Origin of the sequence: Idiomarina sp. A28L (assembly GCF_000218785.1) — a bacterium.
GTDB lineage: Bacteria > Pseudomonadota > Gammaproteobacteria > Enterobacterales > Alteromonadaceae > Aliidiomarina.
Genome location: NZ_AFPO01000012.1, coordinates 1 through 57,671, shown reverse-complemented (window position 1 = coordinate 57,671; position 57,671 = coordinate 1). Strand labels below are relative to the sequence as shown.

The 57,671-nt window shown below is 45.9% G+C and carries 51 protein-coding genes, 1 tRNA gene and 1 rRNA gene (1 of these 53 running past the window's edge); 27 read left to right on the top strand and 26 right to left on the bottom strand.

The window, feature by feature from the left end; genetic code table 11:
* A protein-coding gene (gene prlC / locus A28LD_RS04860; protein ID WP_007419952.1) for an oligopeptidase A crosses the window boundary here: on the top strand, positions 1–2,004 show its 3' portion. The gene continues 36 nt to the left of window position 1, outside the view; only the last 2,004 of its 2,040 coding nucleotides appear in the window; its start codon lies beyond the left edge, outside the window; it ends in the stop codon at positions 2,002–2,004.
* 103 nt (positions 2,005–2,107) lie between these two features.
* Here prlC and A28LD_RS04855 read toward each other — a convergent pair whose 3' ends face one another.
* Positions 2,108–2,368: a DUF2970 domain-containing protein gene (locus A28LD_RS04855; RefSeq protein WP_007419951.1), complete on the bottom strand. Its 261-nt coding sequence runs from the start codon at positions 2,366–2,368 to the stop codon at positions 2,108–2,110.
* A gap of 41 nt (positions 2,369–2,409) precedes the next feature.
* Positions 2,410–2,715, bottom strand: coding sequence for a hypothetical protein (locus A28LD_RS04850; protein ID WP_007419950.1), 306 nt, complete (start codon positions 2,713–2,715; stop codon positions 2,410–2,412).
* Positions 2,716–2,997: 282 nt separating this feature from the next.
* Here A28LD_RS04850 and rpe point away from each other — a divergent pair, with 282 nt between their 5' ends.
* Complete coding sequence (rpe, locus tag A28LD_RS04845) at positions 2,998–3,675, top strand: ribulose-phosphate 3-epimerase (RefSeq protein WP_007419949.1); 678 nt, start codon at positions 2,998–3,000, stop codon at positions 3,673–3,675.
* Positions 3,676–3,826: 151 nt separating this feature from the next.
* Positions 3,827–4,831, top strand: a complete 1,005-nt coding sequence (gene trpS / locus A28LD_RS04840) for a tryptophan--tRNA ligase (RefSeq protein WP_007419948.1) — start codon at positions 3,827–3,829, stop codon at positions 4,829–4,831.
* Between the two features lie 125 nt (positions 4,832–4,956).
* Here the strand turns inward: trpS and A28LD_RS04835 are convergent, their stop codons facing one another.
* Positions 4,957–6,102 (bottom strand): hypothetical protein, encoded by a 1,146-nt coding sequence (locus A28LD_RS04835; RefSeq protein WP_007419947.1) that lies wholly within the window; start codon positions 6,100–6,102, stop codon positions 4,957–4,959.
* Positions 6,103–6,328: 226 nt separating this feature from the next.
* Positions 6,329–8,059, bottom strand: coding sequence for a sensor domain-containing protein (locus A28LD_RS04830; RefSeq protein WP_007419946.1), 1,731 nt, complete (start codon positions 8,057–8,059; stop codon positions 6,329–6,331).
* 429 nt (positions 8,060–8,488) lie between these two features.
* Between A28LD_RS04830 and A28LD_RS04825 the strand changes: the two genes are divergently transcribed.
* Positions 8,489–9,355, top strand: coding sequence for a prohibitin family protein (locus A28LD_RS04825; protein ID WP_007419944.1), 867 nt, complete (start codon positions 8,489–8,491; stop codon positions 9,353–9,355).
* A gap of 68 nt (positions 9,356–9,423) precedes the next feature.
* On the opposite strand, the gene A28LD_RS04820 is transcribed toward A28LD_RS04825, so the two are convergent.
* Entirely contained in the window at positions 9,424–10,020 is a 597-nt protein-coding gene (locus A28LD_RS04820) for an outer membrane protein (protein WP_007419943.1), read from the bottom strand.
* Between the two features lie 323 nt (positions 10,021–10,343).
* Here A28LD_RS04820 and A28LD_RS04815 point away from each other — a divergent pair, with 323 nt between their 5' ends.
* The 5 genes from A28LD_RS04815 to A28LD_RS04795 all read left to right on the top strand — a co-directional run bounded on the left by A28LD_RS04815 (position 10,344) and on the right by A28LD_RS04795 (position 15,627).
* The gene (locus A28LD_RS04815; protein ID WP_007419942.1) at positions 10,344–10,991 is read left to right on the top strand and encodes an anthranilate synthase component II; all 648 of its coding nucleotides are present in this window, start codon (positions 10,344–10,346) and stop codon (positions 10,989–10,991) included.
* Positions 10,992–11,367: 376 nt separating this feature from the next.
* Entirely contained in the window at positions 11,368–12,579 is a 1,212-nt protein-coding gene (locus A28LD_RS04810; protein ID WP_272941158.1) for an aspartate aminotransferase family protein, read from the top strand.
* Between the two features lie 42 nt (positions 12,580–12,621).
* Positions 12,622–13,635, top strand: a complete 1,014-nt coding sequence (gene astA / locus A28LD_RS04805; RefSeq protein ID WP_007419940.1) for an arginine N-succinyltransferase — start codon at positions 12,622–12,624, stop codon at positions 13,633–13,635.
* A 34-nt stretch (positions 13,636–13,669) separates the two neighbouring features.
* Positions 13,670–15,145 (top strand): succinylglutamate-semialdehyde dehydrogenase, encoded by a 1,476-nt coding sequence (gene astD, locus A28LD_RS04800; protein WP_007419939.1) that lies wholly within the window; start codon positions 13,670–13,672, stop codon positions 15,143–15,145.
* A gap of 65 nt (positions 15,146–15,210) precedes the next feature.
* The gene (locus tag A28LD_RS04795) at positions 15,211–15,627 is read left to right on the top strand and encodes an OsmC family protein (protein ID WP_007419938.1); all 417 of its coding nucleotides are present in this window, start codon (positions 15,211–15,213) and stop codon (positions 15,625–15,627) included.
* A gap of 47 nt (positions 15,628–15,674) precedes the next feature.
* Here A28LD_RS04795 and A28LD_RS04790 read toward each other — a convergent pair whose 3' ends face one another.
* Positions 15,675–16,553, bottom strand: a complete 879-nt coding sequence (locus tag A28LD_RS04790) for a phosphoribulokinase (RefSeq protein ID WP_007419937.1) — start codon at positions 16,551–16,553, stop codon at positions 15,675–15,677.
* Between the two features lie 78 nt (positions 16,554–16,631).
* The gene (locus A28LD_RS04785) at positions 16,632–16,880 is read right to left on the bottom strand and encodes a SlyX family protein (protein WP_007419936.1); all 249 of its coding nucleotides are present in this window, start codon (positions 16,878–16,880) and stop codon (positions 16,632–16,634) included.
* Between the two features lie 113 nt (positions 16,881–16,993).
* Between A28LD_RS04785 and A28LD_RS11895 the strand changes: the two genes are divergently transcribed.
* Complete coding sequence (locus A28LD_RS11895) at positions 16,994–17,986, top strand: FKBP-type peptidyl-prolyl cis-trans isomerase (protein ID WP_007419934.1); 993 nt, start codon at positions 16,994–16,996, stop codon at positions 17,984–17,986.
* Between the two features lie 162 nt (positions 17,987–18,148).
* On the top strand, positions 18,149–20,728 hold the full coding sequence (locus A28LD_RS04775) for a penicillin acylase family protein (protein ID WP_007419933.1): 2,580 nt from the start codon (positions 18,149–18,151) through the stop codon (positions 20,726–20,728).
* Positions 20,729–20,814: 86 nt separating this feature from the next.
* Here the strand turns inward: A28LD_RS04775 and A28LD_RS04770 are convergent, their stop codons facing one another.
* Positions 20,815–21,297, bottom strand: a complete 483-nt coding sequence (locus A28LD_RS04770) for an Rsd/AlgQ family anti-sigma factor (protein WP_007419932.1) — start codon at positions 21,295–21,297, stop codon at positions 20,815–20,817.
* Positions 21,298–21,498: 201 nt separating this feature from the next.
* Between A28LD_RS04770 and nudC the strand changes: the two genes are divergently transcribed.
* The 4 genes from nudC (at position 21,499) to A28LD_RS04750 (ending at position 27,749) form a co-directional block, all read left to right on the top strand.
* Positions 21,499–22,314: an NAD(+) diphosphatase gene (nudC, locus tag A28LD_RS04765; protein WP_007419931.1), complete on the top strand. Its 816-nt coding sequence runs from the start codon at positions 21,499–21,501 to the stop codon at positions 22,312–22,314.
* Between the two features lie 37 nt (positions 22,315–22,351).
* On the top strand, positions 22,352–23,419 hold the full coding sequence (gene hemE / locus A28LD_RS04760; RefSeq protein ID WP_007419930.1) for a uroporphyrinogen decarboxylase: 1,068 nt from the start codon (positions 22,352–22,354) through the stop codon (positions 23,417–23,419).
* 116 nt (positions 23,420–23,535) lie between these two features.
* Entirely contained in the window at positions 23,536–24,588 is a 1,053-nt protein-coding gene (locus A28LD_RS04755; protein ID WP_007419929.1) for an efflux RND transporter periplasmic adaptor subunit, read from the top strand.
* A 26-nt stretch (positions 24,589–24,614) separates the two neighbouring features.
* Positions 24,615–27,749, top strand: coding sequence for an efflux RND transporter permease subunit (locus tag A28LD_RS04750; RefSeq protein ID WP_007419928.1), 3,135 nt, complete (start codon positions 24,615–24,617; stop codon positions 27,747–27,749).
* A gap of 94 nt (positions 27,750–27,843) precedes the next feature.
* Here A28LD_RS04750 and A28LD_RS04745 read toward each other — a convergent pair whose 3' ends face one another.
* The 3 genes from A28LD_RS04745 to rsgA are packed head-to-tail and all read right to left on the bottom strand — an operon-like array spanning position 27,844 to position 30,483.
* On the bottom strand, positions 27,844–28,563 hold the full coding sequence (locus tag A28LD_RS04745) for a glycerophosphodiester phosphodiesterase (RefSeq protein WP_007419927.1): 720 nt from the start codon (positions 28,561–28,563) through the stop codon (positions 27,844–27,846).
* A 24-nt stretch (positions 28,564–28,587) separates the two neighbouring features.
* Positions 28,588–29,454: an archaetidylserine decarboxylase gene (asd, locus tag A28LD_RS04740; protein ID WP_007419926.1), complete on the bottom strand. Its 867-nt coding sequence runs from the start codon at positions 29,452–29,454 to the stop codon at positions 28,588–28,590.
* 9 nt (positions 29,455–29,463) lie between these two features.
* A complete protein-coding gene (gene rsgA / locus A28LD_RS04735; RefSeq protein ID WP_007419925.1) occupies positions 29,464–30,483 on the bottom strand; it encodes a small ribosomal subunit biogenesis GTPase RsgA in 1,020 nt (339 codons plus the stop codon).
* Between the two features lie 131 nt (positions 30,484–30,614).
* Between rsgA and orn the strand changes: the two genes are divergently transcribed.
* From orn to maoP, 3 genes are all read left to right on the top strand, one after another.
* Positions 30,615–31,172, top strand: a complete 558-nt coding sequence (orn, locus tag A28LD_RS04730) for an oligoribonuclease (protein ID WP_007419924.1) — start codon at positions 30,615–30,617, stop codon at positions 31,170–31,172.
* Positions 31,173–31,238: 66 nt separating this feature from the next.
* Positions 31,239–31,313 (top strand) — tRNA-Gly (locus A28LD_RS04725).
* Positions 31,314–31,534: 221 nt separating this feature from the next.
* Positions 31,535–31,906, top strand: coding sequence for a DUF413 domain-containing protein (gene maoP, locus A28LD_RS04720; protein WP_007419923.1), 372 nt, complete (start codon positions 31,535–31,537; stop codon positions 31,904–31,906).
* Positions 31,907–31,972: 66 nt separating this feature from the next.
* Here the strand turns inward: maoP and purD are convergent, their stop codons facing one another.
* The 11 genes from purD to A28LD_RS04665 form a co-directional block, all read right to left on the bottom strand.
* The gene (gene purD / locus A28LD_RS04715) at positions 31,973–33,256 is read right to left on the bottom strand and encodes a phosphoribosylamine--glycine ligase (protein WP_007419922.1); all 1,284 of its coding nucleotides are present in this window, start codon (positions 33,254–33,256) and stop codon (positions 31,973–31,975) included.
* 8 nt (positions 33,257–33,264) lie between these two features.
* On the bottom strand, positions 33,265–34,134 hold the full coding sequence (locus A28LD_RS04710) for a class I SAM-dependent methyltransferase (protein ID WP_007419921.1): 870 nt from the start codon (positions 34,132–34,134) through the stop codon (positions 33,265–33,267).
* A 91-nt stretch (positions 34,135–34,225) separates the two neighbouring features.
* Positions 34,226–35,797 (bottom strand): bifunctional phosphoribosylaminoimidazolecarboxamide formyltransferase/IMP cyclohydrolase, encoded by a 1,572-nt coding sequence (gene purH, locus A28LD_RS04705; RefSeq protein ID WP_007419920.1) that lies wholly within the window; start codon positions 35,795–35,797, stop codon positions 34,226–34,228.
* Positions 35,798–35,966: 169 nt separating this feature from the next.
* Positions 35,967–36,803 carry a DsbC family protein gene (locus A28LD_RS04700; protein ID WP_007419919.1) on the bottom strand — a complete coding sequence of 279 codons (837 nt, stop codon included), beginning with the start codon at positions 36,801–36,803 and terminating at the stop codon, positions 35,967–35,969.
* Positions 36,804–37,012: 209 nt separating this feature from the next.
* Complete coding sequence (gene fis / locus A28LD_RS04695; RefSeq protein WP_007419918.1) at positions 37,013–37,309, bottom strand: DNA-binding transcriptional regulator Fis; 297 nt, start codon at positions 37,307–37,309, stop codon at positions 37,013–37,015.
* Between the two features lie 10 nt (positions 37,310–37,319).
* Complete coding sequence (gene dusB, locus A28LD_RS04690; protein ID WP_040487037.1) at positions 37,320–38,303, bottom strand: tRNA dihydrouridine synthase DusB; 984 nt, start codon at positions 38,301–38,303, stop codon at positions 37,320–37,322.
* Positions 38,304–38,460: 157 nt separating this feature from the next.
* On the bottom strand, positions 38,461–39,345 hold the full coding sequence (gene prmA / locus A28LD_RS04685) for a 50S ribosomal protein L11 methyltransferase (RefSeq protein WP_007419916.1): 885 nt from the start codon (positions 39,343–39,345) through the stop codon (positions 38,461–38,463).
* Positions 39,346–39,483: 138 nt separating this feature from the next.
* Complete coding sequence (accC, locus tag A28LD_RS04680) at positions 39,484–40,827, bottom strand: acetyl-CoA carboxylase biotin carboxylase subunit (RefSeq protein WP_007419915.1); 1,344 nt, start codon at positions 40,825–40,827, stop codon at positions 39,484–39,486.
* Between the two features lie 22 nt (positions 40,828–40,849).
* A complete protein-coding gene (gene accB / locus A28LD_RS04675; RefSeq protein WP_007419914.1) occupies positions 40,850–41,347 on the bottom strand; it encodes an acetyl-CoA carboxylase biotin carboxyl carrier protein in 498 nt (165 codons plus the stop codon).
* 39 nt (positions 41,348–41,386) lie between these two features.
* Positions 41,387–41,839 (bottom strand): type II 3-dehydroquinate dehydratase, encoded by a 453-nt coding sequence (aroQ, locus tag A28LD_RS04670; protein ID WP_007419913.1) that lies wholly within the window; start codon positions 41,837–41,839, stop codon positions 41,387–41,389.
* Between the two features lie 173 nt (positions 41,840–42,012).
* A complete protein-coding gene (locus A28LD_RS04665) occupies positions 42,013–43,833 on the bottom strand; it encodes a protein-disulfide reductase DsbD (protein ID WP_007419912.1) in 1,821 nt (606 codons plus the stop codon).
* A 201-nt stretch (positions 43,834–44,034) separates the two neighbouring features.
* Between A28LD_RS04665 and A28LD_RS04660 the strand changes: the two genes are divergently transcribed.
* The 3 genes from A28LD_RS04660 to groL all read left to right on the top strand — a co-directional run bounded on the left by A28LD_RS04660 (position 44,035) and on the right by groL (position 46,716).
* Positions 44,035–44,604 (top strand): FxsA family protein, encoded by a 570-nt coding sequence (locus A28LD_RS04660; protein WP_007419911.1) that lies wholly within the window; start codon positions 44,035–44,037, stop codon positions 44,602–44,604.
* A 122-nt stretch (positions 44,605–44,726) separates the two neighbouring features.
* Positions 44,727–45,017 carry a co-chaperone GroES gene (locus A28LD_RS04655; RefSeq protein ID WP_007419910.1) on the top strand — a complete coding sequence of 97 codons (291 nt, stop codon included), beginning with the start codon at positions 44,727–44,729 and terminating at the stop codon, positions 45,015–45,017.
* 67 nt (positions 45,018–45,084) lie between these two features.
* Positions 45,085–46,716 carry a chaperonin GroEL gene (groL, locus tag A28LD_RS04650; RefSeq protein ID WP_007419909.1) on the top strand — a complete coding sequence of 544 codons (1,632 nt, stop codon included), beginning with the start codon at positions 45,085–45,087 and terminating at the stop codon, positions 46,714–46,716.
* A gap of 127 nt (positions 46,717–46,843) precedes the next feature.
* Here the strand turns inward: groL and A28LD_RS04645 are convergent, their stop codons facing one another.
* Positions 46,844–48,757: a CHRD domain-containing protein gene (locus tag A28LD_RS04645; RefSeq protein WP_007419908.1), complete on the bottom strand. Its 1,914-nt coding sequence runs from the start codon at positions 48,755–48,757 to the stop codon at positions 46,844–46,846.
* A 368-nt stretch (positions 48,758–49,125) separates the two neighbouring features.
* Here A28LD_RS04645 and A28LD_RS04640 point away from each other — a divergent pair, with 368 nt between their 5' ends.
* Positions 49,126–49,644, top strand: coding sequence for a DUF3016 domain-containing protein (locus A28LD_RS04640; RefSeq protein WP_007419907.1), 519 nt, complete (start codon positions 49,126–49,128; stop codon positions 49,642–49,644).
* An 85-nt stretch (positions 49,645–49,729) separates the two neighbouring features.
* On the opposite strand, the gene epmB is transcribed toward A28LD_RS04640, so the two are convergent.
* Positions 49,730–50,719 carry an EF-P beta-lysylation protein EpmB gene (gene epmB / locus A28LD_RS04635; RefSeq protein WP_007419906.1) on the bottom strand — a complete coding sequence of 330 codons (990 nt, stop codon included), beginning with the start codon at positions 50,717–50,719 and terminating at the stop codon, positions 49,730–49,732.
* Positions 50,720–50,836: 117 nt separating this feature from the next.
* Between epmB and efp the strand changes: the two genes are divergently transcribed.
* The 3 genes from efp to A28LD_RS04620 all read left to right on the top strand — a co-directional run bounded on the left by efp (position 50,837) and on the right by A28LD_RS04620 (position 52,939).
* Complete coding sequence (gene efp / locus A28LD_RS04630; RefSeq protein ID WP_007419905.1) at positions 50,837–51,403, top strand: elongation factor P; 567 nt, start codon at positions 50,837–50,839, stop codon at positions 51,401–51,403.
* A gap of 7 nt (positions 51,404–51,410) precedes the next feature.
* Positions 51,411–52,388 (top strand): elongation factor P--(R)-beta-lysine ligase, encoded by a 978-nt coding sequence (gene epmA / locus A28LD_RS04625; RefSeq protein WP_007419904.1) that lies wholly within the window; start codon positions 51,411–51,413, stop codon positions 52,386–52,388.
* Positions 52,389–52,510: 122 nt separating this feature from the next.
* A complete protein-coding gene (locus tag A28LD_RS04620; RefSeq protein ID WP_007419903.1) occupies positions 52,511–52,939 on the top strand; it encodes a MerC domain-containing protein in 429 nt (142 codons plus the stop codon).
* Between the two features lie 94 nt (positions 52,940–53,033).
* Here A28LD_RS04620 and trmA read toward each other — a convergent pair whose 3' ends face one another.
* Complete coding sequence (gene trmA / locus A28LD_RS04615) at positions 53,034–54,164, bottom strand: tRNA (uridine(54)-C5)-methyltransferase TrmA (RefSeq protein WP_007419902.1); 1,131 nt, start codon at positions 54,162–54,164, stop codon at positions 53,034–53,036.
* 300 nt (positions 54,165–54,464) lie between these two features.
* Here trmA and A28LD_RS04610 point away from each other — a divergent pair, with 300 nt between their 5' ends.
* Positions 54,465–56,303, top strand: coding sequence for a S8 family serine peptidase (locus tag A28LD_RS04610; RefSeq protein ID WP_007419901.1), 1,839 nt, complete (start codon positions 54,465–54,467; stop codon positions 56,301–56,303).
* Positions 56,304–56,416: 113 nt separating this feature from the next.
* Here the strand turns inward: A28LD_RS04610 and A28LD_RS04605 are convergent, their stop codons facing one another.
* Positions 56,417–56,908 (bottom strand): RNA recognition motif domain-containing protein, encoded by a 492-nt coding sequence (locus A28LD_RS04605; RefSeq protein WP_007419900.1) that lies wholly within the window; start codon positions 56,906–56,908, stop codon positions 56,417–56,419.
* A gap of 581 nt (positions 56,909–57,489) precedes the next feature.
* Between A28LD_RS04605 and A28LD_RS04600 the strand changes: the two genes are divergently transcribed.
* Positions 57,490–57,671: ribosomal RNA gene (locus tag A28LD_RS04600) — 16S ribosomal RNA — on the top strand; the annotation flags it as partial.

Here is a 57,671-nt window from a genome sequence, read left to right as displayed (position 1 = left end):
TTTACTCACCCGCCTTTTTCAAAAATTAAAGCAGAGCATGTGCAACCTGCCATTGAGGCAGGTATTGCCGAAAGCAGGCAAGCCATTGAACAAGTAGTAGGGCAAACAGCACCTACCTGGGAAACATTGGTAGCACCACTCGAGCATGTTGATGATAAGCTCACCAAGATTTGGGGCCCAGTTTCGCACCTAAACTCAGTGATGAGCGAAGAAGCGCTGCGAGAAGCTCATGATGGCTGCCTTGAATTACTCTCCGAATATGCTACTTGGGTAGGCCAACATGAAGGCCTATACCAAGCTTATCAAGCGCTGGCAGCCGGCCCGGAGTTTACCCAGTTGAGCGAGCCACAGCAGCGTGTGGTAACGGAAACAATTCGTGATTTTAAGCTTTCGGGTGTGGGCCTCGAAGATGAGGCAAAAAAACGTTATGGCGAAATTCAAAACCGCCTTTCGCAAATTACTTCGCAGTTCAGCAACCAAGTGCTCGATGCCACTAACCATTGGTTCGCCCACGTAACTGATGAAAATGAATTAACGGGCTTGCCAGAAAGTGCCATTGCAGGCGCAAAAGAGGCTGCTGAAGAAAAACAGCTTGAAGGCTGGGTGTTCACTATGGATATCCCAAGTTATTTGCCGGTAATGATGTATGCCGATAGCGGTAAGCTGCGGGAAACCATGTACGAAGCTTATGTAACTCGCTCTTCAGAGTTGGGGCCTGATGCAGGCAAGTTTGATAACACCGCGATTATGCAAGAAATTCTGGCGCTACGACACGAGTTGGCGGAGCTGCTTGGCTTTGAGGATTTCGCGGAAATGTCGTTAGCCACTAAAATGGCCGATAACACCGAGCAAGTAGTGCATTTCTTGCAAGATCTTGCTCGCCGCTCACTGCCGCAAGCGAAAGAAGAGATGGCTGAGATAAAAGCCTTTGCGAACAAAGAATACGGCGTTAACGAGCTGAATTCATGGGATATCCCATATTACGCCGAAAAGCTAAAACAGAATTCATACAATATCTCTGATGAGCAGCTGCGGCCATATTTCCCAGAGCAGAAGGTAGTGCAGGGTTTGTTTACCGTGGCTGAACGCTTATTTGGAATTCAAATTAAAGAAGCCAAAGCAGAAACGTGGCACCCGCAGGTAAAATATTTCGAAATCAGTGATAACAGCGGTGAATTGCGTGCTGGTTTTTATCTTGATTTGTATGCCCGGGCGAAGAAACGAGGTGGCGCTTGGATGGCTGATTGCGCCGTTCGCCGCCGTTTACCTGATGGCCAATTGCAGCTGCCATTGGCGTATTTAACCTGCAATTTCAACAAGCCGGTGGGCGATAAGCCAGCGTTATTTACCCACGATGAAGTGATTACCTTGTTCCATGAATTTGGCCACGGCTTACACCACATGCTCACCAAAATTGATGTAGCGGGCGTTTCCGGTATAAACGGCGTGGCGTGGGATGCGGTAGAGTTACCGAGCCAGTTCCTTGAGAACTGGTGCTGGGAGCCTGAGGCGTTGGCGTTTATTTCTGGGCATTATGAAACCGGCGAGCCACTGCCAGAAGATTTGCTTGAGCGCATGTTGGCGGCGCGGAATTTCCAAGCGGCCATGCAAATGGTGCGTCAGCTCGAGTTTTCATTATTTGATATGCAAATTCACCAAGCTGGCGCCGATGTGAATATACAAGGCACTTTAGATGCAGTGCGGAATCAGGTTTCAGTAGTGAAGCCACCAGCTTACAACCGTTTCCAACACAGCTTCGGGCATATTTTTGCCGGCGGTTATGCGGCAGGGTATTACAGCTACAAGTGGGCAGAAGTGCTCTCGGCCGATGCTTTTGCAAGGTTTGAAGAAGAAGGCATTTTTAATGCTGATACTGGCCGCGCGTTTTTAGAGAACATTCTAGAAATGGGTGGCAGTAGAGATGCCATGGACCTATTCAAAGCTTTCCGCGGCCGCGAACCCGATATTGCGCCATTGTTGCGCCATTCTGGTATCGCCGCGTAACTGTAACCCCAAGTTTAAGTGTAAGATTAGGTTGCCGATACAAGCACGCCCCGAGGTTCAGGCTTCGGGGCGTTTTTATTAAGGGGTTGATATTTCCTTAAAGCTAGCCCGCGAGCGATATCACTAAGGTAACAAGGCCAGCAATACCGAGCACAAACAGCGCTAAGAAAATAACGAAAACAATAATGTAAGCCATGGGGTTGCCGCTCGAGAAATCACGGCGGCGGTTGGCTTCAGTTTGCACACCAAACATTGCCGCCAATACACTCATCACTACTGCCCAAAGCCCAGGCTTTTCAAAACTCCCGTTTTCGCTATCGGCTTGATGCGTTTCTTCAGTGCGTTGCGAATGTTCGCTGTGCATGGTGATTCCTTTAGGGTGGGCTATTTAAGAACGATCCGAGCTTAGCGGAAAAATGAATGAGTAAGCAGGTTGTTCGTGTTTAAACCGGAAGAACTCGGCTGGTTACTCTTGTTACCGAATAGAAGTTCGAGTAAATCAAGAAAGTGAAACTGTGGGGAACGGCTTTTTCCAGATACCCACTCAACCCAGTTTAAACTTGCGGCGCAATCGATACGCTGCACCACTTGGCGCTCGCCAGGTATCGAAACTTTAATTGTGCAATCGGTTGCGGGGCGGTTCGCGGCTACTTGCCAAGACATTAAACCTGCAACAGCTATACCTGCGAGGATAACGGATATTTTTATCATACTGATTCCTATACTGCGCTTCCCTAACGGATATACTTCCGTTTGCGGGAGTGATGCTACTTCTTATAACTGCTTTTTATTACAATTGTTGTAGGCAATTTCTTATATTTTCAATGTGTGTAATTTATCAGCAAATGTTAAAAAACGCTAATAACGTTTTTCAGGTGAATGAAAGCCCATGAGTTGCTAAACTAGGCGCCAATTATTCTTCGGCTAGTAAATGCGTTTCAAAAGCACTCTGCTGGCGCATACCACAAGAAAACTACAGGTAAGGAATTGCACATGGCAGAATTTCTCATTGCACCTTCAATTTTATCGGCTAACTTTGCGCGTTTGGGCGAAGAAGTAGATGCAGTGTTAGCTGCTGGCGCCGATGTGGTGCATTTCGATGTAATGGATAACCATTTCGTGCCCAACCTTACTATTGGCCCCATGGTGTGCGAAGCGTTGCGTAAACATGGAGTTACCGCGCCAATAGATGTGCATTTAATGGTGCAGCCGGTAGATTCACTCGTGCCGCAATTTGCCGATGCCGGTGCCAGCATGATTACCTTTCATCCTGAAGCTTCGGTGCACATCGATCGCACCTTGCAGTTGATAAAAGATGCGGGTTGTAAAGCGGGCTTAGTGTTTAACCCAGCAACGCCACTGCATTATCTTGATTACGTAATGGATAAGCTGGACATGATTTTGCTGATGTCGGTGAACCCAGGGTTCGGCGGCCAGAGCTTTATTCCATCAACGCTCGATAAATTACGGCAAGTGCGCGAGCGTATCGATGCAAGTGGGCGTAACATCGTGCTAGAAGTTGATGGCGGCGTGAAAGTAGATAATATTCGCGAAATTGCCGATGCCGGTGCCGATATGTTTGTGGCCGGCTCCGCTATTTTCAATCAGCCTGATTATGCTGAAGTAATTAAGAAAATGCGGGCAGAATTGGCTGCTAGCACGCGAGCATAGCCTGTAGAACCGTTAAACATGAATGCGGTTCATGTTAAAAATAAACAAACTTGAATGAAATTCATGAAGCCTGCACTTCATAGGTCTGATTTTCATTAACCTTAATTTTCTTAAAGTAAGCATAAAAGCGAACAACAAAGTAGGTAAACAAATGACCAAGCCAGTAGTATTAAGTGGGTGCCAGCCTTCTGGGCAATTAACCATTGGTAATTACATGGGAGCATTGCGCCAATGGGTGAGCATGCAAGATAGCCATAATTGCCACTTTATGCTGGTTGATTTACACGCCATCACCGTGCGCCAAGATCCGCAAGCACTGCGTAATGCAACTCTCGATGGCCTTGCGCTATACATGGCGTGTGGGCTTGATCCAGAGCGCAGCACCTTATTCTTGCAATCGCATGTGCCAGAACATTCGCAGCTTGCCTGGATATTGAACTGCTACACGCAAATGGGCGAGCTTAACCGCATGACCCAATACAAAGATAAATCACAGAAGCAAGAATCGAATATGAACGCGGGTTTATTTACCTACCCAGTGCTGATGGCCGCCGATATCTTGTTGTATAACGCGCATGAAGTGCCAGTAGGTAACGATCAGAAACAACACCTTGAGTTAGCACGCGATATTGCCACCCGTTTCAATAATATTTATGGCGATGTATTCAAAGTGCCAGAGCCGTTTATTCCGCAGCACGGTGCGCGCATTATGAGCCTACAAGATCCAACTAAAAAGATGTCGAAATCAGATGATAACCCCAACAACTACATTGGGTTATTAGAAGAACCGAAAAAAATCGCCAAGAAAATTAAACGTGCGGTAACCGATTCTGATGAGCAAGCACGCATTTACTTCAACCCAGAAGAAAAGCCGGGCGTTTCTAACTTGCTCACCTTACTTTCGGGTGCCACTGGCCGCAGTATCGATTCGTTAGTGCCCGAATACGAAGGCAAAATGTATGGCCACTTAAAAGGTGATGTCGCCGATGCGGTGGTAGCCTTTTTAGAGCCAATGCAGCAGCGCTTCCATGAGATTCGTAGCGATGAAGCCGCGATGAATGCAGTACTCGCCAAAGGTGCTAGCAAAGCCCGCGAAGTAGCCGCCGATACCGTGCGCCGTGTATATGATGCCGTAGGGTTCGTGTTACCGCGGTAGCGTTTAGAAAGTGCATGCAAAGAAGGCCGCCTTACTGATCAGTTCAGCAAGGCGGCCTTTTTGTGTTTGACCCGTCAACATATTTTAGGATGAGTCAGTTGTTCTTAAAGCGTCTAATCAAACAACTAAGTGTTGGTGCAAACAATTTCTTCAATATTTACGTCATATTGATCTAGAAGAACGAATCTAACTCGACTTGGTCTGCCTTGATCGTCGAATTCGAGAAATTCAACTCGGAAAGTCTGATGGACACCGAGTGTACGAAGTTGTGGTCCGCAATCGAATGCGCCGAAGATGGAATTCGCTTCGTGGTATGATATATCCTGAGAACCAGAGCCCGATGTCATATCTTCATCAAAGGTAGCAAGTGACTCGCCACTTGCCGCACGAGAATGCAACATATTGATGTCCGCAGTTAGCAGCGCACCATCAATTTGAATGTCTAACACCAATCGAGAGCCATCGTCGTTATTAAAGATCATGCGGAATGTTCCGTGCTCCGGCACCTTTGCGCTAATGAAACCAAGGTCAAGTTCAACGCCCCAGTCAGACAATGTGTCGTAAAACTCAGCGCCAAAACCTCTACCATCGTATGCCTCTGCACCCATTCGATCAAGTTGGCCTTGAATGAAAGCTCTGCAGGAAGGAAGAGTAGGGTCAGGTCGGTCATTGCTAACCCAAGAATATGCAGTAGGGCAACTTGCAACGGAATTTACATCAGCACTGGTAGCTCCGGGATTAGTAAATCCCAGATCTGATAAAGTTTGCCCACTACTATTAAGGAATGCGGCTCCTTCAGATGCTTGAGTAAAAGTTAAAGTTTCTAAAAGCGCTAGATATTTAACTTCGAGTTCATAAGTCAATACACCGAAAGCGATGTCATTAGAGGTTGGAGTCACATGGGTAGCGTGAAAGCTACTTTGCCCAAAGTTGGCAAACCTTTCTACTTTTACTCGAGTTACAGAACCGTTTGCAGCGTCAACAATTATATAATCAACACTTAAAGTAGGCCCTCCGGATCCCGGTTCAGGGGCTACAGGAGCGATGGGGCAGTTGAAGGTACAAACTTCTGGCTCGTCATCACCGAACTTAAATCGAGTTTCTTGTTCAAGATACGTTGTTGTTACGCTGTCACAACTGAGGGTGTCTTGGACGCTATTACAAACAATTAAATGATCGCTCATGTACTCAGTATTATTATTTACATTCGCTAATGAATTAAAGTTAACTGTTAAAAATAAAATCCCTAATATTCCTAAAATCTTCTTCATTCTTACAATCCTTTTTAATATTTTAATATTTTAATATTTTAATATTTTAATATTTCAATATTAGATCAGACTAACCCTAATGTTAATATTATGTCAACAAACATACTGCCATAGTCGAAAAATTTACAAAAATTTAAGTTAGACTTGATTCAAAATTGCAATTATTTGATTTGGACGATCCTCCAAAAGCTTTAACAAAAGCCCGCGACCTAGTCGTCGATGAGGTTCACCGCACATATGATTCAGTACCTGAACTCAGATATTCTGGCATTTTATCTGCCGGCATTGGCCGCGCATATAAGTAACCTTGTGCAAGATCACAGCCTAGCGATTTCACTAACTTATCTTGTTCGCTAGTTTCCACGCCTTCAACCACAACACTTAATCCTAAGCTGTGGCCTACTGTGATAATGGCTTTCATGATGGCCATATCACTTTCGTTTTCCATGGCGTGCACCAAAAACGTTCTATCAATTTTAAGGCTGCACACAGGAAGTTTGCGTAAATAAACCAGCGATGAATAGCCGGTACCAAAATCATCGATAGAAATATGCACACCCGCATTTTTCAGCTTTTCTAATTGGCCGATCTGCTCTTCATCACTGCCAATTACCTCATTCTCCGTGAGTTCTACACCCAACTGCGAAGGCCGCAAACCATAACTGTGAAGAGATGTCAGAATTTCATCAGCTAAGTGGCCGTTAATTAGTTGTTTGCCTGATAAATTGATATCAATTCGCACGTTTTCAAGGGCAGTACCTTTCCAGGCTACAAGCTGCTTACAGGCTTCTTCAATAACCCAATTACCAATGCGGTTAATTAGCCCCGATTTTTCTGCCACCGGAATAAACACATCAGGAGGCACCGAGTTCGAGTGGCTATCGGAACATCGCAACAACGCTTCGCAAGAAAGAATATGGCCATCGCTTAAATCAATTTGCGGTTGAAAATGCAGTTGTAACATATTGTTTGCAAGGGCGTTGTGTAAAGTAGACGCTATTTTTTGATAGTGTTGGAGCTTGTCATTTATATCGGAGGTATAGAAGCAAACGCTGTTCTTACCCTTATCTTTAGCCTGATACATTGCAGCATCGGCGTTGCCCAACAATTCAGCTACTGTTTTACCATCATTCGGAAACAAGCTGATACCGAAACTCGCCGTAACTTGATAGAGTAAGCCATCAAGTTTAAAACCTCGTTCTAGCGATTTCACCAGCCGCTGAATAAGCTCGAGAATACCTTCAACGCCATTAAAATCCGACAACAAAAGCACAAACTCATCGCCACCAAATCGGGTTAACAAATCACTAGAGCGAATTTCCGCTTTTAAGCTTTCAGCAACTGCGGTTATAAGTTCATCGCCATAATGGTGCCCTAAGGTATCGTTAATAATCTTAAAGTTATCAAGATCGATAAATATTACGGCTATTTCTTGATTTTCATTTCGTTCAGCTTTTGCAAGCCTAGCCGCCAGTTCGAACTCCATTAACCGCCGGTTAGGTAGCTCGGTAAGATCATCAAAATTAGCCATCCAATGCAGTTTTTCTTTTGCAGTTTTTTGTTCTTGCAAGCAGATATCAATGCAGAACATTTCGCATTCGCCGGTATCTTGCTTAATCATTACATGACTAGAAAAAACAGGCACAAGATGGCCATCTTTGTGTTTCAAATCAATTTCGTCGGCAGGAATACTCTCGTTGTTATTTAACCAATTCTGGTGCGCGCCAATAACCCCTTCGCGCATGTGTTCAGGAATAATTAAATCTTCAAGTAATTTGCCTTCCGCTTCTTCGCGGGTGTAGCCATAAATGTGCCGGCTGGCATCATTCCAATAGATTACCCGGCGCTGTTTATCGTAGCCTTGCACCGCCACCATGGGTAGGCTTTCAATCAACTCATAAAATCGTTGTTCGCTTTTTTTGGGTACAGCTGATTTCGAGCCAAGCTTCTTTGGCATTCAAAATGCCTCCTATCAATGTTGCGAACTAAAACAAACAGTTACTTTATCTTTCAATCACATAGCTCAGTATAGGGGGTTTATTGGAGATAGCAAAAATCGCGCGTGATTGCGGTTTTTAGTTGAATCGAGGTAGCAATACTTGCCAATAACGCTAATGAAATTGAGGATAAAATTATCTTCATGTTTGTAAGCTAATTAATTTTACCAACCCGCACACAAAGCTACCAAACCGAAAACACTTGAGCTATTTCCTAGGTTAGAACCATAATGGTGTTAAGCTTGGCAGGTAATAGCAATTACAACGGAGATAAGATTATGGGCTTTGGATTATCATTGATTGGGTTAGCCGTAGTGCTAATACTCGTGGTTTTAGGGGTTGTTAAAGCTGTTGAGATTATTGGAAATAGAAATAAAAGGATTAAATAGATGTCGGTTAAGAAAAATGTAGCGGCTTTAGGTAGTGTGGTAGTAGGTATTTTTATCCTGCTGCTTGCGGTAGGAAGTTTTTACACGGTAGATGAAGGTGAACGTGGGGTTGTGGTGCGTTACGGTAGTGTGGTTTCGGTTTCTGAGCCGGGTTTGCACTTTAAGATTCCATTGGTAGATGCGGTGCGTAAAATTTCAACACAAGAACAGGTTGAAATGTATCAGCGTATGGAAGCTTACAGTAACGATCAACAGCCAGCGCTGATGAATATTTCTGTGCGTTACCAAATTGATAATAGCCGAGTAGATGAAGTGTATCGTAACTTTGGTACGCGCCAGGCGCTTATCGATCGCCAAGTTACCCGTATTGTTTTAGAAGAAGCGAAAACAGTATTAGGGCAATTCAATGCAGCTACCTCTATTCGTGAACGTGGCCGCTTGAATGCAGAAATGGCGACAGCGGTGCAACAATCGGTAACCGGGCCAGTTATTATTTTGGGTGTGCAAGTGGAAGATGTTTCTTTCAGTGCCGCTTATGAAGAAAGTGTTGAGCAGCGCATGTTGGCTGAAGTTGCGGTTGAGCGCGAGCGCCAGAACCTTGAGCGTGAGCGTGTAGAAGCTGATATCGTGCGTACACGTGCAGCGGGTGAGGCTGATCGTGTTCGTGCTCAAGCACAAGCAGAAGCCGATGGCATTCGCTTACGCGGTAGTGCCGAAGCAGAAGCGATTCGTGATCGTGCTGCAGCATTGGCCGATAATCCGCTACTAGTAGAATTAGTTAAAGCAGAGAAATGGGATGGCAAGTTGCCAACTACTATGTTGCCTAACTCTACAGTGCCGTTTATCGAAGCGAACAAGCCGCAATAATTGTTTCGCAAACGCGAGCACAAAAAAAGGAGCCTTTCGGCTCCTTTTTAATGCCTACTCGTGTGCTATTAGAACTGGTAGCTAACACCAATGCTAAAGCCATCGAGATCGCCCATGCGCAATTGCCCAGTAGCAGCAAGGTTTTGCGTTAGGTAAACGCGCGTGCCCACACTATATGAGGTAAAGCTTTCGCGATCGAAATCGATGTAGCTAATTTCGGTGTTTACTTCCACGCGTGGAAGAACCATTGCGCGAACACCACCAAAGGCACCCCATTCAGTTGTGCTATCGCCTTCTGAATTCCAGCTTCCATCGGTGCCAGGGCCGTAATTGGTTTTAATATAGCTAACTTGCGGGCCTACATAGGCTACAAGTGGCTGGTTTTCACCAAAAATAAAGCCAAGGCGAGCTGTTGCCATTTCTAGATTGGCGTTGGCAAAGCCTGCCCAATCGCCAGAAACATCGGCGTAGTTTAATGATAGAAAGCTGTATCGGCCTAAGCGGCCTGATAATTCGGCTTCGTATCCATCAAACGTAGTATTTGCTTCATCGAGCTCTACATACCTTGCTTCGATATATGAGAAAGATGGTGATTCAGCCAAAGCTACTGTGGTTGAAAAACCTAGCGCCAAGGTGCAAGCAATCGTAAGTGTTTTGAGTTTCATAATGTATATCCTTTTGGGAGTTGTTCTCCAACACTCAATGGTTCGGTACCAAGTGGTAACGAAATTTGATTGAGCTAACCATGATCATAGGCTTAAATCCCCGCCACCGCTGGCTTTTCGGTGTAAACTTTAGGTTAAATCGTTGTGTAAATTACACTTATTTTACAGGCTGCTGGTTTATTGCTCGCTAACTGCCTGAGAATCAGGCTACATCGGGGCTTGCATGGATTTTTGTATTTGGGTAGCCTGCGCTTTCGGAAGTTGCTTTTGGAAACAAAACTGGGGCTAGTAAAACCTAGTTAATAAAACGTGAAAGGAACAACATGCTTTTAATGCTCGATAACTACGATTCTTTTACCCACAACTTAGTGCGGTATTTTGAAGAACTCGGCCAAGAAGTGCAGGTTGTGCGTAACGATGCTCTCAGCGTAGCTGATATTCGTGCATTACAGCCGGCGGCACTGATTATTTCGCCGGGCCCCTGCACCCCAAGCGAGGCTGGTATTTGTTTAGAAGCGATTAAGCAATTAGCGGGCGAGCTGCCTATTTTAGGTGTGTGCTTAGGCCACCAAGCCATTGGCCAAGTATTTGGTGCCGAGGTGGTGCGCGCCAATGAAGTAATGCATGGCAAGCTTTCGAAGGTGCAGCACAACGGGAGTAAATTGTTTGCAGGCATGCCTGAGTGCTTTAATGTGGTGCGTTATCATTCGTTAGTGCTTCGCGAAAGCAGTATGCCAGAATGTTTAGAAGTAACCGCACGGGTTGCTGATCAAGGTATGAGCCCTGAAATTATGGCACTACAACATCGCGAACTGCCCATTTATGGCGTGCAGTTTCACCCAGAATCAGTGTTAAGCGAATATGGCCACCAAGTATTGGTGAATTTCTGCAAACTGCTGCCGGGGCTAAGCCCGGAAAAACTGCTGGCGCTCGAAACAGGGCAACGCGAACCACTTCCACAACAAATTTAGCCTACTGATTAAAAATATTTCCATATATGCAGCCGAGAATAAGTATTAGCTGATCTGTGCGCAGAGCTTTGCATCTGTGCGCGCAATTTCTACTTAATTGCATAGTTATGCGGGTTATTCGCAAATCTAGTTTTAGCCTCTAAAATCCTTTCATTGCAACCACCCCCAAGCACAGACATTTCCCGCTGAACGTGCCATAATAGCGGCCATCTGTACTTGTCTGTACAATTTAAAAAGAAGCCGATAAGGCAAGTAAAAAACGAAAGCATTTTGGTGTTAACAGCACTTTTGAGATGTAGCTTTATGTACCATAGATCGCGCCGCCAAATTGTGTTCTGCGAGCGCTATAAAGGAGAGATTCTGAATGTCTGATGTTATGCCAGTTACCCGTGCGTTATTCGATGAAGTGATGGTGCCAAACTACAACCCTGCGGCAATTATTCCTGTGCGCGGTGAAGGTTCACGTTTGTGGGATCAAGAAAACCGCGAGTATATCGATTTTGCCGGCGGTATCGCTGTAAATTGTTTAGGCCACTGCCACCCGGCGATGGTGAAAGCGATTACTGAGCAAGCCAACAAATTATGGCACTTAAGCAACGTATTAACGAACGAACCAGCTTTGCGTTTAGCTAAAAAGCTAACCGATGCTACGTTCGCTGAGCGGGTATATTTTGCCAACTCAGGCGCTGAAGCAAACGAAGCGGCACTGAAACTTGCACGCCGGTATGCACTTGAAGTGTATGGCGAAGAGAAGCAAGAAATTATCGCGTTCCATAAAGGTTTCCATGGCCGTACGTTCTTTACCGTAACTGTGGGTGGCCAAGCGGCTTATTCTGAAGGTTTCGGGCCTAAGCCAGGCGGCGTGCAGCACGTTGAGTTCAATAATCTTGAAAGCTTAGCGGCGGTGATGTCGGATAAAACCTGTGCGGTGATGGTTGAGCCATTGCAAGGAGAGGGTGGTGTTGTTCCGGGCACTAAAGAATTCTTAAAAGGCGTGCGCGAGCTTTGTGATAAGCACAACTCAGTGCTTATTTTTGATGAGGTGCAAAGCGGCTTTGGCCGTACGGGTACTTTATACGCGTATGAGCAAGCGGGCATTACGCCAGATATCCTCACTACGGCAAAAGCATTAGGTGGCGGCTTCCCAATTGGTGCCATGTTAACCACTGCAGAAATTGCTGCGCATTTGAAGCCAGGCACCCACGGTAGCACTTATGGTGGTAATCCACTGGGTTGTGCTGTGGCAGAAGCAGTGATGGATGTAGTGAACACCAAAGAAGTGCTCGATGGCGTTAAGCAGCGTGAACAGTGGTTCCGTGATGCACTGCAAAAAATCAATGATAAATATCACGTATTTGAAGAAGTTCGTGGCCAAGGCTTGTTGCTAGGCGCGGCGTTAAACGAAAAATACAAAGGCAAGGCGCGCGATTTCTTAGTAGCAGGCGCAGAGGCCGGAGTAATGGTGTTAGTTGCGGGTATGGATGTTATTCGCTTTACTCCTTCGCTGGTAATTCCAGAAGCTGATATTGCAGAAGGTATGGCTCGTTTTGAAGAAGCGGTAGCGAAAGTAGTTGCTGCGAATAGCTAAAAACAGCAACGGCACGCAAGCGAACGAACTTAAGGAAAATTTATGTTGGTGATTCGGCCAATCGTTGAAGGCGATTACGAAGCCCTATATAACTGTGCAGTGGAATCGGGCCATGGGTTCACTTCATTGCCAGTTGATGAAGCGCTATTACGCAGCCGTATTGAGCGTGCGCAAGAAGCCTTTGGTAAAAGCACGGTTGCACAACCGGGCGAGGAAGGCTATTTGTTCGTGATGGAAGATACCCGCACCGGCGATATCGTGGGTGTGAGTGGTATTGAAGCGGCGGTAGGCCTGAGCAATGCGTTTTATCATTATCACTTAGGTAAGGTGGTGCATCATTCACCAAAGCACAATATTTATAATGCGCTGCAAACTCTTACCTTGTGTAACGATTACACTGGCGTGAGTGAACTTTGCACCTTGTTTTTGCGGGAGCCTTATCGCAAGGGCCGTAATGGCCGGGTGCTCTCGAAGTTCCGTTTGTTGTTTATGGCGCAATTTAAAGAACGCTTTGCCAAGCAAGTTATTGCTGAAATGCGCGGTGTTTCCGATGATGATGGCCGTTCGCCGTTTTGGGCGTGGCTAGAAAAGCATTTCTTCACTATGGATTTCCCCAGCGCTGATTATCTTACTGGCGTGGGCGAGAAAACCTTTATTGCTGAATTGATGCCACGGTTCCCGATTTATGTGAACATGCTCGGTGAAGCTGCGCAAGAAGTGATAGGTAAAGTGCATGGCGATACATTGCCGGCACTGAAACTTTTGCAATCGGAAGGCTTCCGTTATCGCGGTTACGTAGATATTTTTGATGCCGGGCCTACGGTTGAAGCTGAAATTAGCCAATTGCGCTCAGTGCGAGATAGCCGTTTGTTGAAAGTACAAATTGGCCAGCCGGAAGTAAGCGAAACCGTATTGATTTGTAATACGCGTGTGGCTGATTTTCGGGCTTGCCAAGCCGATGTGAACTGCTGTGGTGATAACGTGATTCTTACCCAGAAGCAGGCTGATGCATTACAAGTAAGTGTTGGCGATCAAGTGCGCCTTGTTGCTCTTTAAAACACTTTTGCAAGAACAACAGAGAGGATTTGAAATGAGCTCTACTGAAAAATCTTTATGGATTAATGGCCAATGGGTTGCTGGTGAAGGGGTTGAAATGACCTCAATAGACCCAGCTAAAAATGAAACGGTATGGCGTGGCCGAGCTGCCACTGCTAGCCAAGTTGATGCGGCAATGAAAGCAGCACGGGCTGCATTCCCTGCATGGTCGCAGAAAAGTTTTGAAGAACGTTTGGCGATTGCTAAGCGTTTTTCTGAGTTGCTAGAAGAAAACAAAGAACGTTTAGCGTTAGTTATCGCCAAAGATACCGGCAAGCCATTGTGGGAAACCCGCACTGAAATTGGCGCCATGGTGGGTAAAGTAGCGATTTCTGAGCGTGCTTACCATGAGCGTACTGGCACGGTAGAAAACCCAATGCCGGGCGCAAAAGCATTCATTCGCCACAAGCCACACGGTGTTGTTGCGGTGTTTGGCCCCTATAACTTCCCTGGCCACCTACCAAACGGCCACATTGTTCCGGCATTACTTGCGGGTAACGTGGTGGTATTTAAGCCCAGCGAACTTACTCCATATTTTGCCGAAGAAACAGTGAAACTTTGGGAAGAGGCGGGGTTACCTGCAGGCGTATTAAACCTAGTGCAAGGTTTCGTTGAAACCGGCAAAGCGCTTACTTCGCACCCAGAAATGGATGGCTTATTCTTCACTGGCTCTTCTACTACCGGTAAGTTGCTGCATGATCAGTTTGGTGGCCGCCCAGATAAAATTCTTGCCCTCGAAATGGGTGGCAACAACGCCCTTATCGTGAAAGGCGTAGAAGATATTGATGCTGCTGTTCATAATTTAGTGCAATCGGCATTTATTACCAGTGGCCAGCGCTGCACCTGTTCGCGCCGTGTGTTCATTGAAAATAGTGAAAATGGCGATGCAATTTTAGCGCGCTTCTTAGAAGTAACCGCGCAAATTCAAGTGGGCGATTACGATGCGGACGATCAGCCATTTATGGGCGCTATGATCTCTGCTAAAGCTGCGGCAGGTATGGTTTCAGCTCAAGAAGAGTTATTGGCTGCTGGCGCAAAATCATTGTTGAAAATGGAACAGCCAGATGCCCAAAAAGGTTTTGTAACGCCGGGTATTCTTGATGTAACTACTATCAACGAAATGCCAGATGAAGAGCATTTTGGGCCATTGGTGAAAGTGTATCGGTACAACGATTTCGATGCAGCTATTGCAGAAGCAAACAACACGCGCTTTGGTTTATCAGCAGGCCTGTTAGCTGATGAGCGCACTGATTGGGATCATTTCTTTACGCATATCCGTGCCGGCATTGTGAACTGGAACAAGCCTATTACGGGTGCCAGCAGTGCGGCGCCGTTTGGTGGTATTGGAGAAAGTGGTAACCATCGGCCAAGTGCCTACTATGCGGCTGATTACTGTGCTTACCCGGTGGCTTCGGTAGAAGCTGAGAAGGTAGATTTTCCAGCAACCTTGAACCCAGGTTTGCGGTTTTAATCGCGCTGGTTTAGGCGTGATATTTCGCACAGCCCTACATATGGGTTTGAACACAGGAGCTAAGCATGAGTAATAGCAATATGAGCGCCCACGTTGAGTGGCAACAAGGTATGCAGTTTAAAGCTACCTCGGGCAGTGGCCACACTGTGTTGATGGATGGTGATAAAGCCAATGGCGCGAGCCCCATGGAAATGGTGTTAATGGCGGCGGGTAGTTGCGCATCGGTTGATGTAGTGAGTATTTTAGAAAAAACTAAGCAGCAAGTTGCGCGCTGTGAAGTGGCGATTGAAGGTAAACGCGCCGATTCAGTGCCCGCGGTGTTTACGGATATTCATTTACATTTTATCGTGCACGGTACCGATGTATCACCCACACATGTTGAACGTGCTGTGAAGCTAAGTGCCGATAAATATTGCTCGGTATCGATTATGCTGAGCGCTGGCGTGAATATTACTCATAGCTTTGAAGTGGTTGATGCTTAAACGCATTGTTTAAGCAGTTAGAAAAAACTAGAAGAAGCGCTCGGGGTTTAATCCTTGAGCGCTTTTTTTTGTTTTTCCAGCAAGCGTTGAATCAAGGGTGTGAGTATAAGCTCCATAGCTAAGCCCATTTTGCCGCCCGGAACTACTAAGGTGTTAATACGCGACATAAAAGCACCATCAATCATTTGCAGGTAATAGGGGAAATCGGCATCGGTAATGCCACGGAACCGTATAACCACGAAGCTTTCATCCATGGAAGGGATATCTTTGGCGCTAAACGGGTTTGAAGTATCAACCGTAGGCACGCGTTGAAAATTGATATGGGTGCGTGAAAATTGCGGCACAATGTGGTGAATGTAATCGTCCATGCTGCGAATTATGCTCTGGGCAACCGATTCTCGCGAATGGCCGCGCTCGGAAGTATCGCGAATAATTTTTTGAATCCACTCCAAGTTAACAATCGGCACCATACCAATCATTAAATCAACATGCTTGGCCACATCATAATCTTCACCCGCCACGGCACCATGCAAACCTTCGTAGAAGAGCAGATCAGTATCTTTCTCCAACTTTTCCCAAGGCGTAAAGGTGCCGGGCATTTGGTTGTAGGGCACGGCATCATCGAAACTGTGCAAATAATGCCGATAATCACCATTGCCTGAATCACCATAGGTAGCAAATAGGTTTTCCAACGCTTGTAAATCGTTAGCTTCCGGGCCGAAGTAGCTAATGTGTTTGCCTTGCTCTTGCGCTTTACGAATAGCTACATCCATTTCTGGACGGGTGTAACGGTGAAAGCTATCACCTTCTACAAAAGCTGCATTAACGCGCAACGAACGAAAAATATGCCTTACCGCTTGGCTGGTAGTGGTAGTGCCTGAACCGGAAGAGCCGGTTACGGCGATAATAGGGTGGCGTGCTGACATTAAACTTCCTCTCTCGTTTTATTGCGCGCTTTTCTGCTCTTCACTATGAGCTTTTTAACACTTAATTGCGCTTGCAGATCAATAGTGCGGTGGCCGCTCATCGCCAGCTGCTTGATCTTGGCTTTCTGGAATTTGCTGTAAGCGTTCAGCTACTAATACCAAATGCTTTTGGATTCGGTGTAACTCTTGGCTTTGTGCCGTTACTAATTTATTCAGCTCGCTAATCGTATCTTCTTGGAATGCCAATTGGCTTTCTAAATCTACAATACGCTGTTCAAGTACGCTGTAACTGTTATTTTGCGGCGATTCAGCCGGAAAATCTGTCATTCTTTCGTTATCCCATAGTCATTGGAGGCTATTTACGTATATGATAGTGCGCCTTTCGCGTTCGCATACCTTACCGCGTTCAGCGTTGAATCTATATGATAGCGGAGAAATTCATGAAGTTAATGATTAAATTCTTATCGGTTGCAGCAATTACTCTAGCACTTGCGGCCTGTGGCCAAGCACCGAAAGAAGTAAACCTAAGTGATGAACAAGATCTGCGTTCATACTCAGTGGGTGCAGCATCGCTGCGCGAAGCACGCCAATTGATTGATAACGTGCTTGAGCAATACCCAGATTTAGATGATGCCGAAAAGCAAAGCATCATGGTAGTAGGTTTTATCGATCTCTTACATTTGAGCCCACGCGCAGAAGTTGAGCGTTTTGAATTTGAATTAGAGAATCGTGGTATCACCGAAGAAAACATGCTGACAGGCTTGCCTGAAATCATGGAGTACGCACCAGCTGAAGATGATGAAGTAAGTGAAATGCTTTACACCTTGGGCGCTTATATGGCGGTTCAGGTACTTACTGTAAATGATTTGTTGTTGGAGCAAGAGAAAGGCCTAACTGGCCCAGCGGTAGTGGCTGGCTTCTCTGATTCAGTAGACGGTGTAAGCCGCTTAGCCGATGAAGAAATTGATGAGCAGTGGGAAATCATTCGCGATATTCTAACCCAACCACGTGGTGAGGGCAGTGAGCCAATGGTGCAGAACCAAGCCATTGGTGTTCAATTTCAAGAGCAGAATGCAGCCCGTGATGGTGTTGTAGTTACCGAATCAGGGCTTCAATACGAAGTTTTGCAAGAAGGTGATGGCGAGCGGCCAAATGCGGAAGATACGGTTGAAGTTCATTATGAAGGCACCTTAGTTTCAGGCGAAGTTTTCGATAGTTCGTATGAGCGTGGTGAATCTATTAGCTTCCCATTAAACCGTGTAATTGCGGGCTGGACTGAAGGCTTGCAACTGATGCAAGTAGGTGCAAAATATCGCTTCGTGATTCCTGCAGAGCTTGCCTATGGCGCTACTGAACGTGCCAACGGTTTAATTCAGCCATATTCAACACTTGTTTTCGAAGTAGAGTTACTGGGTATTACCCGCGCTGAATAACTCTGAAAAGTTTTAATGTACACAAAGGCTTCCATTTGGAAGCCTTTGTTTTATGTGCAGTTTCATTGCTGGTTTGACCTTTGCCTTGTTGGCGTTAATACTGGAAGCTGCTTGTTTTTTATGGGCAGGCTTTAAAATAATGACAATAACAAGGATTCCATAATGTCTAATTCAGTTTCTAAAGCACGCACAGCCCTTACCGGGCGTGGGGTGCTTCGTGTTAGCGCGTTGGCTATAGCCTGCTCGTTTGCATTAACCGGTTGCTTGGGCTCTTCAAGCAGCGATTCAGAAGTAGTTTCTACCCCGAACCCACCTACTCCGCCTCCGGGGCCTCCTTATCCGCCAGTTCAATCAGATTACGAATTCCCAGCGGTAACCAGCTATGCCTCGGGTGAAGTAAGTGCCGAAATTCGCCGTACTGATTATGGTGTGCCTTACATTACCTCCGATAGTTTAGAAGGGATTGCTTACGGCACTGCATTCGCATTTGCGGAAGATAATATTTGTATATTGGCCGATCAAATTGTGCGCTTTAATTCACAGCGTTCTGCTTATTTTGGCCCCGATGCGGTTCCGGGCTCTGGCGATAGCGGCAACGTAATTAACGATTTTACCTATAAAGCATTAGGTATTCGTGATCTAGCGGAAGAAAATATTGGCAACCTAAGTACGCAAAGCCAAGCGTTGTTACAAGGTTACGCGGCTGGTTACAACCAGTACCTAAGTGAAACCGGTGTGGATAACATTGCTCAGCCATGTGCGGGTGGGGCTTGGATGCGCCCAATCACGGGTGTTGATATGCTTACTTATGCCTTAGGTGTGGCGTTGCTTCCTGGGGCTGCGAACTTCTTACAACCATTGTTTATTGCGGCTCCTCCGGGTGAAGATTTTGCACCTACGCCTATGGGTGCCACCGGTTATGCTTCGAATTTCAGTGCTTCTTCAGTTTCCATGCCTGATGTTAACCCTTCTGAACTAGGTTCAAATGGCTGGGCGCTAGGTAGCGAAATGACGGCAAGTGGCCAAGGTATGTTATTGGCGAATCCGCATTTTCCACACGTTGGTAATCAACGTTTTTGGCGTTTCGGTATTGAGATTCCGGGTGAGTTGAAAGTTGTGGGCGGTTCACTTGCAGGTATGCCTGGAATTGTGAACATTGGTTACAACGAAGATATTGCGTGGACACATACCTTCTCTACTGCAGAACGCTTCATTGTTTATCAACTTGAGCTAGATGAAAGTGATTCAACTGGTTTAACTTACTTAGTTGATGGCAAGCAGCATCAAATCGAACCGGAAACATATCAGATTCAGGTAGCTACAGGCCCTGATTCTTCAATTATGTTAGAAAAAACGTTCTACCATAGTTCGTTTGGCCCATTAATGACCATTCCTGGTGCATTTGAATGGGGTATGGATCTAGTTGGCACTACTTCTGCATTTGCTTTGCATGATGCTAACTTACCAAACTGGGATATCTTCGATCATTGGTTGGGGCTGAACTTGGCTTCTGATATTGATGAAGTTGAATCGTTATTTGCTAAGTACAGTGGGTTAATCTTTAACAACGCAATGGTTGTTGATAAAGATGGCGATGCTTTCTTTACCGATGGTTCCTCAGTGCCTGATTTACGCCCTGAAGCGCTTGAAACTATTCGTACTAGCCTGCCATTGTTAGCCATTCGTGGCCAAGCACCGTTTACGTTGGTGCCGGGTAATAGTGAGATTTTCCGCCCGTTAGGCAAAGTACCGAATGAGCGTGCGCCGCGTTTGCGCCGCAACGATTTCGTGCAGAACTCAAACAATAGCTTCTGGTTAACAAACCCCGATGCGCCAATTATCACAAATGATGAATTTGATTTCTTGCTGTTCGGCCCAGTAAACGATCAACAAACGTTGCGTTCACGCATGGCGCAGAAAAAGTTGATGGAATCCAATTCAATTACGTTACTTGAATTGGAAGAAACCCTTTTAAGCAACCGTGCATACCTTGGGGAAGAGTTGCTACCGCAGTTAATTTCCGCGTGTACTGCGCAAGGTACAACGCCAGTTGAAGTAGGCGAAAGCAGCGTAAATGTTGCACAAGCTTGTGCCGCACTTGCAATGTGGGATGGCCGCATGAACAAAGATAGTGTTGGCGCTTTGGTGTTCCGTGAGTTTGCTGAGAAGTTTAGCCGCAACCCTACTTGGGCTGTGCCGTATAACTTCAAACAACCACTAACTACGCCTTCAGGCTTGGGCAGTGATGCTGCTGCACTACGGTTGTTAGCACAAGCAGTGCAAACAATTGAAGCAGCTGGCTTTAGTGTGTTGGATCCACTTGGTGATGTGCAGTTTGTTGAGCGCAGCTTACCAAACGGTGTAGCGAGCGGGAATCGGTTACCTTGGGGCGGCGCGAATAACATCGAAGGCGGCTTTAACGTGTTTCGTTCGCAAGGCGCTGATGATGGTACGTTATTACCACGCCACCGCTACCCGAGCTTGCCAGGTACTCAGCTTTCAGAAGAGGGTTACCACATAACTAGTGGTTCAAGCTGGATGTTTGTAATGGAGTTCACTGAAGAAGGCCCAGTAGGCCGTGGATTATTAACCTATTCACAATCTTCAGATATTCGTTCACCGCATTTCCTTGATCAAACTGAATTGTATTCAGATATGCCGCAGTTGGCGCCAATTTGGTTCCACCGCGAAGATATCGAAGCGAATACAATTTCGGTTCGCAATGTGGGCTCTGAAGAATAAGTAGTTCGTATACTTAAACGCAGAAACGCAAACGGCTTCCAATTGGAAGCCGTTTTTTTATGGGTAAAACTACTTGGAATATAAACTTATTCGTTAGCACCAATTACTTCGTGTTCTTCTAACAGCGCAATAAGTTTATCTTCGAGATCTAAACGATTTTGTAGTGCTTCACCGAGTTCAGAAATATCGTTGGTGAAATTCGGTAGCGCATCGGTATCGATAGCTTCGGCATAGGTATCGTGAAAACGCAGGGCTACTTCGGTGGTATCACTGATCATTGGGAAAATCTTTTTACCGAAGGCCAGAGTAGATTGATTGTGGGCGCTTGCTTCATCAAGAATATGATCATAGAGCTCGAAATGCCCAGCTGATACATAATCCACTAGGATTTCACAGAATTCGCGAATATCGATTGCCGCAGGTAATTGCTCGTTTTTGCCGGTGTAAGGAGGAAGGCCTGCTAGTTTGCAATAACGAACTAATAAATCTTGGCGTTCATCTAACCAGCGATCTAATGCCTTGTGTAACCCTGCCCATTGTTCTTTTGCTGCTTCATTTCGGCTTAACATGGTAACTCCTTAAATGCGCACAGCGGCCACTGCACGAAGCTACACTTTACTGCGAGAATTTAATGAAAATCAAATTTATTCATGAAACTTTACAAGCTCACCATTGGGCTTCTATACAAACTTGGGTAATATCGGCGGCATATTTGCGAAAATGCTGGTTTATTTTATTCGTGAAGTGAGTTGAAAAATAGAGGATATGCCATGATTCAGCCTGATATTGTACCTGCACCAAATGAATATGTTTGGTGGTTTATTGTTTCTGGCAATCAAATTCTAGTGGCTGAAAATAGTGAAGCCGAGGCAATTCCATTTTTACCTAGCCATGAAGTTCCCGGCTCTGAGGTTGAATACACAGCAAAAATTGGTGATTACCGCGGTGAACCGGCGTTTATGCTGATGCAGAAACATCCTGAATTAAAGTTGCCAGGTTTTCATTGGCAACCCCTGCGCAACACATTAGCGCGCTCTGATGCTGAACTGTTTGCCTTAGGCGGACGCGCTTGCCAGATTCAGCACTTCCTTACAACACACCAATATTGTGGGCGTTGCGGTAGTTTAACGGTGCAAGATCGCGATGAGCTTGCGGTTATTTGCCCTGAATGTGAATTCCAATGCTACCCCCGTATTTCTCCTTGCATTATCGTGGCCATTTATCGTGATGATGAAATACTCCTGGCCCGCGGAGTACGCCACCCCGAAGGTTTATATTCGGTGCTGGCAGGTTTTGTGGAAAGTGGTGAATCGCTAGAGCAGTGCTTGCACCGGGAAGTAAAAGAAGAGGCGGGTATTGAAGTAACCGATTTACGCTACATCGGCAGCCAAACATGGCCGTTTCCGCATTCATTAATGGCTGGGTTCATTGCGCGTTACGCCAGTGGCGAATTAACGTTGGAGCCCACAGAGTTGCTAGCGGGGGATTGGTTTAAAATTGATGATTTACCGAAAATACCGCCGCCGGGAACCATAGCAGGCAAACTGATTGCAACGGTAATAGCTGAAGTTAAGGCGCGCTCCTGATAGAATTGCCGGATTGAAATTCAAGGAATAAGTGAACATGACGCAAGAGCTGAAAAACGATCGTTATTTACGTGCGCTGATGCGCCAACCGGTAGACCGCACACCCATTTGGATGATGCGCCAAGCAGGCCGTTATTTGCCTGAGTATCGCCAAGTGCGCGGGCAAGCAGGCGATTTTATGAGCCTGTGCCGAAATGCCGAATTAGCCTGTGAAGTAACATTGCAGCCGTTACGCCGTTTCCCGCTCGATGCTGCGATCTTGTTTTCTGATATTCTTACGATTCCCGACGCCATGGGCCTCGGGCTTTATTTTGAACAGGGTGAAGGCCCTCGTTTTAAAGACCCAATTCGCGATGCTCGTGCTGTGGAAAAGCTGCCGATTCCAGATCCGGAAGATGATTTAGGTTATGTGATGAAGGCTGTGAGCACTATTCGCAAAGCTTTGAATGGTGATGTTCCGTTGATTGGGTTCTCGGGTAGCCCGTGGACACTTGCTACCTACATGGTAGAAGGCGGTAGCACGAAGAATTTTTCAATTGTGAAAGCGATGATGTATCGCGAACCGAAAGTGATGCACCAATTGCTTGATAAACTAGCGCAATCGGTTACTTCTTATTTGAATGCGCAAATTGCCAACGGTGCGCAATCGGTAATGATTTTTGATACTTGGGGTGGGGTGTTATCACCGCGTGATTATCAAGAATTTTCACTACGCTACATGGCGCAAATTGTGGATGGTTTAACCCGCGAAGCTGATGGCCGGAAAGTACCAGTAACATTGTTCACGAAAAATGGTGGGCAGTGGCTCGATATTATGGCGGCTACTGGTTGTGATGCGTTAGGCGTGGATTGGACCACGGATTTAGCCACTGCGCGTGCAAAAGTGGGTGATACGGTTGCGTTACAAGGCAATATGGACCCAAGCGTGTTGTATGCAAGCCCTGAACGTATTCGTGAAGAAGTGAAGATTATTTTAAACAGCTACGGCAAAGGGCCCGGGCATGTGTTTAATTTAGGCCACGGAATTCACCCTGAAGTAGACCCAGAACATGCCGGCGCGTTCATTAACGCGGTTCACGAATTCAGCCCAAGCTTCCACAAGTGATCGTTTTTGCGACCAGTTTCGATATATAAGCGTTGAAGATGTCCGGTTTTCGGGCATCTTTGCTATACAATACTCATACGTTGTATTTGCATTATTAAAGAAATGCCGGGAGCACTATGTCTAAGCGATCTTATTTCACCCCTCTTTCCGCAGTTGTGGTTATTGTAGCAGCCGTTGTGGGCTACCTCTTTTTCTTTGACGACGACGCCGTTGTTGCTGATCGTCAATCATCGGCAGCCAATGTAGTGGGCACGCAAGCGCGGATCATGGAATTTCGTGATGTTATCGAAGGTTTGGGTACTGCTCAGGCGCGTGAATCGGTAGATGTAATGGCTCGCGTAAGCCAGAGTGTAAAACAAATCTATTTCAGCGATGGTGAAGATGTAGCAGAAGGGCAGTTGCTAGTAACCTTACAAGATCGCGAAGAACAAGCCCGAGTACAAGAATTAGAATTTCGGTTGGCCGACGGCCGCCGTCAGCTTCAACGCTTGCGTGAACTAGCGCAAGAAAATGCCGCTTCGCGGAGTATGATTGAAGAGCAAGAAGTTCGTGTACAACAAACTGAAGCCGAGCTTGAGGTTGCGCGTAGCCGTTTAGCTGAATTAACTATTAGTGCCCCATTTGCAGGCCGCCTTGGTACCCGAAGAGTAAGCCCCGGGCAACTTGTTCGCCCTGGTGATGTAATTACCACGCTTGATGATATCTCCCCTATCTATGTTGATTTTGCAGTACCTGAACTTTACTTACCAAGCTTAGCGGCAGGCCAAAACGTGGCAGCAATTTCAGCTGCTTATCCGGGCCGTGAATTTGCGGGCCAAATTGAGAGCGTAGCTTCGCGGGTAGACCCTGTAACTCGTTCCATTATGGTTCGCGCTGCGGTTAAAAATGAGAGCCGTGAATTACGCCCTGGTATGTTGTTACGCATTGAATTAGAACGCCGCGTAGATCACACCCTAATGGTTCCGGAAACTGCGGTTATTCCAATTCGTAATGAACACTTTGTCTATAAAGTTGAAGAAGATCGAGCGATTCGCACCACTATCACTGTAGGCCGCCGCCTACCAGGCTGGGTTGAAATCACCAGTGGGATTGCTGAGGGCGATATGATTATCGTTGAAGGTACGATTCGTGTTCGCGATGGCCTACCCGTATCGCTTACTCAACAATAACGGTTGATTTAACGGAGCAGTAATTCATGTTTTTATCAGATGCCTCAGTAAAACGGCCAGTTTTCGCCACCGTTATTAACGTACTGTTAATTATTTTTGGTGTAGTGGCCTTTACTTCATTACCACTGCGTGAATATCCAAACATTGAACCGCCAGTAGTTTCTGTAGATACCCGCTACCCTGGTGCTAATGCGGAAATTATCGAATCGCAAATTACCCAAGTAATTGAAGAACGCATCAGCGGTATTGAGGGCATAAAATCGATTAACTCGCGAAGCCGCGATGGCCGTTCTTCAATAACCATTGAATTTGAAGGTAACCGCGATATAGATTCGGCTGCTAACGATGTTAGAGAGCGAGTTCAGCGCGTAATACGAAGCTTACCTGAGCAAGTACAGCCACCTGAAGTTACCAAAGCGAACGCCGATGAAGATACCGTGGTTTGGTATAATCTGCGCAGCGAAAACATGACAACCCTTGAGCTAACTGATTTTGCCAGCCGTTACATTGTAGACCGGCTGGCCGTTGTTGATGGAGTAGCGCGAGTTAATATAGGTGGTGAGCGCCGCTACGCGATGAAGCTTTGGCTTGACCGCAATGCTATGGCAGCTCGAGGCATTACTGTTACCGATATTGAAAGCCGTTTGCGGGCCGAAAACGTGGAGTTACCGGCCGGTACGATTGAATCGCGAGATCGCGAGTTTTCGGTTCGGGTGGCGCGAAGCTATCTATCACCGCAAGATTTTGCCAATTTGAGTATAATTTCTGGGTCTGATGGTTATTTGGTGCGTTTGGGTGAAGTTGCCCGAGTATCGTTAGAAGCTGAAGATGACCGTTCTGAGTTCCGAGGCAACGGTATCAACATGGTGGGTATCGGCATTATCCGGCAATCGGATGCTAATACCCTCGATGTAGTGGATAAAGTAAATCGCGAAGTAGAGCGCTTACGGCAAACGTTGCCAGCGAGTATGATTTTAGTGCCGAGTTACGATTCTTCAATATTTATTCGTGATTCTATTCAAGAAGTTTACAACACGCTATTCATTGCTATGGCCATGGTTGTTATTGTTATTTTCCTATTCCTTGGAAACATACGAGTAACGTTGATTCCAGCGATTACCGTGCCTGTAGCGCTGTTATCCTCTTATATTGTGCTCTATGCCATGGGCTTCTCGATTAACTTGCTTACGCTCCTGGCGTTGGTGCTAGCTATCGGGCTAGTGGTAGATGATTCTATTGTAGTTTTAGAGAATATTTATCGGCGAGTAGAGGCGGGCGATCCGCCATTACTTGCTGCTTATCGAGGTGCCCGCGAGGTAGGTTTCGCGGTTGTGGCCACTACCATGGTGCTTATCTCGGTGTTTGTACCGTTGATTTTCCTTGAGGGTAACATAGGGCTACTGTTTACCGAATTTGCGATAGCGCTCGCCGCTGCGGTGGCGTTCTCAAGTATTACTGCATTAACGTTATCGCCGATGTTGTGCTCGAAGATATTGAAGAAAAAAGAGAAGAGTTCAGGCTTTAGCAGCTTTATAGACCGCAATTTCAAAAAGGTGGAAGAGCGCTACGAGGGTGCAGTAAAGAAAGTTATTAGTTTCCCTGCAATGGCCTTTGCGTTGGTTATTCTTTCCGGTGCGGGTGCCTATTTGTTGCTGGATAGAATTGGCCAAGAGTTTGTGCCGCCAGAAGATCGCGGGAATTTCTTCGTAATGGTGCGAGCCGCGGAAGGCGCGAGTATCGAATCTAACTCGCGCAATATGCAGCTAGTAGAAAGCGTATTGTTGCCATACATTGATGAAGGCAAAGTAGATCGCCTTATTGTGCGTACCCCAGGTTGGGGTAATAGCGCTGGTATCGCGATTGTGGGTACAGTGCCATTTAACGAACGTGATTGGAGTTCATTTGATTTAATGAATGAAATTCGCGTTAAGCTTGATGAAATTCCTGATGTAGTGGCATTTGCCAATATGCGCAGCGGTATTCGTGGTGGCGGTGGCTCGCGGCCGATAGAGTTCGTGCTACAGGGCAACACTTATGAAGATCTTGCCCGATACCGCGATATCGTATTGGAAAAAGCGGCTGATAATCCGGGCCTACTCTCGCTCGATAGTGATTACGATGAAACGGTTCCGCAGTTACTGATTCAAATCGATCAAGAGCGCGCGGCAGATTTAGGTGTATCGGTAGGCGATATCGGCCGCACACTGGAAAGTATGCTGGGCCAACGCCAAGTTACTCGTTATCAAGACCGTGGTGAAGAATACAATGTTCTGTTAGAAGGTGAGCGCGAAGATTATCGTTCACCGCAAGATATCGATAACATTTACGTTCGTTCCCAACGCACCGGTGAATTGGTGCCGATGTCGAACCTAATTACGGTAACTGAAGGTGCAACAGCTCGGCAGTTGAACCGTTATAACCGTATGCGAGCGGTTACTATTACCGGTAACCTTGAAGATGGTTATTCATTGGGTGAAGCCTTAGCGTACTTAGAAAATATCGTAGCTGAGCATTTACCTGATGATGTAGTTGTTGATTACAAAGGGCAATCGTTGCTTTATCAAGAAGGTGGCAGCACGATTATGTTTATTTTTGCGCTGGCGTTGGCAATTACGTTCTTAGTATTGGCCGCTCAGTTTGAAAGCTTTGTGCATCCATTTGTAATCATACTTACGGTTCCGTTGGCGGTTTTCGGGGCCTTGGCCGGCTTATGGGTAACGGGGCAAACGATAAATATCTACAGCCAAATTGGTATCATTATGTTGATAGGTTTGGCGGCCAAAAACGGTATTTTAATCGTGGAATTTGCCAACCAATTACGCGATGCCGGCATGCGCTTTGAAGATGCGCTAGCACGTGCTTCACGTTTGCGCTTACGGCCAATTATCATGACTGCGTTTACTACCTTAATGAGTGCCTTGCCACTTGTACTAGCGGTAGGCCCGGGGGCTGAAAGCCGGATGGTAATCGGTATTGTAATCTTCTGTGGTGTGGCATTCTCGGCCTTTATGACCATATTCCTAGTGCCAGCCTTATACATGGGCTTAGCGAAGAACACGGGCTCACCGAAGCAGCTTGAGAAGCAATTAGAAGCGCTAGAAGCGGAATATCCAGATCGCCGTGCTGAAGAAGATGCATTAGCGGAAGCGAACAACGTTTAGCCGCTTTCGAAGTAAAGCAAAAGCTGCCGCTCCTTTATCGGAACGGCAGCTTTTTTAATGGAAAAATTAAGCTTTATTGTAGGCTTAGCATTACTTAAATTGCGTAAGGCGAGCGAGTAGTGTGGCCTGCAATAACGTTGCGGGTGTGCTGTGGATGATTGGTAAAAATACCATCAACACCGATTTCTTGCATAAATCGAATATCTTCGGGTTCATCAACGGTGTAAACGAACACTTTCAAACCACGTTGGTGCGCATCGCTAACGAAGGCTTGGTTCACGAAACCAATATCAATGTGCACCGACCATGCCTGTAGTTCCTCAGCAAAGCTCGCTAAGCCCATAGGGCAGCCAGCAGTAAGTGCGCCAATGCGTAGGTTAGGCAATAATTGTTTGAGGGCGTGCAGCCAATGATGGTTAAACGAGGATACTAAAATAGCATCAGCGGAAAAATCGTGTTCTTGCTTAGCGGTTTTAATATGTTCCGCCAGCAAATCAATATCGATTTCACTTTTCAGTTCAATATTGAGCAGGCAACGGCCACGAATAAGGGCAATGGTTTCAGCCAAGGTGGGCACGGGGTGTTGGCTAAAAATTCGCAGTGCGGCAACTTGTGCTTTACTTAAATCAATAAAACGGCCGGGCTGTGCTGCCAACCGGCGCAGGTAACGATCATGGAAAACGTAGATTTCGTTTTCAACCTGCATGATATCAATTTCGATAGCATCAGCGTGCGTATCGAGTGCACGCTTGAATGCTACCACTGTGTTCTCAGGAGCCTCGGCGCTAGCGCCGCGATGCGCAATAACGAGCATTCGATGTCCTTTTACTGAGCTAAATTATTTCAGTGTTCCGAATACGGTGCCCATACGGGTAACGCTTTGTGCTTGTAGATCTTCAGCAAACTCCACCATGTTTTCAGGGAACACCAGCACCACTGTAGAGCCAAGTTTAAAACGGCCCATTTCTTCACCGATATCTAAGCTAATGCTGTTCAGGCCTGCGGCTGGGTACTCCCACGTATGCACGCGTGGCCCAGTAGGTGGTGTTACTGTTCCGGCCCATACCGTTTCAATACTCGCCACAATAGTAGCGCCTACGAGTACCATGGCAAACGGGCCATGCTCGCTATCAAACACAGCTACAACGCGTTCATTCCGAGCGAATAAATTGGGTACATTTTCTGCAGTTAACGGGTTCACCGAGAATAAATCGCCAGGCACATATACCATTTGCCGCAATGTGCCTTTTAATGGCATGTGAATGCGGTGGTAATCACGTGGTGCTAGATAAATAGTAGCGAACGAACCGTTTTCAAACTGTTTAGCTATTTCGGCATCGCCGCCAAGCAGCGCTTGCATACTGTAATCGTGGTTTTTCGCCTGAATAATACTATCGCCACGAATGGGCCCTAACTGGCTTACAGCACCATCAACTGGGTGCGCGAGTTGCCCTTCTTGAGCCTCAAGTGGGCGTGCATCTGGGCGCAGTGGGCGGGTAAAAAACTGATTAAAAGTGCGGTATGCACGCGGATTTGATTCCGCAGCTTCGCTCATATCCACGTTATAGCGATTAATAAACCACTGGGTAAACGTGCGCGTAAACCAACCTGCTTCAGCCCCAGCGAATTTGCCCATTGCACGCGAAATTAAATGCTTAGGGGTGATGTACTGTAATGTGATTTTTAGGCGATCAAAATTAGCCACGGGTATTCCTTAGTTCTGCTCGAGCGATTGAATAATACGATGATAATTCTCTAAACGGCCAGCGTCTAGTTCCCCATCTGCTACCGCCTGTTGTAGCGCACAACCGGGATCATTGGTGTGGCTACAATCACGGAATTTACAGCCGCCTAAAAACGGCCGAAAATCTTTGAAACAATAAGTAACGCGATCGGCGGCGATATGCCAAAGGCCGAATTCTCGAATACCAGGTGAATCGATAAGGGCACCGCCGTTCTCAAGGGGGAACCAGCGCGCTACGGTGGTGGTATGTTGGCCTAAGCCCGAATTATTGGAAATTGCGCCAATGGCCAAACTTACTTCTGGTAGGGCAGCCTGAATTAACGATGATTTACCAACACCTGATTGCCCAACTAATACTGAAATTTTATTTTGAAATGCAGCGCGAAGTTCGGCAATGCCCTCTTCTGTTGTAGCGCTAGCATGAAATACTTGATAACCCATGCATTCATAAACTGATAAACGCTGTGCGATGTGTTCGGCTTCATGCTCAGCGATTAAATCGGTTTTGTTCATTACGATGATGGGTTCAATGCCGGCATCTTCACAAGCTACTAAATAGCGATCAATAATTTGATCGGAAAACGCAGGTTGTGGGCTAGATACAATAAATATTCGTTCAACATTTGCAGCTATGGGTTTAATGCCATCGTATTGATCGGGGCGGCATAATACCGTTTCCCGATCTTCAGAGGCTTCCACAACACCTTGCAAGCCTTGTTCGGTGGCAGCAGCACGGCGCCAGGCTACCCTATCGCCGGTTACTAATGAATTTACATTACGGCGAATGTTGCAGCGCAAAATTTCGCCTTCGGCGGTAAGAATATCGGCGTGTTGACCAAAACGGCTCACTACACGGCCACTTTCTAAGCGCCCTAGTTGGTCGTCTTGCCAATCAGCATCTTGCTCGAGTTGCCGCTTTGCCAGCCGCTCATCGCGGTTCGAACGAACGCGCCGCATTTGCCCTTTGGTTAGTTTTGTACGCTTAGCCAAATTTCTTCCTGAGTTACCGTAATGTGTGTGCGGTGCATGATAGCAAATACTAGCGCTGAGAGTTACTGGAAGTTAACCATTGTGGTGGGCTCCGTGGTAGCATTGAGCAAGAATATTTGAGGAGAGTAAAGATGAGTGATAACGCCGGACGTTTAATCTGGATCGATTTAGAAATGACAGGCCTTAGCCCAGAAAACGACGTGATTATTGAAATCGCCACCATAGTTACCGATGATGAATTGAATGTTATTGCCGAAGGACCAGTGTTTGCTGTGCATCAGAGTGATGAGCGGATGAGCTCAATGGATGAATGGAACACTCGTACTCACGGCGAATCAGGTTTGGTTAAGCGCGTGAAAGAAAGCGCTTATCGTGAAGCCGACGCTGAAGCGGCTACAATTGAATTTTTGCAACAACACGTAGCTGCGGGTGTTTCGCCTATGTGTGGTAATAGCATTGGCCAAGATCGGCGTTTCTTGGCACGCTATATGCCAACCTTGGAAGCCTTTTTCCATTACCGTAATTTAGATGTGAGCACGGTAAAAGAGTTAGCCAAGCGTTGGAAACCAGAAATTTTACCGGGGTTTAACAAGCACAATAAGCACGAAGCATTAGCGGATATTATCGAATCAATTGAAGAGCTTCGTTATTATCGCGAACATTTTTTCACCGAACAGACAAAATCTTGAATAAAGGGGGTTGCATTGCCCCCTGAATTCAGTAAAATGCGCTCGCAGTCGAGAGACAGCTAAAAAGCGGGAATAGCTCAGTGGTAGAGCACAACCTTGCCAAGGTTGGGGTCGCGAGTTCGAATCTCGTTTCCCGCTCCAAATATAGAAAGGCAGCCTGAGGGCTGCCTTTTGCTTTTCCGCCTCCCAAGTTTTAATTTCGCTATTTTTTGCGAACATCTCCGTGATTTAGCCTAAATCGTTAGTAATTTGCCTGTTTTGTTCAAAAAAGATTGACAAAATAATTATTCGCCTCTATATCGTCTGTTGAACACGGCAGTACGCTGCCTTTTTAAGAAAGTTGTCTGAATGGTGGAAATGATATGGCGATTCAAACCCGTGATACCCTGCTTCGGAAGCCTTTTAACGACTTCCGTAATTATCCTTATGGATTCGCCCGCTCTGGTGATTTTTCGATTCGAGAAAGCGATGCGCTCTTGCATTATGGCTGCTTAATTTCGGCAATGATGGACGGCGAGTTCAAAGCCCAAACCGACGAAGATAAATCATTGTTGGCTGTAGCGCTTGGTAAGAAAGAAGCAGAAACTCAAGTAGAGAAAGCTTGGGTTAAATATATGGCGCGAATTAATCGTCCGAAGGTAGGCAGCATGTATGGCCGCTCGAAAGTTGTGGAAGACGATGCAGATTACGATAGTGCAAGCTCTACCGAAGATGATTTGGTTGTTGAAGATTAATTAAAAATGGCTCCCTAAGGAGCCATTTTGCTTTTTACTTAATTACTTTATCGCTGCGAATAAAGGTTAGCTTTGCTCGCGCTGAATGGCGCGATGGCCAATATCGGTTCGAAAGTATGCATCTTGCCAAGAAATAGCTTTTACCAGTTCATAAGCTTGTTCTTGCGCTGTGGTTACTGAAGGGCCTAAGGCGGTGCAACACAGCACTCGGCCACCGGCCGTAACTACCGCATCATTGTGAGTTTGCGTACCCGCATGGAAGGTTTTGCTGTTTTCGGTTTCTTTTGGGATACCTTGAATGACATCTCCCTTGTTATAGCTCTCTGGATAGCCTCCAGCAGCCATAACAACACCTACTGCAGCTCTCGGGTCGAACTCAATTGGAGTATCGCCTAAGCGGCCAGCAAGAGCATCTAAGCACAGCTCTACCAAATCAGATTGCAGCCGCAACATAATTGGCTGGGTTTCCGGGTCGCCAAAGCGGCAGTTATATTCAAGCACTTTAGCGGTGCCATCGGGCGCGATCATTAAGCCAGCATATAAAAAGCCAACATATGTGTTCCCTTCTGCTCGCATACCTTCAACCGTGGGCTTCATTACGTGTTCCATAACCCACTCATCTACTTCTGGGGTTACTACTGGGGCTGGTGAATATGCACCCATGCCGCCTGTGTTCGGGCCTTTATCGCCGTTATCGCGTGCTTTGTGATCTTGGCTTGAGGCAAATGGCAAAATAGTATCGCCATCTACCATGGCAATGAAGCTAGCTTCTTCACCAATTAAGAACTCTTCAATAACCACGCGGCTGCCGGCATCACCGAACTTATTGCCAGCGAGCATATCATCAATAGCGGCATCGGCTTGTTCGAGGCTTTCGGCAATAATTACGCCTTTGCCTGCGGCTAAACCATCGGCTTTGATAACGATAGGCAGCTCGTGGGCGCGCACATAGGCTTTAGCAGGCTCGATATCGGTAAAGTTTTCATAGGCGGCGGTAGGAATATTGTGCCGCGCTAGGAAATCTTTGCAAAATGCTTTCGAACCTTCGAGTTGAGCAGCCCCTTTGGTTGGGCCGAAAATAGCTAGCCCGTGAGCTTGGAAAAGATTCACCACACCTTTTACCAACGGCGCTTCTGGGCCAACAATCGTAAGATCGATTTTTTCTTTTTGTGCAAAGGCTAGCAGGGCATCAATATCTTCAGCAGCAATGGCGACATTGGTTACCATTGGCTCTAAAGCTGTTCCTGCATTTCCCGGTGCCACAAATACATGCTCAACCCGGGTAGATTGTGCCGCTTTCCATGCCAAGGCATGTTCGCGGCCACCGCCACCGATTATCAAAACTTTCATGGTTTCACTCATTCACTCGTTACAGGTTTAACAAATTTTAATGTGAAGCGATCGCTCTCGCCAATAGCTTCATAGTGGGCACGGTTCTCATCACCTAAGCGCAAGCTCGGTGGCAGTGTCCATACCCCACGTGGGTGATCGGCTGTATCTTGCGGGTTAGCATTTACATCACTGCTACCCGCTAATACAAAGCCTGCTTGCTCAGCATATTTAATTATTAAGCTTTGCTTCACGTAGCCAGATGAACGCATGGCTTCATCTGGGCGGTTTTCTGGTAAACGGTGATCAACAACACCTAACACTCCGCCTGGCTTCAATGCTGCGAAAAACGTTTCAAAAGCTCCAGCTAAGGCTGTTTCGCCATCACCCATGTACCAGTTATGCACGTTACGGAAGGTAAGCACTACATCGGCAGTGCCTGCAGGTGCAATCGCGCTCTGCTCTAACGGCGCAAATTCAGTAATAATGGTGTTAGCGAACAGAGCATCAGAACCTACGCGCTCAGCAAAACGGTTGCGCGAATTTACATAGCCTTGGCGCGTTTCCGATTGTGGGAAATGAGCTGCATAGTATTGGCCGTTTGCGTGTAAATAAGGCGCTAAAATCTCGCTATACCAGCCACCGCCTGGCCAAATCTCTACCACTGTCATGTGTGGTTCAACGCCAAAGAATTCTAATGTCTCTACTGGGTTCCGGTATTGATCACGAGCAGTATTCGCTGCCGTACGCGAGGGATTATGTAACATACTGGTAAGATTCGGAGCTGGCGTAGCTTGTGGTGCGTCTGCTACCGCCGCGCTTTGCTGAGCCGAAGGCTGGCAAGCAACCAGTGCGAAACTAAGTAATAGGGTACTGCTGCAAAGAATAGAACGTTTCATAAGAAAATCCTCTGTGAGTGTTTGCTAATCCTAGTAGCCGAAATGCAGAGGGGCAATATTTATTGCCCCTCAATCATTGATTATTTACGCATTAATGGCGGAAATGGCGCATTCCGGTGAGCACCATAGCAATCCCGTGCTCATTTGCAGCCTCTATGATTTCGTTATCGCGAATTGAGCCACCCGGCTGAATGATTGCTTTTACACCCGCTTCGGCCGCGGCATCGATAGAATCGCGGAACGGGAAAAAGGCATCGGAAGCCATTACTGAGCCCGCAATTTCCAAACCTTCATCCGCAGCTTTTAATACCGCAACCTTGGCACTGTATACCCGGCTCATTTGGCCAGCACCTACGCCAATGGTCATGCCATCTTTGGCGTATACAATGGCATTCGATTTCACATAACGCACTACTTTCCAAGCAAACAACAAATCATTCAATTGGCTGTCACTTGGTTTTGCGTTCGTTACGATCTGCAAATCAGATTCCGGCACTACAGCGTGATCAATATCCTGTACTAGCAAACCACCTTGCACTCGTTTGAAATCGAGCTGAGCTTTGCGATCACCGAAAGGTTCGGTGATAAGTAAGCGCACGTTCTTTTTCGCAGCAACAATGGTTTGTGCCTTTTTACTGGCGCCCGGTGCAATGATTACTTCCACGAATTGGCGGTTAATAATGAGGTGAGCGGTTTGTTCATCGAGCGGCTCATTGAAAGCAATAATGCCACCAAAGGCTGATGTTGGATCGGTTTTAAATGCGCGTTCGTAAGCTTCCAGAATATTGCTACCCACGGCGACACCACATGGGTTTGCATGCTTCACAATCACACAAGCTGGTGAAGTGAATGATTTCACACACTCAAGGGCAGCATCGGTATCTGCAATATTGTTGAACGAGAGTTCTTTGCCCTGCAACTGCGTTGAAGAAGCCACCGAGGCTTCGTGATGGCTTGGATCTACATAAAAGGCTGCATTTTGATGGCTATTTTCGCCGTAACGAAGATCTTGTTTCTTCTCTAACTGGAAGTTCAATGTGCGCGGGAAGCGCTCTGGCTCGGAATGGCTTTGCAATCGTTGCCCGAAGTAGTTGGCGATCATGCCATCGTATGCGGCTGTGTGTTCAAACGCGGCTACAGCAAGATCGAAGCGGGTAGCATCAGTAACACCAGAAAATTCAGCAAGCTCACCTAGTACACGATCATAATCGTTGGCGTTCACAATAATGGTCACATCGTTGTGATTTTTAGCTGCTGCGCGCACCATGGTTGGGCCGCCAATATCGATATTCTCTACTGCATCGGCGAAGCTACAGCCTGGCTTTTTAACCGTTTCGGCGAACGGATATAAATTTACTGCCACTAAATCGATAGTGCCAATACCTTGTTCAGCCATAACGGCTTGATCCACGTCACGCCGAGCCAAAATGCCACCGTGAATTTTTGGGTGTAGCGTTTTTACGCGGCCATCCATAATTTCTGCTTGGCCGGTGTAGTTGGCTACTTCAATTACTGGAATACCTGCTTCTTCAAGTAGTTTGGCGGTGCCTCCGGTTGAAAGAATTTCAACGCCGCGCGCATGCAAAGCACTGGCGAATTCAACAATACCGGTTTTATCAGAAACACTTAGTAACGCACGTTGGATAGGGCGGATCTGGCTCATGGTCAGTTCTCGTTTTTTGCTAGCTAGAGAGGATAATCATAAGAGCCAAAAAGCATTGGCGCGAATGATTAGGGTGCGGTTGCAGATTATACGGTAAAAGCGGGCAGAAGCGAACTGCTACCCGCTGCGGTGGTAGATAAAATATTTAGTTTAAAATGTGCGAATTAGATTACTGATTACCACGCATTTGATTAATGATAGCTTGCGCAGGGCTGTAACCGGGAATAACACCACCAGAAGATTTGATAATAAATGGAGTGCCAGAAATGCCAATGCGTTGCCCCATTTCGAAGCCTTGGCGAACAAGCTCACGGCACGGTGTATCATCGCCCGTTATGGTATGTCGGCCTTCAGCGTTACCATCTTTAAAATCACTCATGGCTTGCGCTTGATTCTCAGCACACATAATTTGCACTAGCTGCTGGTAATCACGCTCGCCATTCAAGCCGGAGCGCGGATAAGGAATGTAGTGAATACTTACTCCTGCTGCTGCATAGGTATCGCGCTCGTTGTGCAGGCGTTGGCAGTAAGGGCAAGTTGGGTCGGTAAAAATATATAAAGTGCCAAGCTCCGGAACATTTGCATTGGCTGGGAATTCAATAGTGAGCTCTGAACTGATATTGGCTACTTCCGAGGCTGCCGATTCAGCTAGCAGCGCATTGCGGTAACTGGCCGATAAATTATCTACCCCATCCAGTTTGAATAGATCTCCTACCACGGCATATTCACCGGTGCTGTTCACTACCATACCTTGGCCGCCAATAGTAATTTCATAAAAGCCAGGAAAGCCATATTCATTGAGTTCGCGGAATACGCGAACTGGTGCATTCTGAAACTGCGGGTTTTGGGTGCGAATTGCATTAATGAGTGATTCAGTATTGGTGGATTGCTGCATGTTAGCTTGTTGCGGATTAGAGATAGGGAGCTCGTTGTTGCTCTGTAGCAGAATAAAAGTGATACCTGCGGCAATAAGTGCGCCAAGAATAAAGGCAATAATTGTTTTCATGGTTACGGGCTCCGGCTTGCTTGTGTGGTTTCCCGCACTTTACCTGACCGCAGTGTGTTGCGCAAAGGCTATTGCTGAAGGTGCTCATTATGATTTAGCAGTAGCATAAAAAAAGCCAACGCCTGAGGTTTGCAGAGCGTTGGCTTTTGTATGAAGTGCTGAAGGAAGTTATTCCCAACTCAGCTTATTAACCTCGCTAGATAACGAGCTTAGTTCATACCGTATTTTTTTAGTTTCTTACGCAGGGTGCCGCGGTTAATACCTAGCATCGTTGCTGCGCGAGTTTGATTACCTCGAGTGTAGGTCATTACTTCTTCTAATAATGGCGCTTCAACTTCAGCTAATACTAATTCATACAAATCATCTGGATCTTGGCCATCTAACTGCTTTAAGAAGTTATTTAGCGCCTGCTTTACCGAGTTCCGTAATGGCTTCGGGTTAGAATTTTGGCCAATGGTAGTCAAAGGCGTGGTTACTGCATCACGATTTCCGTTTTGGTCAAACATAATAGCGCTCTTATCTCTCGTTAAAGTTAACAAAATAATGCTCAAGTGCAGCAAGCTGTGCTTCCGCCGATTCCAGCAAATTAAAATCACGCCGAAATTGTGCCGAGCCAGGAGCTTGTTGCAAATTACCCTGCATGTACCAGCCAATATGCTTGCGAGCGATGCGCATACCACGATGCTCACCGTGCAGTTCATGTAGCTGGCGAATATGCCTATTCATTACGTGGGCTATTTCCGTGCCGCTAGGAGGTGCAAGCATCTCCCCGCTGCGAAGGTAGTGAACTATCTCGCGGAAAATCCAAGGATTTCCTTGAGCGCCACGGCCAACCATCACGGCATCAGCTGCGGTGTAATCGAGTACTTCCCGTGCTTTCTGGGGAGAAGTAATATCACCATTAGCAATCACCGGAATATTAATCGCGGCTTTAATTGCGGCAATGGTGTCGTACTCCGCAAAACCTTTATACATACAAGCGCGCGTTCGCCCATGCACCGCTAACGCTTGAATTCCTGCTTGTTCTGCTATTTTCGCAATAGTTACACCATTGCGATGTTCGGGGGCCCACCCAGTTCTTATTTTCAGTGTTACTGGCACATCAACTGCGTTTACAACACTGAGCAGAATTCGCTCAACGAGTTCAGGATCTTGCAATAAGGCCGAACCCGCTAATTTTTTATTTACCTTCTTCGCCGGACATCCCATGTTGATATCAATGATCTGGGCACCTTCAGCAACATTGTGCTGAGCTGCCAAGGCCATCATTTCCGGATCTGAGCCAGCAATTTGCACTGAGCGAATGCCAGGTTCATCGGAATGCACCATACGGGCTTTCGATTTCGCTGTATCCCACACTCTCGGATTACTTGAAAGCATTTCCGAAACTGCCATACCTGCACCAAGTTCCACGCACAAGCGACGGAAGGGCAAATCGGTTATCCCTGCCATCGGTGCAAGTAGTACGTTGTTCGAAAGCTGATATGAGCCTATCCGCATCGGTTATTTTCTGTTCAGCGAAAGGGGGATGAATTTTAGGGAATTTAGTGCAAAAAGGAAAGGCGATAAAGTGAACAAAACAGCAGAAAATTGCATTTTTTGCTCTTGACTTTACCGCCACCAAAATGCAGTTTGCGGTTAAATGTTATGCATATGTTTATGAATTTACTTTTGTGCCGTGTAAAAAGCACCAATCGTCATGTTCACGCACTGGTCCAAAATCAATAATAGGGCGATAAGCCGCCATTACATCCTCGGCTTGACGCTTTAAAATACCCGACATCGCAATCATGCCCCCGGGCTTCAAATAGGCTAATAAATTAGGTGCAAGCTCGCGAAGTGGGCCTGCAAGAATATTGGCTATCACCACATCAACTTGTTCTTGTGGTGCATCCTCCGGTAAATACACCGAGAATTTATCGGCAACACCGTTAAGCTCTGCGTTTTCACGGGTGGCTTTGAGTGCCTGTTGGTCGATATCGGTGCCCATACAACTTGCCGCGCCGCGTTTTAAAGCAGCTATGCCGAGAATGCCCGAGCCGCAGCCAAAATCTACCGTGCTTTTAGCCTCAAGATCTTGCTCAGCTATCCACTGCAAACATAAAGAAGTAGTAGGGTGTGTGCCGGTACCAAATGCCATACCAGGATCGAGTAGAATATTTGCAGCATCTGCTACGGGTGGTTGATGCCAAGAAGGCACAACCCATAAACCATTACCAAAATCGATGGGCTTGAAGTTATCCATCCATTCTCGTTCCCAATCTTTATCTTCCAATTGGTCGGTTTTATAGCGCAATGGCTTCGCCAGAAAGCCCACTTTGCTGAGATTATTGATCACCGCGCGCATATCGGTTTCGGCAGGATATAAACCAGTTACTTGGGTTAGTTCCCAAAGTGGTACTTCGCCCGGGGCAGGCTCAAAAATTGGCGCATCTTTGGCATCACGGTAGGTAACCGCTTGCGCTTTATTGGCCATTAAAATATCGCCAAGCTGACGGCCATAACTTTCTTTTGTGGTAAGTGTTAGTTGAATCCAAGGCATACCGATATCCTACAATTGTTCGCGTTCAGCGCTGATCTGGCATTCATACTCAGTATGAAATAATGTTAGAAAAGCATGAAAAAAGCCCAGGCTGTTGGCCTGAGCTTTTTATTATATCGCCAGTTTAGCACAGAGGGCTTAACTCATTCCTAGCTTTTTCTCTAGGTAATGAATGTTGGTACCGCCATTCTGGAAGTTTTCATCTGCCATAATATCTTTCTGTAGCGGAGTATTAGTTTTAATACCCTCAATAATTAGTTCGCTTAAAGCATTGCGCATACGCGCTATGGCAACTTCACGATTTTCACCGTAGGTAATTAGCTTACCAATCATTGAATCGTAGTTAGGCGGCACACGATAATCAGCATAAATGTGTGAATCCCAACGAACGCCCATACCGCCTGGCGAGTGGAATCGGGTAATTAAGCCAGGCGAAGGAATAAAGCTCTTCGGATCTTCGGCATTAATTCGGCATTCGATAGCATGGCCACGAACAATAACATCTTCTTGGCTGATCGATAGTGGCCGGCCTGCGGCGATGCGCAGTTGCTCTTTCACTAAATCGATACCGGTTACCATTTCAGTAACAGGGTGCTCTACCTGAATACGGGTATTCATTTCGATGAAATAGAATTCGCCGTTTTCATACAAGAATTCGAAAGTTCCGGCGCCACGGTAACCAATTTCAACACAGGCCCGAGCACAACGTTCTCCGATGCTTTTGCGCATTTCCGGTGTAATACCTGGCGCTGGCGCTTCTTCCACTACTTTTTGGTGGCGGCGCTGCATTGAACAATCGCGCTCACCCAGGTGAATGGCATTACCTTGGCCATCCGCGAGCACTTGAATTTCGATGTGCCGTGGGTTTTCTAGGAATTTCTCCATGTAAACCACAGGGTTACCGAATGCCGATCGCGCTTCACTTTGCGTGGCTTGAATTGATTTTAATAAATCTTTTTCTTCACGAACCACACGCATACCACGGCCACCACCGCCGCCCGAGGCTTTGATAATTACCGGATAGCCAATACGTTTCGCTACTCTTTTGTTTTTCTCATCATCGTCATCAAGTGGGCCACCAGAGCCAGGAACGCACGGAACGCCCGCTTGTTTCATAGCTTCGATAGCTGCCACTTTATCACCCATGATGCGAATAACATCTGGTGTTGGGCCAATGAAGATAAAGCCAGAATTTTCTACTTGCTCGGCAAAATCCGCATTCTCGGCTAAAAAACCATAGCCTGGGTGAATGGCTGCGGCATCTGTTACTTCCGCAGCGCTAATGATACGAGGAACATTCAAATAGCTTTCCGTTGCAGAGGCAGGGCCAATACAAATGGATTCATCGGCTAAAAGAACGTGCTTTAAATTTTTATCAATCGTGGAATGAACTGCTACCGTTTTGATTCCGAGCTCTTTACAAGCGCGCAGAATTCGCAATGCAATTTCACCACGGTTGGCTATTACAACTTTATCTAGCATAACGTTTGCCTTATCTGGTGATTTATTCAATAACGAATAATGGCTGATCAAATTCAACCGGGGCTTCGTTTTCCACCAGAATTTGTTTCACAACACCCGATACTTCTGCTTCGATATGGTTCATCATTTTCATCGCTTCAACGATACATAAAGTATCGCCAACATTTACCCGCTGGCCTACGGCGATGAATGATTTAGAGCCTGGAGCTGGTGATTCATAATAAGTGCCTACCATTGGAGAGCGAACGATAGTGCCACTTACTTCTTCGGCTGCTGCTTCTGGTGCGCTAGCTTGGCCTTGTTGTGGGGCTTGCCCAGGAGATTGGCCAGAAACTTGCATTGGAGCTTGTTGCATAGGCGCTTGCATTGGCGCCTGCACAGGGTAATGCATCATTTGCGGTTGTGGTGCAGTTGAATGGCGGCTAATGCGAACTGATTCTTCACCTTCGGTGATCTCTAGCTCAGAAATGCCAGATTCTTCAAGAAGTTCGATTAACTTTTTAATTTTACGAATATCCATTGTGTTATTAACCTTTCACTGTAAATGCGAATTAAATGTTTATTTGTTATCAGCAAGCCATTTTACGGCAGCTGTTAAAGCGAATTGGTAACCTTGGGCTCCTAGCCCGCAAATCACGCCCTTGGCGCAATCTGAAAAATATGAATGGCGGCGAAATGCTTCGCGCGCGTGCACATTTGATAAGTGCACTTCAATAAAGGGAATTTCTACCCCAAGTAATGCATCGCGAAGCGCCACACTGGTATGGGTAAACGCTGCTGGGTTGATAATAATGAAATCAACGTTTCCGCGTGCTTGGTGCACAACATCAATTAATTCATGTTCTGCATTGCTTTGTACGCTGCGTAGTTTACAGCCCAGTTTTTCTGCGCTCTCGTGCAGGCTCTGATCGATGTCGGCTAAGGTAACGGCACCATAAACGTCGGGCTCACGGCTGCCGAGCAAATTTAGGTTTGGGCCATTAATTACTAAAATTTGGGTTTTATTGGTCATTATGCTGCTATCTGCTGCGAAATTTAAAGAAACGACATCATATACAAAATGACCCGAAACTTTTACAAGAGTTCGGGTCATTATAAGGTTAATTTCAATTTTAGCAGCAAAATACTGGTCTTATCAGCGAAATTCGCGGCAACTCAACTAGATTTGAGCCGAGTATTTCAATTCTAACGCTGCTGAATTTGCTCTAGCCTTTCTTGAAAGGCTTCGGCATTCATAAAACCGGTAACGCGGAGTTCGCTGAGCTCTTCACCTGCTTGATTGAAGAACAGAATGGTGGGTAAACCAAGTACTTGGTAGTTACTGAGCAACTCGGTATTCGTTGCGTTCACCGAGGTTACATCAGCTTGCAGCACTATGAAGTTTTCTAGCGTGCTTTGTACTTCAGGGTCGCTGAAGGTGTATCGCTCTAGCTCAAGGCAGGCGGTACACCAATCGGCGTATAAATCGAGCATCACCCATTGGCCGCTGCTTTGTGCTTCGGCTATGCGTTGCTCTAATTCGCTCAAATCACGAACGTATTCAAATTGCAGTTTGCTTGCGGCAAAGCTGCCATCTACGTAGGGTTTTTGCCAATTCACGCCAACACCAGCAAGAATGATAAGCACAATAGCGCTTAACGTACGGCCTGTAGTAGCAAATTGTTGATAGAATTCGCGGTATAGGATAATTGCCGAAACCACGAAAAAGAAAATCCATAGCCATGCTGCAACGGTTAGCGGTAGTAGACGTTCAACTAAGAACAGCGCAACGGCCAGCATAAGCACACCAAACATAACTTTCACGCTGTTCATCCAAGGGCCACTCTTAGGTAAGAGTTTGCCGCCTGAGGCACCAATGGCTAGGAGTGGAATACCCATCCCTAAACTGAGTGCATAAAGCACAACGCCACCCACTAATACGTTCCCTGATTGCGCAATAAATAGCAGCGCTCCAGATAAAGGTGCAGTTGTGCAGGGCGAAGCGATCATGCCGGAAATCACGCCCATTAAAAACACACTCGGGTAAGCTCCGCCTTTTTGATTCTGGCTCAACGAACTTAATTTATTGCGCCAACTAGCGGGTAAATCAAAGCCGATCGTGCCAAACATGGCTAAGGCGAATATCACAAACAGTGCAGCTAACACTCCGAGCAACACAGGGTGCTGTAGGTAAGCTTGATACTGCATACCAGCTAGCGCCACCACTATGCCCAAAATAGTGTAGGTAATTGCCATGCCTTGCACATAGACAAACGAAAGCATAAAACCACGGCGCATTGTTAAGGGCCGTTTTTGCCCCATGATAATGCCGGAAATAATGGGATACATGGGAAAAACGCAAGGCGTAAACGCCAACCCAAGGCCTAGCAGTAAAAATACGCCGGCAGTGAGGGCGAGCCTATCGGGTTGCAAAAACTGGAAAACGCCGGAGGGCTCGCTGTTGGCATCAGAGAAATCGGCTAATTGATAACCACCTGATTCGGTATCACCGGATGTTGCTTGCAAATAGATTTCCGCTGTAGCCGGCGCATAACACAAGCCAGCATCAGCACAGCCTTGGTATCGAACGGTGAGCACATCACCCACGTTGGCAGCGGCTAAATCAACGGTGAGAGTTACATAATCGCGGTAAATATTTACATCACCGAAAAATTCGTCGTTGTAGGGCATGGCTTCAGGAAGCTCGAGATTGCCTACTAAGTTCTCAGGTACTAAGCCGAAGCGATGTTGATAAAGGTAATAGCCTTCTGTGATACGAAAATTAATATAAAGAGTATCGCCTTGCTGTTGATAATCGAGAACAAAGGCTTCTTGCACAGGTAAGAATTCGCCGGTGTTGCTGCCAAAGAATGATTGCTGAGCGTGCGCGGTAGTTGTAAGCGGTGCCGCAAATAAAAGAATAACTAGAAGGCTAAAAAATACATTTGTGTGAACGCGGCGTTCAGAGCGCTTGGTGAATCTTGCAAACCTATTTGCTAAGCCTGATGCGGCGAAAAGTGTTTTCATAATTACCGATAACTACATTGCGGATAAATTGAGCGAACATATTAGCTCTTTCTTATACTCATGTCGATTGATGCTGGGGCTAAATGGATCTCGGGTTTGGGCTATGCTGTTAAATCACAGTAACACTCTCGATTTTAGCGCTGCTCTTGAAATTACGAGGTTACCACCCCACATATAGTGCATAACCAAGGTGGGCAAGCTATGTTTCCAGTTATTTTTTTATTATTTATTGTTATGCCACTGCTTGAAATTTTCGTGTTAATTCAAGTGGGCTCGATCATAGGTGGTTTAAATACCATCCTTATACTCGTAGTTACCGCTGTGATTGGTGCAGCTTTAGTACGCAACCAGGGTATGCAAGCTTGGCAACAAGCGCAGCAGCGTATGGCAGTTGGCGAAATGCCGGGCTTGCAGCTGGCTGAAGGTATTCTTATTTTTGTATCGGGTTTAATGTTTGTTACCCCAGGTTTGATCACTGATGTGTTCGCGATTCTATTATTAATGCCTTTCATTCGCCGGCCGTTGGCACAAAAAATTATGGCGCGAATGCAAGTGCAAGTGAATACCGGTGGTTTTCAAACCTTTGGCTTTCAGAATAAAGGCTTCCAGAGCCGCAGTGGTTTTCAGCGCCCGGGGCAGAATCCATTTGAAAAGCAAAACGATGAAAGTGGCCGTACGTTTGAAGCCGATTCGTTTGATGCGAGCGATAGCATCGATGAAGAGCGCCGCCGTTTACAGAACGAAGCGGATGAAAACTACAAAAAAGATTAAATTTTTTTTATCGGGGGGCTTGGAAACACTTTCAGCGCCCCCATTTGTACTGCAATGAAGATTTAACACCGGCCACTTGGCCTTTCGTTAATTATTAACACTGATATGGGAGTATCAAAAGAATGAAACTTCGTCCATTACATGATCGCGTGATTGTGAAGCGAGCAGAAGCAGAGAGCAAATCACCAGGCGGGATCGTATTAACTGGTTCAGCGGCAGAAAAATCTACTCGCGGTAAAGTTGTTGCCGTGGGTAATGGTCGTGTTCTCGACAGCGGTGAAGTGAAAGCACTTGATGTGCAAGTAGGTGATTTGGTGTTGTTCAGTGAGAGCTATGGCGTAAAGGCCGAAAAAATCGACGGCGAAGAATATTTGATCATGAGTGAATCAGATATCCTCGCAATTGTTGAGTGATCTTCAGGAGCTTAATCTCCAGAGTTTTTCAGATCTCACTGAATTTTCAAGATAAGGAATAGAAAAGATGGCAGCTAAAGAAGTTAAATTTGGTAACAGCGCACGTCAGAAAATGCTAAAGGGCGTTAATGTTTTAGCCGATGCGGTAAAAGTTACTTTAGGCCCTAAAGGCCGTAACGTAGTGCTTGATAAATCATACGGTTCACCAACTATTACTAAAGATGGTGTAAGCGTAGCCAAAGAAATCGAGCTTGAAGATAAGTTCGAAAATATGGGCGCGCAAATGGTGAAAGAAGTTGCCTCACGCGCTAACGATGAAGCGGGTGATGGTACAACTACAGCAACTGTGTTAGCACAATCAATTATTTCTGAAGGTTTAAAAGCGGTTGCAGCGGGTATGAACCCAATGGACCTAAAACGCGGCATCGATAAAGCGGTAATTGCTGCGGTTGCTGAATTGAAGAATATTTCACAACCTTGTGCTGATAACAAAGCTATTGCTCAAGTAGGTACGATTTCAGCGAACTCAGATAGCACAATTGGTGAAATTATTGCCAAGGCCATGGATAAAGTGGGTAACGAAGGTGTTATCACAGTTGAAGAAGGCCAAGGCCTAGAAGATGAGCTTGATGTTGTTGAAGGTATGCAGTTTGATCGTGGCTACCTTTCTCCATACTTCATTAACAATCAAGAAACGGGCACGGTTGAGCTTGATAATCCGCTGATCCTTGTTGTTGATAAGAAAATTAGCAACATTCGTGAGTTACTGCCAATTCTTGAAGGCACTGCGAAATCAGGTAAACCATTGTTGATGATCGCTGAAGATGTTGAAGGCGAAGCATTAGCTACTTTAGTAGTGAACAACATGCGCGGTATCGTAAAAGTTGCTGCAGTAAAAGCCCCAGGCTTCGGCGACCGCCGCAAAGCGATGTTGCAAGATATCGCTGCATTAACAGGTGCTACTGTAATTTCTGAAGAAATCGGTATGGAGCTTGAAAAAGCCACCGTTGATCAGCTAGGTAGCGCGAAGCGTGTAGTTATCAATAAAGATAACACTACTGTGGTTGATGGTGCTGGCGATGAAGCTGCTATAGAAGGCCGCGTATCGCAAATTCGCCAACAGATCGAAGAAACTTCTTCTGATTACGATAAAGAAAAGCTGCAAGAGCGTTTAGCGAAGCTTGCCGGTGGTGTTGCCGTAATTAAGGTTGGTGCAGCCACCGAAGTAGAAATGAAAGAGAAGAAGGCTCGCGTTGAAGATGCATTAAATGCAACGCGCGCAGCAGTTGAAGAAGGCGTTGTACCTGGTGGTGGTGTGGCATTGGTTCGCGCTGCAAGCAAGCTTGGTGATTTACGTGGCGATAACGAAGATCAAAACGTAGGTATTAAACTAGCTCTGCGTGCGATGGAATCACCATTACGCCAAATCGCGGAAAACGCTGGCGCTGAAGGTTCTGTAGTTGCGAACAAAGTGAAAGCCGGTGAAGGTAACTTCGGTTATAACGCTGGTAACGATACTTACGGCGATATGTTGGAAATGGGTATTCTTGACCCAACCAAAGTAACTCGTTCAGCATTGCAGTTCGCATCTTCAATTGCATCGTTAATGATTACTACTGAAGCTATGGTTGCAGAAATCCCAAAGGATGAAGCACCAGCAATGCCTGGCGGTGATATGGGCATGGGCGGCATGATGTAATTAAATGACTCCGTAAGGAATCATTTAAAGCAACCGCTTACATTAATAGAAAAAGTAACATAAAAAAGGGCAGTGCATTAGCACTGCCCTTTTTACTTAGTGAACTTAATTTAACGATGCAATTTGTTTATTCAATTTGACCGCGAATTTCACCGTTGGGGAAGGCCGGAGTATGTACATTCACATAGTGCCCACCGCTAGCTAGAATATTGAAAATGTCTTGAGTTAAAACTAACCCTTCAGACGCCATCCAACGATTCATGTTCTCGTTATCTTGTTCAAGTGCAACTAGTACAGGCCCATTTTCTCCTGCAATGCCAGTATGGATATGAGCCGCTGTTGCATCTTCAACACCCTGCGTTAACACGCGAAGCTCTAATGCAAAATCTGTCTTAGACACCAAAGCATAACCGCTACCACTTGCATTTGTAGTTACAGCAGGAACTTCTTGATCACCGGATAACGGGAATGCGAAAAATGCAAAGTTATCTGTCAAGATTTGGCCGCGTAATTCACCATCGGGATTCGCTGGCGTATGTACATTCACATAGTGACCACCTGAGGCGAGAACTGCAAAAATATCTTCATCAATTTGCGTGTTCGCTGGTGTCATCCAAGTGCCCATACTTTCGGTGGATTGCTCCAAAGCCACTAGCACACCGCCGTTAGTTCCAACTCGGCCTGTATGAATGTGAGCCATAGTTGCGAAATCAACACCCTGAGTAACGGCAACCAATTCGAGGCTGTAATCTGACGTATTAACTAACGCATAACCATCACCTGATGCGCTCGTGCTTACAGCGGGTACTTCCTGTGAGCCTGATAATGGGAACGTGGCGAGCACAAAATTATCGGTTAAAATCTGACCGCGTAATTCACCATTAGGATTAGCTGGCGTATGCACGTTCACATAATGACCGCCTGAAGCGAGTACAGCGAAAATCTCTTCATCAATTTGTGTGTTCTCTGGTGTTACCCAAGTGCCGATTTCTCCAGATTCTACTAGAGCAACAAGTACACCACCGTTGGTTCCAACTCTACCAGTATGAATGTGCGCCATAGTTGCAACATCAGCACCTTGAGTAACGGCAACTAATTCTAGGCTAAAATCTGAAGTATCCACTAATGCATAACCATCACCCGATGCGTCTGTGCTTACAGCAGGTACTTCTTGTGAACCCGTTAGTGGGAAAGTGGCGAGCACGAAATTATCGGTTAATATTTGACCGCGTAATTCGCCATTCGGATGCGCCGGTGTGTGAACATTCACATAATGACCACCACTCAGCAGTACAGCCAAGATGGATTCGTCGATTAGAGTGCCGTTAGGAACCACCCAAACTCCTGATTCATCCTGATCTTGATCGAGTGCCACAAGCACACCACCATTATTGCCTACGCGACCGGTATGAATATGTGCCATATCAGCATCATCTACACCTTCAGTACGCACCGTAAGCATTACTTCAAAATCACCTTGATCGACAGCTAGATAGCCTACACCACTTGCACTTGTGGAAACTGCAGGGACTTCCTGATTTCCGGATAATGCAAAGGTGATGATCGTCGTGTCATCATTTACGATTTGCCCGCGTATTTCACCATCTGGAAAATCGGTAGTGTGTACATTTATATACCAACCGCCGCTTAACAAATCGCTCATAAGCGATTCAGATATATCAGTTTCAGCTATTTCATAAATGCCATCGCCACTTTGCTCGAAACCGAAAGCAACTGGGCCGTTAAACCCGATACTACCATCGTGAATGTGAACCCCTTCGATATTCTCTATATCTGATAAATCGATTGAGGCGCGAAACTGCATTAAATTATCGTCGAGCTCAACTGAACCAGTAGCAGATGCAGAAGTATCCACCTGAGGAACCTCTTGGTCGCCCGATAAACTAACATCGAATGTGTGCGATACCGTGAAGGTTGGTGGAGTGGGTGGGTTTGGTGTTCCCACTTCAGGGCTGTCACTGCTACTCAAGCAGCCTGATAGGGCAAATACTGTGAGCCCCATGTATATAAATTTTTTCATGTTGAATTCCTCATCTATAAATTACCAACCCTAAATATGGGAAGGTTCCTTTACTACTCAATGTTGTTAACGAAATTTCTACAATTAAAGATTGCTCTAAAAAGTCAGTTTCGTGATTTTTCCCATAAAAATAGCGTAAGAATTTGATTTTTAATGATATTTATTTTCATGATGAAAGTGAGGAAAAGTAATGTTAGGTGTCGTTGCCACTTATTGCCTTCCTGTGGTTGCTGAAAGCATAATTCTATTCTTATTGTTGGCGCCGTTTTCTTTTTGATTTATTTACAGTTATTAAGCATTTATGGGCTTGTGGTTTAACCTCAGATCACCTATACCTATAGCAGGTTCAATAGCAACTAGGAGGGCTTATGTTGCGTTTAGTATCAATAGCAATGGCAGCGGGCCTTATGCTGCCTCTTCATGCAATAGCTGCAGAAGTGGAAGTTACTTGGCACGAGCCAGGTAGTTACAAAGACATCCGCTCAGGAGAAGGTAATCAAGAGCGGTATCAGAAGCGTATTATGGAAGCATTTGATGCGAAGTTTTCTGAACTGGCAAGCAAATTGCCCGAAGATCAACGCCTACATATAACGGTTACTGATGTAGATTTGGCGGGCTCTGTAGTGTTACGAGATGTGGGTGGCACTATGCAAGAGTATCGGATTATTGAAAACATGGATTATCCTTACATGGAGCTTAGTTATACGCTTTATGATGCTGATGGCCACGTGGTACTTCAGGCTGAAAAAGAGCGGATTCGCGGTAATCAAGTTCCAGGCCAAGGTTTATCAACCGCAGAGCGCCGCCGCGGAAGTAATCTAATTGAATATGAAAGTGCGATGTTAGATCGCTGGTTTCGTAACACCTTTGAACAAAACGAAGAGTAAATAACGTAAACTACTTTTGAAGGCCAGCAGTTAAAACTGCTGGCTTTTTCATTGGTTATTCAAGTTGAACATTTCAAAGTGATAATTAAAGTGGAGTTTTACTGGCTTCGCCGCCAACTTCTCGCACCAGTTTAGGCACTAAGAAGCCGGGTAGTGTTTTCAATAGCTGGGCTCGAATGGCAAAGGCTGTTTCATCAGAAACCTCAAAGTGCGCGGCTCCGGCTACCTTATCAAGTTGATGCAAGTAATAAGGCAGAATACTGGCACTAAATAGTGCTTCGCTGAGATCTGCTAAGGTATCGGCGTTATCGTTTACACCCGCTAGCAATACACTTTGGTTTAAAAGCGTGATGCCTAATTGGTGCCACAACGAAATTTTGCGTTTCAATAGAGCCGATATTTCTTGTGGGTGATTAGCGTGAAGCACCAAAACGATCTGCAACCCGGTAGCTTTTAGTTGTTTGGCGAGCTCTGGGGTGAGCCTATCAGGAATTACTATTGGTAAGCGCGAATGAATACGTAAACGTTTTATTTGCGGTAGCTTCGCTAAGCGCTTCGCAGCTTTAATAATTTGCGCATCGCTGGCCATAAGTGGATCGCCACCGCTAAGTATTACCTCGTTAACTTCTGGATGCTGAGTAATATAGTGCTCAATGGCACCCCACTTCTCTTGACTTAAATGATGATCTTGATAGGGGAAATGGCGCCGAAAACAATAACGGCAGTTAATGGCACAGCCACCACGGAAAATAAGCAGAACTCGAGAATTATATTTATGCAACATGCCAGCTGCGCTTGTGGCCTCGCTTTCAACCAATGGATCGGTAGTGAATCCGGCCACATCGATGAATTCTTGTGCATGCGGCATTACTTGCAATAACAGCGGATCTTGCGGGTTGCCCGGCTCCATAAGGTTTACAAAATGGCGCGGCACACGCATAGGGAAAAGTTCGCGAGCAGCACTATGCTGCTTCATCCAACTTGGAGGAAGGCTTAATAACTCGGCCAATTCGGTTGGCGAGGTAACTGCTTTGGCTATTTGCCGTTGCCAATTTTCTTGTAGTTGTATTTCCACGAAATCGAAGAACCATAGTGTTATCGAATGAACTGGCGTTATTTTACCTGAAATCAAATCGGCTTTGGTTTATTATTAGGCTAGTTTTGAACATGCTTTATAGGAAATGAGGGGCATATGGCCAATTTCAGCACAAACGAATTCAAATCAGGGCTTAAAATTATGCAAGATGGCGAGCCGTGCGTAATTTTAGAAAACGAAATGGTAAAACCTGGTAAAGGCCAGGCATTTAGCCGTGTTCGTATTCGTAAGCTACTTTCTGGAAAGGTAGTTGAGAAAACATTTAAATCAGGTGATAGCGTAGAAAGCGCCGATGTTGTTGATGTTGAACTTGCTTATTTATATGCCGATGGCGAATTTTGGCATTTCATGAACAATGAAACCTTCGAACAGCTAGCCGCGGATGATTCTGCTGTAGGCGACAACAAAAAATGGTTGGTGGAGCAAGATGTTTGTACCATTACACTTTGGAACGGCAAGCCTATTAACGTTGCACCACCAAACTTTGTAGAGTTAGAAATAACTGAAACAGATCCAGGTTTGAAGGGTGATACTGCCGGAACCGGCGGTAAACCAGCAACGTTGGTAACGGGCGCTGTTGTTCGTGTACCGTTATTTGTGCAAATTGGCGAAGTAATCAAAGTTGATACTCGCTCTGGCGAATACGTTTCACGAGTGAAATAAACCAGCAATGTCTGGAATTGAATGGCGGCCAACTGCAAATTGGCAGGCAATGAAAGAGCGCGCGGAAATGCAGCAATGCATCCGCGCGTTTTTTGCTAAAAGGCAGGTGTTGGAAGTAGAAACGCCGATCTTAGCGCGAGCCGGTGTAACCGATGTGCATTTACACAATGTAGTAACGCGTTTGCAAGGCCCGGGTATGCCAGAGCCAGAAAATTTCTATTTACAAACTTCACCCGAATATGCGATGAAACGTTTATTGGCGGCAGGCAGTGGGCCGATTTTTCAGATATGCAAAGTGGTACGCGATGATGAAATAAGCCGTCGGCATAACCCTGAATTTTCGATGTTGGAATGGTACCGCCCGGGTTTTGATGATAATGCATTAATGGCCGAGCTTTCTTCCTTGGTGCAAGAAATACTGGGCTGTGAGCCGGCTGAATACCTTACCTATCAACAAGCTTTTGTGCAGATACTCAATATCGATCCGTTACAAAGTGATGCAAAATCGGAATTATTAGGAGCTTTAGCCGCAAGTGGCCACGCGAATGCGGTAAGTAATGAGGATAGCCTAGACACCATATTGCAGCTTGCAATGAGTGTGTTGATAGAACCTAAAATTGGCCAAACTCGGCCATGTTTCGTGAGCCACTTTCCGGCAAGCCAAGCTGCATTAGCTAGAATAGTTCAGGAAGATAGCCGAGTATCGCACCGGTTCGAATTATTTTATCGTGGTTTAGAGCTCGCTAATGGGTTTTGGGAATTAACCGATGCGCAGCAACAACGCGGCCGCTTTCTTGCCGACAACCTTGAACGCGAGCGTTTAGGGTTATTAAAACAGCCCATAGATGAACGGTTTTTAGCGGCATTGGAGCATGGCTTGCCGGATTGCAGTGGGGTGGCGGTTGGCCTAGATCGCTTGTTAATGTTGCGCCTTGGGGTGAACGATATTGCTGATATTTTAACCTTCCCAGTTGGCCGAGCTTGAATTGTTATACTATTACAGTCATAATGTGAGCGTAAAAATTAAGAATCACTTCTTTTAGTATCCGCTGAAAAGCATATGCAAGATAGGGTTCGTATTTCGCATAATAGCTTCCGGAGTTTTTAATGCATCATAAGCCACTTGATAAAGCAGGAATTATTGTAGCCGTGTTATGCGCGTTGCATTGCTTGATCGTGCCTGTGATATTACCAACCTTGGCTTTGATGGGCCTTTCGTTTCTGGGCTTCGAGTTATTTGAGAGAATTATTCTTGGTATTAGCCTGTTTATTGGCGGTATTGCGGTAGTGATGGGTATGCGCCATCACCAGAGTTGGTGGCCTATGAGTTTCTTAGTGTTGGGTGGCGTGTTGTATTTCAACAAGCACATTCTCGGCCATAGCTGGGAACCATTAGTTATTTTACTCGGCGCTGCTTTAATCGTTGTTGCGCACACTTTGAACTTGCACTTATGCCGCTCGCGAAACCGCAAACCGTGCGAACAAGTGGAAGAGCAACTTCAAGAAGAAGGCGCTATAGAAGAACCCACGGTATAGAAACTTTCGGCAAAACTGCCGAAAGCTCCCTTTCAACTGGTATGTTTCACCGATTACTTCGTAAACAAACAACTGCCATTTAACGCTCTATATATTATTCGGTGGTGTTTTTGCTATCGATGTGTTTCTGCAAGTACACTCCAGTTTCAATATGGTGAGTAAACGGGAACTGATCAAATAGTGCTGAAGCCGTTATAGTGTGAGTACGCGATAACTGCACTAGATTTTCAGCAAGCGTATCTGGGTTGCAACTGATATAAACTATATTTTCAAACTCAGCCACCATGGCTAGGGTATCGTCGTCGAGGCCTGCGCGGGGCGGGTCTACTAATACTGTTTTGAAATCGTAGGTATGCAGATCCATATCTTGCAATCGAGTGGGTAACTTCTCACCTTTCATTGCTGCTGCACACTCTTCTGCCGGCAAGCGCTCTACGCGAGCATTTTCAATATTATTCAACGCTATATTTGTTTGTGCTGAACCTACAGAAGTTCGGCTAATCTCTGTACCTAAAACACGCTGAAAATTCTGAGCAAGCGGAAGGCTGAAGTTCCCATTGCCGCAATAGAGCTCTAACAAATCGTGGGTTTGTTGCCCAGTAACTTCGCAAGCCCATTCAATCATTTTAGTATTCACTTGGGCATTGGGTTGGGTAAAACTATTCTCGATTTGTTCGAAAAGGTAGTTTCTGCCGTGTACCTGTAAACTTTCAATAACTCTATCGGTATCTACAAGCATTTTTTGCTTCCGCGCACGGCCGATGAAATCAACCTTACCAAAACTGGCAAACTCATCTTTCATTTGTTTAATTTCAAGTAACCACTGCTCATCGAGCTGCTTGTGGTAAAGCATAGAGATAATTGCTTCGCCGGTGGTAGTGGTTAAAAAATCAACCTGAAAAAGCTTCCTGCGCAGCGTTTCTTTATCACGAACGTAATTTAAAACCGCAGGCATTAATCGGTTAATGAGCTGGTTCGCCGCCGGTAGTTGCTCTACCCGATATTTTTCGCGAGTTTCAGAGTTAAACATGATGTAAAAAATATCATCACCCTCATGCCAAACGCGAAACTCAGCTCGCATTCGGTAATGTTCGGGAGCAGATGGAAAGATAGTAACCGTTGGGGCATTAAATGGCGCGAGTAAGCTATTTAAACGCTGTTGTTTTTCTTCTAGTTGCGCTTCGTAGCGGTGCTCAAGATTGGGCTCCTGGCCAGGGTTTTCCATCATTAATTCCTACATACTTAGTAAATATTTAGCATCTATTCTACATGCTGATTTAGCGGTGCATTTTAGCGCAAAGTAAGAAGTAATGTTGTGATGATTTAACTTAAAAAGGCGAATGGAAATTAAGATCCCAATAAAAACATAGCCTTAACAAAAATAGGGGTAAACCCCCATTCCCAAAATTGTAACGAATTGTTAACAATAGAAAGTGAGCACCAAAAACAAATAGCTCATTGTCAGCATGGAGTGCCGTGTAGTTGCTAGAAGGAAAATATTAACAACAATAAGGTTCGTACCCTAATGACCAATAAAACTAAATTTAAAAAAAGTGTGTTAGTAGCGGCTATCGCTTCTGTTTTCGCATCGCCAATGTTGATTGCTGAAGTATCAGCGAATGATGAACAGCGGGTAATTGTAGCATTCCAACCAGGTGCTAAAGCTGCAGTTGCTCAAGCGGTTGAGCGTGCAGGTGGGCGAAAGGAAGTTGAGCTTGCGAATGATAATGCGTTCGCTATTACGGTTCCCGCGCAAGCTATTCGAGGTTTAGAGAGAAACCCGAACGTTTTGTATATTGAAGAAGATGTTAAACGTGAATTGTTTAGTAGCGAATTCGAACCAGGCCAACCTTATGGTATTGGCATGGTTCAGGCCGATCAACTTAGCGCAGCGTTAGCGGGGAATCGCAAAGTATGTGTTATCGATTCCGGTTATGATCTAGGCCATCCTGATTTGCAAACAACAGGTGTTGACGGGATTTTTGATAGCGGCACGGGTAACTGGTTTACTGATGAAAATGGTCACGGAACTCATGTAACGGGAACAATTGCAGCGCTAGCGAATGGTGTTGGTGTAGTGGGTGTAGTACCAAATGGCCAGCTTAACATTCATGTTGTTAAAGTATTTGCCGAAAGTGGTTGGGCATATTCTTCTAACTTGATCGCTGCAGCTGATCAATGTGCAAATTACGGCTCTAACGTAATTAACATGAGCCTCGGTGGTACTTTCTCTAGCACTACTGAACGGAACGCATTCCAACGTTTAAACGATAACGGCGTATTGAGCATTGCAGCAGCGGGTAACAGCGGCAATACACAATTATCATACCCTGCTTCTTACCCCGCAGTTGTTTCAGTAGCCGCGGTTGATCGTGATGGTAACCATGCTTCTTTTTCTCAGCGTAATAGCAGTGTTGAAATTGCAGGCCCTGGTGTAGATGTAATGTCAACTGTACCTCGGGGTACCGGTTCATTGGCGTTATTCTCAGCTGGTGGAGCAACCTATAGTGGCTTACCGATGGATGGATCGCCAAATGGTGATGTAAGTGGTGGTTTAGTAGATTGTGGTTTGGGAACCTCAACCTGCCAAGGCGCTCAAGGTAACATTTGTTTAGTTGAACGTGGTCAGGTGAGTTTCGCAGATAAAGTTTTAGCCTGTCAGAACGGCGGCGGTGTAGGTGCTGTTATATATAACAACGAAGCTGGCGCATTGAGCGGCACCCTAGGTGGTGTAAGCGTAAACATTCCGGCATTGGGCATTAGCCAAGCTGATGGGCAAACTGCGTTGGCTAGTGTTGGTTCGTCTGCATCAGTAAGTGTTGGTGCAAGCGATTGGGCCAGCTTCAACGGTACATCAATGGCTTCTCCTCATGTTGCTGGTGTAGCTGCTTTAGTATGGAGTTATTTTACGGAGTGTACTAATGATGAGATTCGCGCAGCACTAAATGCTACGGCTGAAGATCGTGGTACTGCTGGCCGTGATGACCTCTATGGATACGGCATTGTAAAAGCAAAAGATGCTTATGATTATCTAGCTACTAATGGTTGTGCTGGCGGAAATGGCGGTGATACAGGCGGTGGTGATGATGGCGGCGATACTGGAGGCGGCGATGATGGTGTTGCTTCTATTACTTTAAGTGCCGATGCATATAAAGCACGAGGCCGTACTAGTGTTGATTTAAGCTGGTCTGGTGCAGAATCATCGAGTGTAACAATCTTCCGTAATGGCTCTTCATTAGCAATGGTTTCCAACACAGGTTCTTATACTGACAACACGGGATTACGGGGCGGTGGTACGCTTACATATAAAGTATGTGAAGCGGGAACCGAAACGTGCTCGGATGAGGTAACTATATCATATTAAGTTCAGCTTCATCTTTAGCTTAGTTAAAACCGAGCAGTAGAAATAAAATAGGCCAGCAATTGCTGGCCTATTTTTTGTATTATCTAATCTATCTAAAACTTAAAGAAGATAAATTACTTCTCATCTTGCTCCGCGTGTGCGGTGCGAACTTTAAGAGTGCGCCCTTCGAAATCGTTATCGTTAAGTTTAGCGAGAGCTAAATCAGCGCCGGTTGCGTCCATCTCAACGAAGCCATAACCTTTTTTGCGTCCGGTACGACGATCTTTAACGAGGCGAACGTCAGTAACTTCGCCGTAACGGCCAAACAGGTTCTCAACTTCTTCCTCACTTATTTTAAAAGGTAAGTTTCCAACGTAAAGAGTGCGTCCGTCTGTGCCTTTGCTAGTTCTTTTAGCTGGAGGCCTAGATGCTTTCACTTTTGTTTTTCGTTGAGAAAGGTAAAAGTTAATATAAGGAGTAACAACACCGCCAAGGAAAGTTCCAAGTGCGATTAATGAAACGGTGAGTCTATCAGGTGCTGTGATAAACAACTGAGCAATGATAGTAAAAACTACAGCTACAATAGCTGCGACAATAATATGAAGGCCAGAAGATGGGCGAGTCATATGGGTTCCTTGGTTATTTGAAAGATTAAAAAGGTAAAATAAGTAGAGTGAACACGGCAAAAAAGAGCATCTACTTAGATATAGCTTAGCATATTTCTCGAAAACACTCAGTTTTGTTCAATATCTGCGCAAACAGTTATTAAAAGGCAAATCAGAGGTTGACGCCGCCAAGAAAAAGCCTAAAATACGCACCTCGTCTACGGATGAGCACGAAAACCCCAAAAGAAGAAGTATTCTACTAAGGTTTCGAGCAGTTTTAGGTCAACTAGCACAGAGAAATGAAAAACTTTTCGAAAGCGATTGACAGCAAAAATGAGGTGTGTAGAATACGCCCCTCGCTACGAGCTCCACTGAGCCGAGCAAACGTTCTTTAACAATATATCAAGCCAAGTAATCTGTGTGGGCACTTGCGCAAGAAAAGCATCAACCAAACGCCATTTCGGTGGCAGTTATGAAAGTTTACTTTTATAACAAGGTTCAGCTTTCGAGTGACAAGTTGCTTATATATAAGTAACCAGAAATTCATAAAGTTGAGCAGCTTTGTTTTGTAATGAGATAAAGCACTTTGCATCAAGCACTTTTAATTGAAGAGTTTGATCATGGCTCAGATTGAACGCTGGCGGCAGGCTTAACACATGCAAGTCGAGCGGTAACATTTCTAGCTTGCTAGAAGATGACGAGCGGCGGACGGGTGAGTACAACTTGGGAATCTGCCTGATGGAGGGGGACAACCACTGGAAACGGTGGCTAATACCGCATAACC

Excerpts from the sequence above, each read along its gene's own strand:
- A28LD_RS04855 (WP_007419951.1), bottom strand. The coding sequence starts at position 2,368 with ATGCACAGCGAACATTCGCAACGCACTGAAGAAACGCATCAAGCCGAT.
- A28LD_RS04850 (WP_007419950.1), bottom strand. The coding sequence starts at position 2,715 with ATGATAAAAATATCCGTTATCCTCGCAGGTATAGCTGTTGCAGGTTTA.
- rpe (WP_007419949.1), top strand. The coding sequence starts at position 2,998 with ATGGCAGAATTTCTCATTGCACCTTCAATTTTATCGGCTAACTTTGCG.
- trpS (WP_007419948.1), top strand. The coding sequence starts at position 3,827 with ATGACCAAGCCAGTAGTATTAAGTGGGTGCCAGCCTTCTGGGCAATTA.
- A28LD_RS04835 (WP_007419947.1), bottom strand. The coding sequence starts at position 6,102 with ATGAAGAAGATTTTAGGAATATTAGGGATTTTATTTTTAACAGTTAAC.
- A28LD_RS04830 (WP_007419946.1), bottom strand. The coding sequence starts at position 8,059 with ATGCCAAAGAAGCTTGGCTCGAAATCAGCTGTACCCAAAAAAAGCGAA.
- A28LD_RS04825 (WP_007419944.1), top strand. The coding sequence starts at position 8,489 with ATGTCGGTTAAGAAAAATGTAGCGGCTTTAGGTAGTGTGGTAGTAGGT.
- A28LD_RS04820 (WP_007419943.1), bottom strand. The coding sequence starts at position 10,020 with ATGAAACTCAAAACACTTACGATTGCTTGCACCTTGGCGCTAGGTTTT.
- A28LD_RS04815 (WP_007419942.1), top strand. The coding sequence starts at position 10,344 with ATGCTTTTAATGCTCGATAACTACGATTCTTTTACCCACAACTTAGTG.
- A28LD_RS04810 (WP_272941158.1), top strand. The coding sequence starts at position 11,368 with ATGCCAGTTACCCGTGCGTTATTCGATGAAGTGATGGTGCCAAACTAC.
- astA (WP_007419940.1), top strand. The coding sequence starts at position 12,622 with ATGTTGGTGATTCGGCCAATCGTTGAAGGCGATTACGAAGCCCTATAT.
- astD (WP_007419939.1), top strand. The coding sequence starts at position 13,670 with ATGAGCTCTACTGAAAAATCTTTATGGATTAATGGCCAATGGGTTGCT.
- A28LD_RS04795 (WP_007419938.1), top strand. The coding sequence starts at position 15,211 with ATGAGTAATAGCAATATGAGCGCCCACGTTGAGTGGCAACAAGGTATG.
- A28LD_RS04790 (WP_007419937.1), bottom strand. The coding sequence starts at position 16,553 with ATGTCAGCACGCCACCCTATTATCGCCGTAACCGGCTCTTCCGGTTCA.
- A28LD_RS04785 (WP_007419936.1), bottom strand. The coding sequence starts at position 16,880 with ATGACAGATTTTCCGGCTGAATCGCCGCAAAATAACAGTTACAGCGTA.
- A28LD_RS11895 (WP_007419934.1), top strand. The coding sequence starts at position 16,994 with ATGAAGTTAATGATTAAATTCTTATCGGTTGCAGCAATTACTCTAGCA.
- A28LD_RS04775 (WP_007419933.1), top strand. The coding sequence starts at position 18,149 with ATGTCTAATTCAGTTTCTAAAGCACGCACAGCCCTTACCGGGCGTGGG.
- A28LD_RS04770 (WP_007419932.1), bottom strand. The coding sequence starts at position 21,297 with ATGTTAAGCCGAAATGAAGCAGCAAAAGAACAATGGGCAGGGTTACAC.
- nudC (WP_007419931.1), top strand. The coding sequence starts at position 21,499 with ATGATTCAGCCTGATATTGTACCTGCACCAAATGAATATGTTTGGTGG.
- hemE (WP_007419930.1), top strand. The coding sequence starts at position 22,352 with ATGACGCAAGAGCTGAAAAACGATCGTTATTTACGTGCGCTGATGCGC.
- A28LD_RS04755 (WP_007419929.1), top strand. The coding sequence starts at position 23,536 with ATGTCTAAGCGATCTTATTTCACCCCTCTTTCCGCAGTTGTGGTTATT.
- A28LD_RS04750 (WP_007419928.1), top strand. The coding sequence starts at position 24,615 with ATGTTTTTATCAGATGCCTCAGTAAAACGGCCAGTTTTCGCCACCGTT.
- A28LD_RS04745 (WP_007419927.1), bottom strand. The coding sequence starts at position 28,563 with ATGCTCGTTATTGCGCATCGCGGCGCTAGCGCCGAGGCTCCTGAGAAC.
- orn (WP_007419924.1), top strand. The coding sequence starts at position 30,615 with ATGAGTGATAACGCCGGACGTTTAATCTGGATCGATTTAGAAATGACA.
- maoP (WP_007419923.1), top strand. The coding sequence starts at position 31,535 with ATGGCGATTCAAACCCGTGATACCCTGCTTCGGAAGCCTTTTAACGAC.
- purD (WP_007419922.1), bottom strand. The coding sequence starts at position 33,256 with ATGAAAGTTTTGATAATCGGTGGCGGTGGCCGCGAACATGCCTTGGCA.
- A28LD_RS04710 (WP_007419921.1), bottom strand. The coding sequence starts at position 34,134 with ATGAAACGTTCTATTCTTTGCAGCAGTACCCTATTACTTAGTTTCGCA.
- purH (WP_007419920.1), bottom strand. The coding sequence starts at position 35,797 with ATGAGCCAGATCCGCCCTATCCAACGTGCGTTACTAAGTGTTTCTGAT.
- A28LD_RS04700 (WP_007419919.1), bottom strand. The coding sequence starts at position 36,803 with ATGAAAACAATTATTGCCTTTATTCTTGGCGCACTTATTGCCGCAGGT.
- fis (WP_007419918.1), bottom strand. The coding sequence starts at position 37,309 with ATGTTTGACCAAAACGGAAATCGTGATGCAGTAACCACGCCTTTGACT.
- dusB (WP_040487037.1), bottom strand. The coding sequence starts at position 38,303 with ATGCGGATAGGCTCATATCAGCTTTCGAACAACGTACTACTTGCACCG.
- prmA (WP_007419916.1), bottom strand. The coding sequence starts at position 39,345 with ATGCCTTGGATTCAACTAACACTTACCACAAAAGAAAGTTATGGCCGT.
- accC (WP_007419915.1), bottom strand. The coding sequence starts at position 40,827 with ATGCTAGATAAAGTTGTAATAGCCAACCGTGGTGAAATTGCATTGCGA.
- accB (WP_007419914.1), bottom strand. The coding sequence starts at position 41,347 with ATGGATATTCGTAAAATTAAAAAGTTAATCGAACTTCTTGAAGAATCT.
- aroQ (WP_007419913.1), bottom strand. The coding sequence starts at position 41,839 with ATGACCAATAAAACCCAAATTTTAGTAATTAATGGCCCAAACCTAAAT.
- A28LD_RS04665 (WP_007419912.1), bottom strand. The coding sequence starts at position 43,833 with ATGAAAACACTTTTCGCCGCATCAGGCTTAGCAAATAGGTTTGCAAGA.
- A28LD_RS04660 (WP_007419911.1), top strand. The coding sequence starts at position 44,035 with ATGTTTCCAGTTATTTTTTTATTATTTATTGTTATGCCACTGCTTGAA.
- A28LD_RS04655 (WP_007419910.1), top strand. The coding sequence starts at position 44,727 with ATGAAACTTCGTCCATTACATGATCGCGTGATTGTGAAGCGAGCAGAA.
- groL (WP_007419909.1), top strand. The coding sequence starts at position 45,085 with ATGGCAGCTAAAGAAGTTAAATTTGGTAACAGCGCACGTCAGAAAATG.
- A28LD_RS04645 (WP_007419908.1), bottom strand. The coding sequence starts at position 48,757 with ATGAAAAAATTTATATACATGGGGCTCACAGTATTTGCCCTATCAGGC.
- A28LD_RS04640 (WP_007419907.1), top strand. The coding sequence starts at position 49,126 with ATGTTGCGTTTAGTATCAATAGCAATGGCAGCGGGCCTTATGCTGCCT.
- efp (WP_007419905.1), top strand. The coding sequence starts at position 50,837 with ATGGCCAATTTCAGCACAAACGAATTCAAATCAGGGCTTAAAATTATG.
- epmA (WP_007419904.1), top strand. The coding sequence starts at position 51,411 with ATGTCTGGAATTGAATGGCGGCCAACTGCAAATTGGCAGGCAATGAAA.
- A28LD_RS04620 (WP_007419903.1), top strand. The coding sequence starts at position 52,511 with ATGCATCATAAGCCACTTGATAAAGCAGGAATTATTGTAGCCGTGTTA.
- trmA (WP_007419902.1), bottom strand. The coding sequence starts at position 54,164 with ATGGAAAACCCTGGCCAGGAGCCCAATCTTGAGCACCGCTACGAAGCG.
- A28LD_RS04610 (WP_007419901.1), top strand. The coding sequence starts at position 54,465 with ATGACCAATAAAACTAAATTTAAAAAAAGTGTGTTAGTAGCGGCTATC.
- A28LD_RS04605 (WP_007419900.1), bottom strand. The coding sequence starts at position 56,908 with ATGACTCGCCCATCTTCTGGCCTTCATATTATTGTCGCAGCTATTGTA.